Genomic DNA, 56,026 nt, shown 5'->3' with positions numbered 1-56,026 from the left:
AGTTCACGAGCAAGATCCTGCTCAAGGACGAGACGCTCGACCTCGCGGTGCTGAAGATCGATTCGGACAAGCCGTTCCCGACCGTGCCGATCGGCGATTCGGATGCGCTGCAGGTCGGCGACCTGGTGCTTGCCATCGGCAATCCGTTCGGTGTCGGGCAGACGACCACCAGCGGCATCGTCTCGGCGCTGGCGCGCACCCATATCGGCGTCGCCGATTCCAGCTTCTTCATCCAGACCGATGCCGCCATCAATCCCGGCAATTCGGGCGGTGCGCTCATCAACATGGGCGGCCAACTCGTCGGCATCAACACCGCCATCTTCAGCCGCGGCGGCGGTTCGATCGGCATCGGCTTTGCAATTCCGTCCAACATGGTACGGGCCTTCACCGACGCCGCGAAGAGCGGCGCGCAGTTCTTCGAGCGACCCTTCGTCGGAGCGACCTTCGAACCCGTGACTCCGCAGATCGCCGAATCGCTTGGCATGGACCATCCCACGGGGGCCCTGATCTCGTCCGTCGACGACAACGGACCGGCGGCGCGCGCCGGGCTCAAGCCCGGTGACGTGGTGCTGGCCTTCAACGGCAAGGCCGTGGAGCACATGGAAGCGCTCGACTACCGCATGGCCACGCAGCCGATCGGCGGCAAGGCGACGCTGCAGGTGTTGAGCAAGGGAGAGGAGAAGGCGGTCGAGGTCGCGCTCGAGCGCGCCCCCGAGGGCACCAGCGCAAACGAAGTCCTGCTGCGCGGGCGCAGCCCCTTCGCCGGCGCCAAGGTGGCGGAGCTTTCGCCGCGCCTTGCGCAGCGGCTGCGTGTCGCCAACGGAACCAAGGGCGTGGTGATCGTCGATGTCGATGGCGGATCGCCCGCCGCCGGCTTCGGCTTCAGGCGCGGCGACATCGTCCGCGAGCTCAACGGCGAAGAGATCGCCACCGCGCAGCAGTTGAAACAGCTCTCCGAGGAGGATTCGCGCTGGTGGCGGTTCACCGTCGAGCGCGATGGCCGCGTCATGCGGCAGATGCTGCGCTACTGACGGTGCTATGATCCGGCATCATGTTCAGGACGACGACTGTCATGTGGGCGGACGGTAGCCACGAGATCGGGAGGGCTGCACAGTGAGTTCCCTCTTCGACGACGCAGCGCCGCGACCGCTCGCCGAGACGCTTCGTCCGCAGCGCCTGTCCGAGGTCATCGGGCAGGACCATCTGCTCGGCGCCGACGGGCCCATCGGGCGCATGGTGAAGTCGCGCAAGGTTTCGTCCTTCATCCTCTGGGGGCCGCCGGGCGTCGGCAAGACGACGATCGCGCGGCTGGTCGCCAAGGAAGTCGGCCTCGACTTCGTGCAGCTTTCGGCCGTCCTTTCCGGCGTCGCCGACCTGCGCAAGGTGGTCGAGGCCGCCCGCCAGCTCCGCGGCGGGGCAGGGCGCCAGACGGTCGTGTTCGTGGACGAGCTGCATCGCTTCAACCGGACCACCCAGGATGCGCTGCTGCCGCATGTCGAGGACGGCACCATCGTGCTGATCGGCGCCACGACGGAAAATCCGAGCTTCAGCCTGGTTGCAGCACTTCTGTCGCGCGCCAAGGTCTACACGCTCCGCCGTTTCGAGAAGGAGGATCTGGCGATCCTTGCCGCGAGGGCCGAGGCGCATACCGGCAAGAAGCTGCCGCTGGACGAGGCTGCCCGCGACGCCCTGCTCACCATGGCCGACGGCGACGGGCGCTACCTCATCGGGCTGTGCGAGGAACTGTTCGCGCTCCCGCCCGACGCCGTGCTGGACGTCGCGGGACTGGCCGAAGCGGTGCAGAAGCGCGCTCCCGTCTACGACAAGGGCCAGGAAGAGCACTACAACCTTTTGAGCTGCTTCCACAAAAGCCTGCGCGGCAGCGACGTGCAGGCCGCCCTCTACTGGGCGGCGCGCATGGTGGTCGGCGGCGAGGATCCCGGCACCATCTTCCGTCGCCTTGCCTGCGCAGCCTCCGAGGACGTCGGCATGGCCGATCCCCAGGCGCTGCAACAGGTCGTTACCGCCTGGACGGCATTCGAACGCGTCGGCTGGCCCGAGGGGCGGCTGTTCATGGCCCAGGCCATCACCTATGTGGCGACCGCGCCGAAATCGAACGCGTCCTACATGGGCTTCAACCAGGCCATTGCACTGGCCCAGCAGACGGGATCGCTGGCGCCGCCGAAGCACATCCTGAACGCGCCGACCAAGCTGATGAAGGACCTCGGCTACCACGAGGGCTATCGCTACGATCACGACTATCCGGACGCGTTTTCGGGCCAGGAATTCATGCCCGACGAATTTGCCGGGCCCAATCGTCGCGAATTCTACGTGCCCAACGAGCGCGGCTTCGAACGGGACGTGAAGAAGCGGCTCGACTACTGGGCGAAGCTGCGAGCCGATCGCAAGGACTAGGCTCGCACGCCGGTCGGTGCCTTTTCGGCACTTCACGTTTAGTTGCGGAAAAATTATTGCAAGAAAATGCAATCATATGTATCTCATCGTTGACGCGATAGCGCCGTCGACGATTTGAAGAGGATGTATGATGAAGCAGGTGACCGACAAGCTCTGGATCTCGGGTCAACCGTCCGACGCCGATTTGGTGGCAGCCGGCGGGGCTGGCATTCGCAAGATCATCAACAACCGCCCGGCCAACGAGGAGCCGGGTCAGGCAACCATGTCCGAGGCGGCGGACCGGGCCGGGCAGCTGGGCATGGAGTTCGTCAACATCCCGGTGGCACCTGGGCGCTACTCGCTGGAGACCGTGCGCGCCTTCCAGGCTGCCGTCGCCGATGCCGGCGGGCCGGTGCTCGCTCATTGCAAGTCCGCGACGCGCTCGCTGTCGCTCTGGGCGATCGGCGAAGTGCTCGATGGCCGCCTCGACACGGGCGACCTCGATGGGTTGGGTTCGCGGCTGGGCATCAACCTTGCCGGGGCCAAGGACTGGCTGCGCGACAATTCCTGACGATTTTCGAATTCAAGACAAAGGGATGGGGCCGAACATGTCCATGAAACCCGAGGTTACCGCCTTCTTCGATCCGCGCACCTTCTCCGTCCAGTATGTCGTTGCCGATCCGGCTACCAGGAAATGCGCGATCGTCGATCCGGTGCTCGATTTCGACGAGAAGTCGGGCTCCACGGCGACCACCAATGCCGACCGCATCCTTGATTTCGTCGAAGAGCGTGGCCTGACGGTCGAGTGGATACTCGACACCCATCCCCACGCCGACCACTTTTCGGCCGCCCGCTACCTGAAGTCCAGGACTGGCGCGCCGACGGCGATCGGCGAACGCGTCGTCGACGTCCAGAAGCTCTGGAAGGGCATCTACAACTGGCCGGAACTGGCCGACGACGGTTCGCAGTGGGACAGGCTGTTTGCCGAAGGCGAGACCTTCTCTGTCGGTGAGATCGAGGGAAAGGTGCTGTTTTCGCCCGGACACACGCTCGCCTCGATCACCTATGTGATCGGCGACGCGGCCTTCGTGCACGACACGATGTTCATGCCGGACAGCGGAACGGCGCGCGCCGACTTTCCGGGCGGCAGCGCCAGGCGGCTCTGGCAGTCCATCCAGCAGATATTGGAACTGCCCGGCGATACCCGGCTTTTCACCGGCCACGACTATCAGCCGGGCGGGCGCGAGCCGAGATGGGAAAGCACCGTTGCCGAGCAGAAGGCGCGCAACACGCACGTATCCAGATGCGCGTCGGAAGCGGATTTCGTCGCCGTGCGCGAGGCGCGCGACAGCACCTTGCCGATGCCGAAGCTCATTCTCCACGCCCTGCAGATCAACATCAACGGCGGTCGTCTGCCCGAACCGGAAGCCAACGGCAGGCGCTACCTGAAATTCCCGCTCGATGCGCTCGAGGGCGCCAACTGGGGCTAGGACCATGCAACAGGAACCGAAAGTGCCGGTATCGGATCTGCTCGAGCGGGCAGGCGAGGCTTCGGAGTTCCTGAAGAAGCTCGCCAACCCGAACCGGCTGATGATCGCCTGCTCCCTCGCCGATGGCGAGCGTTCGGTGCGCGAACTCGAAGACAGCCTCGGCATCAGGCAGCCCGGGCTCTCCCAGCAGATCGCCGAACTGCGCGATGCCGGGCTGATCATCGGCCGCAAGGAATCGAAATCCGTCTTCTACCGCCTCGCCGACGAGCGGGTGAGGGCGGTCGTGACCTTGCTCTACCGCCTGTTCTGCGACCCGGGCGCGGAAGTTGCCGCAATCGAAGGCCGATGACATGACTGAGTTTACCCCGATAGCAGCCACCGTGGGTGGCATCCTGATCGGCCTGTCGGCCGTTCTCCTGATGGCGTGGGAAGGGCGCATTGCCGGCATATCCGGCATCGCCGGCCGCCTGTTGCCGCCCTATGGCGACAAGGCCTTGCCTTCGCGGCTGGCCTTCGTGCTCGGCCTCGTGGGAGCTCCGCTGGTCTATGCGTCGGTGACCGGTAGCCAGGTCGTCCAGACGGTTTCGTCCAACCTGCCCCTTATGGCCGTGGCCGGGCTCCTGGTCGGTTTCGGTTCGGTCTATGGCAAAGGCTGCACCAGCGGTCACGGCGTCTGCGGCCTGTCGCGGCTTTCCATCCGTTCGTTGGTGGCGACGCTGACCTTCATGGCGACCGCATTCGTCACCGTCTTCGTCGTCCGGCACTTGATGGGGACTTGAACATGTCGTTTGTCGTCAATCTCGCGCTCGGCCTGCTGTTCGGCATCGGCCTCGTCGTGTCGGGCATGTCCGATCCGGCCAAGGTTCTGAACTTCCTCGATCTGTTCGGCACCTGGGACCCCTCGCTTGCCTTCGTGATGGGCGGGGCCGTGATCACCACCTTCATCGGCTACCGCCTCGTCTTCAGGCGGCCGAAACCGGTGGCTGCTGAAGCGTTCCATCTGCCCGCCGGCAGCGCCATCGACCGGAGGATCCTGGTCGGGCCGGCCATCTTCGGTATCGGCTGGGGCCTGGGCGGGTTCTGCCCCGGGCCGGCACTGACCGCGACTGCGCTCGGAGCGGCCGGCACATATGCGTTCCTGCCGATGATGTTCCTCGGCATGTGGCTTGCCCGCAGGACGGTCGACCGACACACCTCGCCCGTCGCAGCCTGATTGGTTGACCCCGCGGCCTGATCGCCGGCTTGGGCGGGTCGCGCGCGGCAGTGGTGCTGCAGCGGAAAAGGATACGCTGAACGTTCTGTCCTCGCCGATGATCGTGGCCGTCGCCGGCTACATGATCTGGCGCAACCTCATCTAGTCTCGGCTGCCGCCGTCGTTCACATCGCCACCAGCGCCTTGATCCCGTCTGCCACGAACTGGACGGCGAGTGCCGCCAGGATCACGCCGAGCAGGCGGGTCAGGATCGACCGGCCGGTCTGGCCGAGGAAGCGGTCGATGCGTTCGGCGAGCACGAAGACGAGATAGGTCAGGGCCAGGCAGATGAAGATGATGCCGACCAGCGTCACTTGGCCCGCCCAGCCGTCGAACGAGCCCGACAAGAGCACTGTGGCCGATATCGCGCCGGGGCCGGCGATCAGCGGGATGGCGAGCGGGAAGGCGGCGATGTTGTGGATGTGGTCCTTGGTGATCGCCACGTCCGAGATCTTCTCCTTGCGGTCCTGCCGGCGCTCGAACACCATCTCGAAGGCGATGAAGAACAAGAGGAAGCCGCCGGCCACCCGGAACGCCGGCAGCGTGATGCCGAACACGGTGAGGATGGCGGCACCCGCGACGGCGAACAGGGCGAGCACGGCGAAGCCCATGATGCTGGCACGCACCGATACCTGCTGCCGCTCGTCGCGGTTCATGCCGCGCGTCACGGCCAGGAAAAGCGGGGCGAGTCCCGGTGGGTCGATGGTCACGAGCAGGGTGACGAAAGCGTTGAAAATGCTGTCGAATTGCGGCATCGGCATCCCCCCGGGGCGAATGCAGGCTAACCCGCGGCGTGCGTTGGCGCCAGAGCAATCGCGTCTGGCTGCGCGTTATGCCCAGCGCAGCTGACTTCCGGCCGTGGCAGGCAGACTGTCGCGGATTTGACCGGGTGATCTATCCTTTTGATATTGCGTGATAAATCAGCGTTGGAAAAGCGCGCCCAAAGTTGGTCAACCACGCACCGTTCCTATATAAAGGGCAAATGATTCCCAACATGCGTGATCCGAGTTGACCGACCAGAAATCACCGCGCGGACCTGAAGGTCCCTCCGGCATCGAGCCGATTTCCATCATCGAGGAGATGCAGCGCTCCTACCTCGATTACGCGATGAGCGTGATCGTGAGCCGCGCGCTGCCCGACGTGCGCGACGGCATGAAGCCGGTGCACCGGCGCATCCTCTATGCCTCGCACGAAAGCGGCTACCACTGGAACCGCAAATATGTGAAATCGGCGCGTCCGGTCGCCGACGTGATGGGTAAGTATCACCCGCACGGCGACGCCTCGATCTATGACGCCCTGGTGCGCATGGCGCAGGACTGGTCGATGAGCGTCACGCTGATCGACGGTCAGGGCAATTTCGGCTCGATCGACGGCGATCCGCCCGCGGCGATGCGCTACACCGAGGCGCGCCTGACCAAGGTTGCGCACGAGCTGCTCGAGGACATCGACAAGGACACCGTCGATTTCCAGGATACCTATGACGCGTCCGGCCAGGAGCCGCGCGTCCTGCCGGCGCGTTTCCCGGCGCTGCTGGTCAATGGCGCAGGCGGCATCGCCGTCGGCATGGCGACCAACATCCCGCCGCACAACCTGGTCGAGGTCTGCAACGGCGCCATGGCCGTGATGGACAATCCCGGGATCGACCTGCCCGACCTGATGGAGATCATCCCGGGGCCTGATTTCCCCACAGGCGGCCTGATCCTCGGCCGCTCGGGCATCTACAACGCCTATTCGACCGGGCGCGGCTCGGTCGTCATGCGCGGCAAGGTCAATATCGAGCAGAGCCGCGGCGACCGCGAGGCGATCGTCATCACCGAGGTTCCCTATCAGGTGAACAAGGCCTCGATGATCGAGAAGATGGCGGAACTCGTGCGCGACAAGCGCATCGAGGGCATCTCCGACATCCGCGACGAGTCGGACCGCCAGGGGTATCGCGTAGTCATCGAGCTCAAGCGCGATGCCAATGCCGAGGTGATCCTCAACCAGCTCTATCGATTCACGCCGCTGCAGACGTCGTTCGGCGCCAACATGGTGGCGCTCAACGGTGGCAAGCCGGAGGTTCTGACGCTCATCGACATGCTGAAGGCGTTCGTCGCCTTCCGCGAAGAGGTGATCAGCCGGCGCACCAAGTTCCTGCTCAAGAAGGTGCGCGACCGCGCGCATGTCTTGGTCGGCCTGGCGATCGCGGTCGCCAATATCGACGAGGTCATCAAGCTCATCCGCACCGCGCCCGACCCGCAGACGGCGCGCGACCAGCTGATGACGCGGCGCTGGCCGGCATCCGACGTCGAGTCGCTGATCCGCCTGATCGACGATCCGCGCCACCGCATCAACGACGACGGCACCTACAACCTGTCGGAAGAGCAGGCCCGCGCCATTCTCGAGCTGCGCCTGCAGCGTCTGACGGCACTGGGCCGCGACGAAATCGCCGACGAACTCAACAAGATCGGCACCGAGATCACCGACTATCTCGCCATCCTGTCGTCGCGGGCGCGCATCCAGCAGATCGTCAGGGAAGAGCTGACCGCCGTGCGCGACGAGTTCGGCGTTCCGCGCCGCACCGAGATCACCGACGCCGGCTCGGACATGGAAGACGAGGACCTGATCCCGCGCGAGGACATGGTCGTGACCGTCAGCCATTCCGGCTACATCAAGCGCGTGCCGCTGTCGCTCTACCGGGCGCAGCGCCGCGGCGGCAAGGGCCGCTCGGGCATGTCGACCAAGGACGAGGATTTCGTCACCCGCCTGTTCGTGGCCAACACGCACACGCCGGTGCTGTTCTTCTCGTCGCGCGGCATCGTCTACAAGGAAAAGGTCTGGCGGCTGCCGATCGGCAATCCGCAGTCGCGCGGTAAGGCGCTAATCAACATGCTGCCGCTCCAGCAGGGCGAACGCATCACCACCATCATGCCGTTGCCCGAAGATGAGACGAGCTGGGGCGAACTCGACGTGATGTTCGCCACCACGCGCGGCACCGTGCGCCGCAACAAGCTCAGCGACTTCGTCCAGGTCAATCGCAACGGCAAGATCGCCATGAAGCTGGAGGAGGAAGGCGACGAGATCCTCGGCGTCGAGACCTGCACCGACAATGACGACGTGCTTCTGACCGCCGATTCCGGCCAGTGCATACGCTTCCGCGTCGACGACGTGCGCGTATTCCAGAGCCGCAACTCGGTCGGCGTGCGCGGGATCAGCATGGCCGATGGCGACCGCGTCATCTCGATGGCGATCATCGAGCATGTCGAGGCGAGCCCGGCCGAGCGTGCCGCCTACCTCAAGCGTTCGGTTGCCGAGCGTCGGCTTGCCGCCGGCGCTGCCGCCGGCGAGGACGAGGACATCGCGCTGACCAACGAGGAGGTCGGCGAGGAAGCCGACATCTCCGAAGAGCGCTACCAGTTCCTGGGCGAGCACGAACAGTTCGTGCTGACCGTCACCGACTATGGCTACGGCAAGCGTTCGTCGTCCTACGACTTCCGCCTGACCAATCGCGGCGGCAAGGGCATCCGCGCCACCGACGTCTCAAAGACGGCCGAGATCGGCAAGCTGGTGGCGACATTCCCGGTTGGCAACGACGACCAGATCATGTTGGTTTCCGACGGTGGTCAGGTCATCCGCGTGCCGGTGGACGGCATCCGTTTCGCCAGCCGCGCCACCAAAGGCGTCACCATCTTCAACACCGCCGAAGGCGAGAAGGTGGTCTCTGTGGAGCGCATTTCCGAGCCTCAGGGCGAGGACGATGCCGACGAGGCGCCGGGCGATGAAGCGCCGGTGAGCGAGGAAGGCTGATCCGGAAGGCCACCGATTTGCCAGTGGCTTACGCCGTCGGGTTAAAGAAAAAAGCGGCGCGTGAGCGCCGCTTTTGCCTGGAGGGGCAGAAACTGTAGTCGAGGCAGATCAGCGCGGCAGCCGCGGATTGCGCCACCCCGGCAGCCGGACACGGGCGGTCTGAACCTTGGTGCGCACCCGGTGCGCCTCCTGGTGGAGGGCGAAGGCGGTGGCGATGAGCATGGCCAGTGTCATGGCGGCGGCGAGCATGTAGATCATCATGGCGCTGTTCTCCTGCCTGAAATAACGGGCGACGCGCTGTTTGGTTTCATCGACTATAGAGATGGTTTATTCACATCCCCTTGAACGAAACCTGAGACTTCCATTCATCCCGCGTTCATCTTGTAAACCATGCGGGAAGCGCCGGATGGCCAAGTTCGGGCCGGTGCCCGCTTCCACCTTGACCGCCGATGTTCTAGAAGCAGGCGCATGACAGATCGCATCGCAATCTACGCCGGGTCCTTCGACCCCCTCACCAACGGCCATCTCGACGTGCTCAAGGCGTCGTTGGCGGTCGCCGACGTCGTCTACGCGGCCATCGGGATTCATCCGGGCAAGAAGCCGCTGTTCTCCTTCGAGGAGCGTGTGGCGCTGATCGAGGATGCGGCCAAGTCGGAGTTCGGCAAGGATGGCGGCCGCATCAAGGTCGTCGCCTTCGACGGGCTGGTCATCGACGCCGCCCGGCGAGAGGGCGCCTCGATCATGATCCGTGGCCTGCGCGACGGCACCGACCTCGACTACGAGATGCAGATGGCCGGCATGAACGAGACCATGGCGCCGGAACTGCAGACGGTTTTCCTGCCGGCAAGCCCTTCGGTCCGCACAATTACCGCCACACTTGTCCGCCAGATTGCCTCGATGGGCGGCGACATCCGCCCGTTTGTGCCTGCGGCGGTTGCCAAGGCGCTCAACGCCAAATTCGCGAAATAATCCCGGAGTACCGATCAATGCAGCTCAGGAAGCTTGCCTCGTCTTTCGTCGTCCTTGCCGGCATAATCGCCGGTTCGGCTTCGGCCTTCGCCGCCGATCCCGAGAACACCATGGTCATCACGCTCAAGGACGGCGACGTGACGGTAGAACTCCGTCCCGACCTCGCGCCCAAGCACGTCGAACAGATCAAGAAGCTCGTGCGCGACGGCGAATATGACAACGTCGCGTTCCATCGCGTGATCGAAGGCTTCATGGCCCAGACCGGCGACGTCGAGTTCGGCGACATGAAGGACGGCTACAGCGCCGCGCGCGCCGGCACCGGCGGCTCGAAGCTGCCCGATCTGCCGGCCGAGTTCTCCAAGGAGAACTTCAAGCGCGGGGTCGTCGGCATGGCGCGTGCCCAGGATCCGAATTCGGCCAATTCGCAGTTCTTCATCATGTTCGACACCGCTTCCTCGCTCGACGGCCAGTACACCGTCGTCGGGGACGTCGAGAGCGGCATGGAACTGGTCGACAAGATCAAGAAGGGCGATGCGGCCGAGAACGGCGTCGTCACCGACCCCGACCGCATGATCAAGGTCCGCATCGCTGCGGACGGTAAGTAGAAGTCCGCATCGCTGCGGACGGCAAGTAATCTGTAACAGAGAAGGAATTCAGTCATGGCCGAGATCAAGGATCGCGAGAACGCGCTGATCATGGAAACCACCAAGGGCAAGGTGGTCATCGAGTTGCTCCCCGACCTGGCCCCCGGCCACGTCGCCCGCATCAAGGAGCTGGCTCGCGAAGGCGCCTATGACGGCGTCGTCTTCCACCGCGTCATCGACGGATTCATGGCGCAGACCGGCGACGTCAAGTTCGGCAAGTCGGGCGGAAAGGACTTCAACCCCAGCCGTGCCGGCATGGGCGGCTCGGACAAGCCGGACCTGAAGGCCGAGTTCTCCAACATGAACCACGGCCGCGGCACCTGCTCCATGGCCCGCGCCCAGAACCCGAACTCCGCCAACTCGCAGTTCTTCATCTGCTTCGAGGATGCCGGCTTCCTCAACCGCCAGTATTCGGTGTGGGGCCAGGTCATCGAGGGCATGGACAACGTCGACAAGATCAAGCGCGGCGAGCCGGTGGTCGACCCCGACAAGATCGTGTCGATGAAGGTCGCCGCAGACGTCAAGGAGTAACAGGTGGCAGGCGCTCTCTGGTCGCTTCTCGGCGTTCTGGCGGGCGCCTTCGTCGCCATTCAGGCTCCCATCAATGCGCAGCTGGCGCGCGGGCTCGGTGTGCCCGTCGCGGCGGCTGCGATTTCCTTTCTCTCGGGTGCGATCGTACTCGGGCTGGTTACCTATTTCACCACGCGGTCGCAGGGCCTGGTCATCGACTGGAAGGCACCCGCACCCTGGCTGTTCGTGGCCGGCGGAGCGCTGGGCGCCGTCTATGTCACCTCCACCGTGCTTCTGACCCCGCGCATCGGCGCAGCCGCCCTGATGGCCTTCCTGGTCGCCGGCCAGCTTCTGGCCGGCATGCTGGTGGACAATGCCGGAGTTTTCGGCGTCGCCGTGCGCGAACTCTCCACGGGCCGCATCGTCGGCGCCATGCTGCTGCTCGCCGGCGCCCTGATGATCCGTATCTACTGATGCGCGTAGACCTTTTCGATTTCGACCTGCCGGAAGAGCGGATCGCGCTCAGGCCCGCCGAACCGCGCGACACGGCGCGGCTTCTGTGCGTGCGGCCTGGTGAAGCGCTCGCCGACCTGTCGGTGCGCGACCTGCCGTCGCTGCTCGAACCCGGCGACGTGCTGGTGCTCAACGACACGCGCGTCATCCCGGCGCAGCTCAAGGGCCGCCGCGTGCGCGGCGAGGCCGTCGCCCATGTCGACGCCACGCTGCACATGCGCACCGCGCCCGATCGCTGGCTCGCCTTCATGCGGCCCGGCAAGCGTGTTGCCGTCGGTGATCGCATCCAGTTCGGCCACGACTCCGAGGCCTGCATGCTGGGCCAGCTCGATGCGACGGTGATCGAGAAGGGCGAGGCCGGCGAGGCATTGCTCGCCTTCGAGCTGTCCGGGCCGGCGCTGGACGAGGCGCTGCACGCCGTCGGCCACATTCCGCTGCCGCCCTACATCGCCTCCAAGCGCGACGACGACGAGCGCGACCGCAAGGACTACCAGACCGTCTATGCGCGGGAGGAGGGCGCGGTCGCTGCCCCGACCGCTGGCCTGCATTTCACGCCGGAGCTGTTTGCGGCGCTCGAGGCGCGCGGCGTGGAAAGACAGTTCGTGACGCTGCATGTCGGCGCGGGAACCTTCCTGCCGGTCAAGGCGGACGACACTGCCGACCACAAGATGCATGCCGAGATCGGCCATGTGTCGGCCGAGATCGCAGCAGTGCTGAACGCCGCCAGGGCGCGCGGCAACCGCATCGTCGCCGTCGGCACCACCTCGCTGCGCCTGATGGAAAGTGCCGCGCGCCCCGACGGCACCATCGCTGCCTGGTCGGGTCCGACCGATATCTTCATCACCCCCGGCTACCGCTTCAAGTTCGTCGACGCGCTGATGACCAATTTCCACCTGCCGCGCTCGACGCTGTTCATGCTGGTCTCCGCCTTTTCGGGGCTGGAGCGGATGCGCGAGGTCTATGCGCACGCCATTGCGAGCGGCTACCGCTTCTATTCTTATGGCGACGCCAGCCTGCTGTTCAGGGACGACCGATGAGTTCTGAGTTCACCTTCAAGTTGCTCGCGACCGACGGCAAGGCGCGGCGCGGCGAGATCACCATGCCGCGCGGCACGATCCGCACACCGGCTTTCATGCCCGTCGGCACCGGCGGCACGGTCAAGGCGATGTACATGGACCAGGTGCGCGGCGTCGGCGCCGACATCATCCTGGGCAACACCTATCACCTGATGCTGCGGCCCGGCGCGGAGCGGGTGGCGAAGCTCGGCGGCCTGCATGAGTTCGCCCGCTGGCCGCACCCGATCCTGACCGATTCCGGCGGATTTCAGGTGATGTCGCTGTCGAAGCTGCGCAAGATCAGCGAGAAGGGCGTGACCTTCCGCTCGCATATCGACGGCGCGCCCTACGAGATGTCGCCGGAGCGTTCGATCGAGATCCAGGGCCTGCTCGATTCCGACATCCAGATGCAGCTCGACGAGTGCACCGCGCTGCCGTCGACGCCGAAGGAGATCCAGCGCGCCATGGAGCTGTCGCTGCGCTGGGCCGAGCGCTGCAAGAAGGCTTTTGGCGACCAGCCGGGCAAGGCGATGTTCGGCATCGTGCAGGGCGGCGACATCGCCGACATGCGCGTGCGCTCGGCGCAGGCGCTGAAGGCGCTCGACCTCAAGGGTTATGCCGTCGGCGGCCTCGCTGTCGGCGAGCCGCAGGAGGTGATGCTCGACATGCTCGACATCACCTGTCCGGAGCTGCCGACAGAGAAGCCGCGCTACCTGATGGGCGTGGGGACGCCCGACGACATCGTCAAATCGGTGGCGCGCGGCATCGACATGTTCGACTGCGTGATGCCGACGCGCGCCGGTCGCCACGGTCTCGCCTATACACGCCGCGGCAAGGTCAACCTGCGCAACGCCCGCCATGCCGACGACCCGCGTCCACTGGACGAGGAAAGCGATTGCCCGGCTGCGCGCGACTACAGCCGCGCCTACCTGCACCATCTGGTGCGTTCGGGCGAGGCGCTGGGCGCCATGCTTCTGACCTGGAACAACCTGTCGTATTACCAGCATCTGATGGGCGAAATCCGCGCCGCGATCGAGGCGGGACGCTTTGCCGACCGCACGGCCGAGATCAGCGAAGGCTGGGCGCAGGGCGACATTCCGCTCCATAAAGGCTGAGGCTCACAACTCCTTCTCGGCCAGTTCGCGGAAGGCATCGGGCACGGAACTTGCGCGCCCGAGCGACACGGAGGCGTAGCCGACGGCCTCCCAGCCAAAGCGTTCGCGGATGGCATCCATGGCGCGGTCGGCGCCCCAGCGCGCCTGGCCCTTTTTCGTGCCCGGCCGGTGGCGTTCGTCGTCGAGATCAAGCGGCAGTTCGAGCTGCAGGCCCGAATGTTCCTCGAGATGCGAGACCGAGATCGCCAGCAGCGAGATGGCGCGCTCGTTCGGGTATTGGGCAAGTACGCCGCGCACCAGCTCCTCGGCGATTTCTGCAATCATGGCTGTGGCGGAAATCGGTGCGTCCAGCGTGATCGACTGCGTCACCGAGCGCATGTCGGCGAAACGAACGCGGGCGGTGACCGTGCGCCCCGGGCGGGATTTCGCCCGCAGTCGCGAGGCGACGCGATCGGCGAGATGACGCAGCGCCGGGACAAAGACGGCCGGTTTGGCCGGCTTCATGCCCAGGGCCGACTGCGCGCCTGCGGAATGGGCGCGGCGATGCGGCTGGAGGCGGCGCGGGTCGCGGTTCCAGGCGAGCGCCGAAAGTTTTTCGCCGGCGGCGGGGCCGAGCAGGCGTTCGAGCGCATGGCGGTTGGCATTGGCCAACTGACCGATGGTGGTGATGCCGGCGTCCGCCAGGCGCGTTTCGGTGGCCGGGCCGACGCCCCACATCAGCCCGACGGGCAATTCGTGCAGGAAGTCGAGTTCGGTTCCGGGATCGACGACGACCAGCCCGTCGGGCTTCGCCACCTGCGAGGCGATCTTGGCGAGATGCTTGGTGCGGGCGACGCCGACGGAAATCGGCAGGCCGAGTTCGGTTCGGACCCTGTGCCTTACTGTCTTGGCGATCTCCTCGGGCGTACCGAAGAGGTGGGTGCAGCCGGCGACATCGGCGAAGGCCTCATCGATGGAGATGCGCTCGACGATAGGTGTGAAGTCGCCGAGAACGGCGATCGCCGCGTCGCCGAGGCGCTGGTATTCCCTGAAATTGCCGCCGACGAAGATGAGGCCGGGACAAAGCTCGCGGGCGCGACGACCGGGCATGCCGCCATGGACGCCGAAGGCCTTGGCCTCGTAGGAGGCGGCGAGCACCACCCCGCCGCCGACGGCAATGGGTTTGCCCCGCAGGCTCGGGTCGAGCAGTTGCTCGACCGACGCGTAGAAGGCGTCGAGGTCGGCATGCAGGATGGTGGCCGCGCTTTCCGTCATTGTGCTCGATCGAATGTGAATGAGAACATAAAGGGAACATATGGCCGGGAAGTCAAGCGCTGGTGCAAGCGGTGGGGTGCCGTGAGGGCTTCTGGCGGCCGACCGCCTCGACTAGAGTGCCGCCGACCAAGGAGGATTCCATGACCGTTTCGCCACGCATTCCGACATTCGAAGACGTCAAAGTGGCGGCGTCACGTATTTCAGGCGTCGCGCATCGCACCCCGGTGTTGACTTCGCGCACCGCCAATGGGGTGGCCGGCGGCAAGCTGTTCTTCAAGGCCGAGAACCTGCAGCGGGCCGGCGCCTTCAAATTCCGCGGCGCCTACAATGCTGTTTCCGCCTTGTCGCCCGAGGCGCGGAGAAAGGGCGTCGTCGCCTATTCCTCGGGCAATCATGCCCAGGCGCTGGCCTATGCGGCGACCCTGCTCGGCGCGCCGTCGGTCATCGTGATGCCCCAGGACGCGCCCGCGATAAAGGTCGCGGCGACCAGGGGGTATGGTGCCGAAGTGGTGTTCTTCGACCGCTACAAGGACGACCGCGACGCAATCGCCCGAGACATCTCGGAGGAGCGCGGCATGTCCCTGATCCCGCCCTTCGACCACGCCGACATCATTGCCGGGCAGGGCACGGCGGCGCTGGAGCTGATCGAGGAGGTCGGCGAGCTCGACGTGTTGATCGCGCCGCTCGGCGGTGGCGGATTGCTGGCCGGCTGTGCGCTGAGCGCCAAGGCCCTGTCGCCGGGCTGCCGCGTGATCGGCGTCGAGCCGGAGGCCGGAAACGACGGCCAGCAGTCGCTACGGAAGGGCGAGGTGGTGCGCATCGCGCCGCCCAAGTCGATTGCCGACGGCGCGCTGACGACCTTCGTGGGCGACCGCAATTTCCCGATCCTGCAGGCCAAGGTCGACGACATCGTCACCGTCAGCGATGCGCAACTGGTGCAGACGATGCGATTCTTTGCCGAACGCATGAAGGTGATCGTCGAGCCGACGGGCTGCCTGGGTGCGGCTGCAGCACTCAACGGCGTCGTCGACTGCGCGGGAAATCGCGTCGGCATCGTGCTCAGCGGTGGGAATGTCGATCTCAAGGCGTTGAGTGCGTTCTTCGCGGAATCCTGATCGCTGGGACGTTGCATCGGCGCGAGTTCGACGCTCGCCGGCCGCATTGATCTCAGCGACTTGAATCTCGCCGGAAAGCCGACTATCTAGCCGCCATCAGCAATACCGACAGGATGTGAACAGCAATGGATTTTGACCCGACAGCAACGCCGAACCGCTTTGCCATTGGGGAATTCCATGCCTGCATCCATCTCGCTGTCGAATATTGCCTGGTCCACGCCTGACGGCCGGACGCTTTTTTCCGATCTGTCGCTCAATTTCGAAACCGGCCGCGCCGGGCTTGTCGGGCGCAACGGCGTCGGCAAGTCGACGCTGCTGCATCTGATCGCCGGTTCGTTGCTGCCGCAGGCGGGCAAAATGTCCGTCAGCGGTATGCTGGGCCTGCTGCGCCAGTCGGCGCAGGTGTCTCCTGGCGAGACCGTTGCCGACCTGTTCGGCGCATCCGACGGGCTCGATCTGTTGCGCCGCGCCGAGGCCGGGCTGGCCGAGGTCGATGAATATGCCGACGTCGACTGGACGCTGGAGGCGCGGATCGAGGCGGCGCTCGCCCGTGTCGGCCTGAGCGCCGGGCCCGGCACCGAGCTGTCGGCGCTTTCAGGCGGCCAGCGCACGCGGGCCGGGCTCGCAGCGCTGATCTTCGGCGAACCCGACTTCATCCTTCTGGACGAACCGACCAACAACCTCGACCGGGAGGGACGTGACGCGGTGATTGATCTTCTTGCCGGTTGGCGGGCAGGGGCCATCGTCGTCAGCCACGACCGCGAACTGCTCGACACGATGGACGCCATCGTCGAGCTGACGTCGCTGGGGGCGACGCGCTATGGCGGCAACTGGAGCCACTATCGCGAGCTCAAGGCGATCGAGCTCGCGTCAGCGCGCCACGACCTGCTCGATGCTGAACGGCGCGTTTCGGAAGTCGCCCGGGCCGCCCAGACGACGGCAGAACGCAAGGCGCGCAGGGACGGAGCGGGCAAGCGCAAGGCCGCCAAGGGCGACATGCCGCGCATCTTCATGAGCGGGCTCAAGAACCGCGCCGAGAACTCGTCGGGCGAGAATGTCAGGCTGGCCGAACGCCGGCGCGTCCAGGCGGAAGCGGATGCGGCCGCGGCGCGCGAACGCATCGAGGTGCTGCAGCCGCTGTCTGTGGTCCTTCCGTCGACCGGATTGCCTTCCAGCAAGGCGGTGCTGCGGATCGACGGCCTGACGGCGGGCTACGAGCCGGGCCAGCCGGTGATCTCGGACTTTTCGCTGACGATCATGGGCCCCGAGCGCGTCGCGGTGATCGGCGGCAACGGTACGGGCAAGACCACCCTGCTCAAGGCGATTTCCGGCAAGCTGGAACCGTGGACAGGCAGCGTCTCCATTCTGACCGGCTACGCCATGCTCGACCAGCATGTCGGCCTGCTCGACCCCTCCAACTCCATTCGGGACAACTTCCGCCGCATCAACCCCGAGGCCGACGAAAATGCCTGCCGCGCCGCGCTGGCGCGGTTCATGTTCCGTGCCGATGCGGCGCTGCAGATCGTGGGCAGCCTCAGTGGCGGACAACTGCTGCGCGCCGGGCTCGCCTGCGTGCTCGGCGCCAAGTCGCCGCCGCAGCTGCTGATCCTCGACGAGCCGACCAACCATCTCGACATCGACGCCATCGAGGCCGTGGAAGCCGGGCTGCGCGCCTATGACGGGGCCTTGCTGGTGGTGAGCCACGACCAGGCATTTCTGGAGGCCATTGGCATCGCCAGGCGGATCGAGCTGGTACAGACCCGGCGCCAGTGAACAGCGGCTAGGTGCTGAGCGAGTTCGAGGCGCGCAAGCTGACGCCGGTGATGCGCCAGACGCCGTCGGGCTGGAGTTCGAGCGTGTAGACGGCTTCGTAGTCTTTGCCGTCCGGGCCGACGATCATCACCTGCTGGATGATCGAGGTCGGGCTCATTTCCCGGAATTTGCCGAAGTCGAAGCTCTGCGCATGGTGCACCGGCTTGTAGCCGCCCGAAACCATGCCCATGAAGGTTTCGAGCGTCGGAAAGATGCGCTTCACGTTGGGCGCGGCATAGCTGTAGGCGGCCGCATCCTCGCCCGTCCTGAAAGCTTCGATCTGGGCCGATATGCTGCCTTGCGCGGCCTTGACCTCGGCTTCGCCGGCCAGTGCCGGGAAGCCCAGGAGCAAAATGGCGAAGACCAATGCGATGCTGCGCATTCTTGCCTCCGTTTCCGGCGCTCGCGGTGGTCCGCGACGCCTTGGCATTGTAACATACGCGGCAGCCGTCGCCGCGGTTTCAGCATGGCGCGGCCGATGGCGTGGAGGCGGCGGCTTGAAAGCTCGGGCGCGTTCTGCGACAAGACCGCGAAACGACGACAGGCCCGGAACGGACGGTGCGATGAAGACCTTTTTCGTGCAGATCAAATGCGAACTCGGCAAGGCCTACGAGGTGGCGAGCGCGCTCGCCGACGCCGAGATCGCTTCCGAGATTTATTCGACCGCCGGCAATTTCGACCTGCTCGCCAAGTTCTACGTCGACGACGAGGTCGACATCGGCCATTTCGTCAACGAGCGAGTCCACCCGATCGGCAACATCAAGGACACATTCACGACGGTGACCTTCCGCGCCTTCTGAGCGCAAGAAGGGCAGGGTTGCGCTCAAATCCCGTGCCGCATGCCGAAACCATGGGCATTTTCGCGATTGTTTCGCCGGCTGCGCCAGAAATGGGCGATTGCGCTTGATTTTCTCCGCCGAGGTCATTTGACTGACCTCAGAGGGGAGTTCATCTGTGGTCGCCTTCGACGAAATGCTCCCGGCGGAAGCCGGACTTAGAAGACCCTACGAAGCCTACGACAGCTGGCTGAAAAACCAGGATCCAGCTCGACTTACCGAAAAGATGCGCGATGCCGAGCGCGTGTTCCGCAAGACCGGCATCACCTTTGCCGTCTATGGCGAGCAGGAGGCGTCCGAACGGCTGATCCCTTTCGATATCGTGCCGCGGATCATCGCCGGCAACGAATGGCGCAGGCTGACGCAGGGCATCGAACAGCGCGTGCAGGCGCTGAACGCATTCCTCGACGACATCTACCACCGCCAGGAAATCCTGCGCGCCGGCAGGATCCCGAGGGAACTGGTCGCCACCAACGAGGCGTTCCTGCCCGAGATGATCGGGGTTAGGCCGCCTGCCGGCGTCTACACCCACATCATCGGCGTCGACATCGTGCGCATCTCCGAAAACGAGTTCTACGTGCTCGAGGACAATGCGCGCACGCCGTCGGGCGTGTCCTACATGCTCGAAAACCGCGAAACGATGCTGCAGCTCTTCCCGGAGCTGTTCCAGCGCATCAAGGTGCAGCCGGTGGAGAACTATCCGCAGCTACTGCGCCAGTCGCTTGCGGCCGTGAAGCCGAGCGGTGTCAATGGCGCGCCGACCATCGCGGTGCTGACGCCGGGCAGCTACAACTCGGCCTATTTCGAGCACGCCTTCCTGGCCGACCAGATGGGCGTCGAACTGGTCGAGGGGCAGGATTTGCGTGTGGTCGACGGGCATGTCGCGATGCGCACCACCGAGGGCTACAAGCAGATCGACGTGCTCTACCGCCGCGTCGACGACGCCTATCTCGATCCGCTGACCTTCAAGCCGGACTCGGCACTCGGCGTGCCCGGCATCATGGACGTCTACCGCGCCGGCAACATCACGATTGCCAACGCGCCCGGCACCGGCATCGCCGACGACAAGGCGATCTACTCCTACATGCCGGAGATCATCGAGTTCTACACCGGGCGCAAACCGATCCTCGGCAATATTCCGACCTGGCGCTGCTCCGAGCCCGACAGCCTGAAATACGTGCTGGAACACCTCGCCGAGCTGGTGGTGAAGGAGGTGCACGGTTCGGGCGGCTACGGCATGCTGGTGGGGCCGGCGGCGAGCAGGAAGGAGCGCGAGGCCTTCGCCAGGAAACTCGCGGCGCGCCCCTCCAACTACATCGCCCAGCCGACGCTGTCGCTGTCGACCTGCCCGATCCTGACCCAGAAGGGGCTCGCGCCACGCCATGTCGACCTCAGGCCCTTCGTACTGGTTTCCGATCGCATCCGCATCGTGCCCGGAGGGTTGACGCGTGTGGCGCTAAAAGAGGGGTCGCTTGTCGTCAACTCGTCGCAAGGTGGCGGGACGAAGGACACGTGGGTGCTGGATGATTGAGCGAGCGAACGGGGATGCAGCAGAAGCCATGACGACCAGTCTCTATTCGCCATTCACTATTCGCTACTCCCTCGTCGAGGCCTGACATGCTCCTCGGTCGCACCGCCAACGGCCTCTACTGGATGAACCGCTACATCGAGCGGACCGAGAACATGGCGCGGCTGATCGATGCCGGCCTGCGCATGGCGCTGACCCGCAGCCAGAACGCGTCGGACGAATGGAATTCAGTGCTGCTTTCGGCGGGTGCGGCAAATGCCTTTGCCGTGAAGCACAGCGATTATACATCTGAAAACGTTGCCGATTTTCTCCTTCGGGACATGTCGAACCCGTCGAGCGCGGCGGCGGCAATGGAAACGGCGCGCAACAATGCCCGCATGGTGCGCACGGCGCTGACGCGCGAGACCTGGGAGAGCATCAACGAAGCCTGGATGTCGCTGAAGCGCATGTTGGCCACACCCATCGACCAACGTGAACTGCCGAGTGTGCTCGACGCCATCAAGCGCGAGACGGCGCTGATCCGCGGATCGTTCTATGGCACGATGCTGCGCAACGAGATCTTCGATTTCGCCCAGCTCGGCACCTATGTCGAGCGCGCCGACAACACCGCCCGCATCCTCGACGTCAAATATTACGTGCTCCTGCCTTCGGTCTCGTGGGTGGGGTCGTCGCTCGACAACTACCAGTGGGAATCGATCCTGCGCTCGGTGGCGGCACACCGCTCCTATCGCTGGGTCTACGAGGCCGAATACAAGCCAACCAACATCGCCGAATACCTGATCCTCAACGTGCGCATGCCGCGTTCGCTGACCTTCAGCTACCGCTTCATCGCCGAGCACCTGAAGTTCCTGTCGGAAGACTACAGCGCCAGGCACGAGAGCAACGACCTGGCCGACCGCACCTATGCCCGGCTGCGCGGAACCCAGATCAAGGATATCTTCGAGGGCGGCCTGCACGAATTCCTGGCCGACTTCATCCGCGACAACAACAAGCTGGGCGACCGTGTGGCCCAGGACTTCGGCTTCTACTGATCGGGCAAGGCCATGCGGCTCAAGGTTTCGCATCGCACCGAATACAACTATGACCAGCCCATCCGCTACGGGCTGCAGCGTGTCCGGCTGTGGCCCGCGAGCGGCCCGGCGCAGACCATGCTGACCTGGACGCTGCAGATCGAGGGCGCGCGCGAAGAGGTGCGCTTCCTCGACCAGTTCGGCAACGATACGCGTCTGCTCTCCATCGACGGCGAGCCCCACACGATCAGCATTCTGGCCGAGGGCGAGGTCGAGACCAACGAGGTCGCCGGCGTGTCCGGCCCGCACCGCGGCTTTGCGCCGCTCTGGCTGTTCCAGCACGAGACGCCGCTGACCGCGCCGGGCGAAGCGATCCGGGATCTGGCGGCAAGTGTGGGCGAGGGCGGCGAGGTCGAGCGGCTGCACCGCCTGATGGGCCTCATCCGCGAGCGCGTCGCCTATGTGCCCGGCACAACCGATACGGGGACCACTGCCGAACAGGCGCTGACCAAGGGAACGGGCGTCTGCCAGGACCATGCCCATGTGTTTGCCGCCTGCGCCCGCCTGCTCGGCTTCCAGGCGCGCTACGTCAGCGGCTACCTGATGATGAACGATCGCGTCGAGCAGGTGGCGACCCATGCTTGGGCCGAAGCCAATGTCCCGGGCCTGGGGTGGGTGGGGTTCGACGCCGCCAACGGCGTTTCGCCCGACCAGCGCTACGTGCGCGTGGCGGTGGGCCGGGACTATCGCGAGGCGATGCCGATTTCGGGCATACTGATCGGGCAGGCGCAGGAACGGCTTGCAGTCCATATCACTGTGGAGCAGTAATCCGGCAGGAAAGCTCGCCCGGACTGGAATCGCATGACCTATTGCGTCGGCCTCAAGATAGATCGCGGACTGGTGTTCATGTCGGACACCCGCACCAATGCCGGCATCGACAGCATCTCGACGTTTCGAAAGATGAAGGTCTGGGAAAAGCCGGGCGACCGCGTCATCGTGCTGATGTCGGCCGGCAACCTCGCCACGACGCAGTCCGTGGCGAGCCTGCTCGACGAGCGCACCAAGGCCGTCGCCGAGCGTGCCCCGACGATTTTTGACATGCCCTCGATGTACCGGACCGCCTGCCTGGTCGGGGAGGCGGTCAAGGAAGTGATTGCCCAGTCGGCGCCCGTCGGCCAGAGGGCCGATTCCAGCTTCAACGCCTCCTTCATCCTTGGTGGCCAGATCAAGGGCAGCGAGCCCAGGCTGTTCATGATCTATCCCGAGGGCAATTTCATCGAATCGACCGACGACACGCCGTTCTTCCAGATCGGCGAGACCAAATACGGCAAGCCGATCATCGTGCGTGCCTATGACCGGGCAATGAGTTTCGCCGAAACGGTGAAGCTCCTGATGGTGTCGTTCGATTCGACGCTGAAGTCGAACCTGTCGGTCGGCCTGCCGCTCGATCTTCTGTTCTACGAGAAGGATGCGCTGAAGGTGGGGCTCAAGAAGCGCATCGGTGCCGACGATCCTTATTATCGGACGATCTCGGACGGCTGGTCCAACGCGCTCAAGGTGGCCTTCCAGAGCCTGCCGGACTTTCCGGAATAGCAGGGGCCAATCCAAGGCCATCGGCCGGCAAACATGGAGGAGAGCAAGAAGCGGACGAGTTTTGCGAGTGGTCGTGCAGGGCTGCCGACTGTGGCGTCGACTACCGCGACGGCCTGAGGGAGCGGCCGGTGCGGGCGCAGGTGTAGCCCGGCCAGGTGTTCGAGGCGATCACCGAACTGGCGCGGAGCTGAGAGCGCAAAGCTTCGTTGCAGCTTCGAAGCGGCTTTTCACGGCTTTCGTTTTCACCTATCGTCCCACGAAACGAAATTCGGGGAATACCGCCCATGTATCTTTCGCCACGTCAGTCCGAAATCGTCCAGATGGCCAAGGACAACGGGCGGGTGCTGGTCGACGACCTTGCGGCGCACTTCCAGGTCACGCCGCAGACGATCCGCAAGGACCTCAATGACCTCTGCGACCAGCGACTGTTGAGTCGCGTCCACGGCGGTGCGCTGTTCCCATCCGGCATCGAGAACCTCGAATACGAAGCGCGGCGCAAGATCGCGGCCGACGAGAAGGACGCCATCGGCCAGGCGGCGGCGCGCATCATCCCCGACAACGCGTCCCTGTTCGTCAACATCGGCACCACCACCGAGGCGGTGAGCAAGGCGCTGCTCGACCACAAGGGTCTGATGGTCATCACCAACAACATCAATGTCGCCAACAGGATGCGCGTCTATCCTTCGATGGAGGTGGTGATCGCCGGCGGCGTGGTGCGCGGCTCGGACGGCGGCATCGTCGGCGAGGCGGCAGTCGATTTCATCAAGCAGTTCAAGGTCGACTATGCCGTGATCGGCGCCTCGGCCATCGACCATGACGGGGCATTGCTCGACTTCGACTTCCGCGAGGTGAAGGTCGCCCAGGCGATCATCGCCAACGCCCGGCACGTCATCCTGGTTTCGGACAGCACCAAGTTCGAACGGACGGCGCCGGTGCGGATCGCACATCTGTCGCAGATGGACAGCTTCATCACCGACCGCTGCGACCTGCCCAGCATTCGAAGGATCTGCGCCGAATCGGATGTCCAGCTGATCGAAACGAAAAGACCCGCGTAGGCACTTCGCGCGAACGCGGGTCTCAGGCGTACTCGGCCGGTTTCGCCTCAGCTATAGGGCGAATAGCACTGGCGGCGGGGCCCATTGTAGGGCTGGTAGGTGTTGTCCCAGGCGCGATACGAGCGGTAGCGGTCGTAGCACCACTGGACGTGGGCGTCGCCGGAGGCGCGCACACCATAGCGCGGCGCGATGTAGCGGGGCTGGCTCAGCGCGCCGCCGATGATGGCTCCGGCGATGAAGGCGCCGGCAGGGAACCACCAGTCGTTGTAGCGGCGATATCCGGGCCGATAGTCGCGATAGCCGCGATGGCCGTTCATGTAATAGATATCGCCCCGACGGACGATCCGGTAGCGCCTGTCGTCGCGATCCATTCGCATGACGCGGCGCGGCCGCCAGTAGGGATCGTACTGCACCTGCTCGACCCCTGATTTCGCTTCTGGCGCCTTGGGGTAGAATGCCGGCGCGGCCGCGGCTGGAACCGCGGACGCCGCCGCGAAGGATGTTGCAAGAACTGTCGCCAACAATCCAGACATGATCTTCTTCATGGTCGTCTCCTCAAAAGGAACTGAACCCTTTGAAGCTAAACGGTCAGGACAGGCAGAATGTTCCTCGCGCGTGCGGGAGCGGTCAACGGTGGGATGACACGGCAAAGATGCCGAAGTGGTGAGCGCGCAGGGATTCGAACCCTGGACAGGGTGCATGGATATTCGGTTCTGCTCCAAGTGTCATCGGTCGATCTGCCGGATTCGAAACCGATCTGGAACGAAATGCCCGTGCACAAGTGGCGGGCTCTTTATCGGAGCCCTGCAGCTTTGCGCTACCGGCATGGTCAAGCCACGCAAGGTCGGGCCGAGATCGTCAGTTGGCGGGAAGCCACGACAGAGTCGGGCCCGGCTTGAAGTACAGAATTGCCGCTACTATCAGTGCTTGGCGAAGGAGAAAGCAGCATGATTTCGTGGCCGTGGGCCAGCAAGGGCCGGAAACACAATTCGTATGCGAAGCGAAAACTCCTGTTCGAGAACATAGACGAGCACCACTTCCGCACCAAACGCTTCATGTTCCGCCATTCGATGCATGATTTTTCGTTCGGAACAACTGACGAAAGCGTCGCCTTTCTGAAGAGCCCGAGCATGCTCGGGCTCTACGAACTGTATCTTCCCGATCAGGTGCAGCACGTGTTCGAACTCGGCTTTTTCCACGGCGGATTGCCGCTACTTCTAGCTGACACAGTCAAGCCTCGCAAAGTCGTGGCGATCGACTACAAGGAGCCGTCGGAGGCGCTGAAACGCCATATCGAACGCGCTGGTCTGTCCAATGTGGTGCGCCTCTACGGCCGCACGCTACAGGATGACGTTCTGACGTTGCGGCGCATCCTCGATGAAGAGTTCATTGATCAAGGTCTCGACCTTATCACCGACGACTGCTCACACGAATACGCGCAGACGAGGGCGAGCTTCGAAGCGACTTTCGGATATCTCCGGCCTGGCGGGAAGTTCATCATCGAGGATTGGGGATGGGCGCATTGGCCGGGCGACGAGTGGCAGACCGAGAAGTCCTATTTCAATGGCCGGCCCGCGCTGACCAATCTGCTGTTCGAGATATTGATGCTACACGCCTCAGACCCATCGATCGTCAGCAAGGTCGAAGTGCCGGCCCCGATGTTCGCCGTTGTCACCAGGGGGACGGGCCTTGCTCATAAGGAGACTTTGAAGTTGGACACAGCTTACCAGACTGCAGGTCGTCAATTCTCGCTGCTCTAGCAGACTGTCGACGACGGCTCGGAGATACCCGTTTTTGATTCTGAAATTTGCCCCAAACCCTCCGTGAACAAGACGGTTTTTCAACAGACAACTAGGGCTGCGGACATTCTGCTTCGGCGAGCAGGTGCATGCAGATGTCACCAGATTACCTGCCAGGGCGGTCGATGGCAGCGCGGTGAGGTTGGAGACAAACCGTTGTCCACGTTTCCTGGCCGCAAGATGCCGAAGTGGTGAGCGCGCAGGGATTCGAACCCTGGACCTACTGATTAAAAGTCAGTTGCTCTACCGGCTGAGCTACGCGCTCCCGAAGGCCGCGCGGCGACCCCGAAATTGCGGCGGAACATAGGGAGAGTGCCCCCGCCGGTCAACCGGAAAATCAGCACGATAGCCGCCCAATGGCCACCTTTCACGCAGCTTCCGCTGGGTTCGTCACATTGCTGGCGCGATGCCCTGCTGTAAGACCGCGCCGCACCGCGGTCGTTTTGTCAAAGGGGATGTTGAAAGATGCTTGTTCGCCCGCAGTTCGTCATGGCCTTACTGGCATTGCTGGTTGTGCCGGCCAATGCCCAGACCGAGGACCTGGTCTTCACCCTGACGAACGGCACCTCGTCAGCGCTCACCGAATTCTACGTGTCGCCGGTTGGCGTCAGGGATTGGGAGGAGAACATTCTCGACGTCGACATGCTGGCACCTGGCGACAGCATCGAGATCACCATTGCCGATGGCCGCAGCGTCTGTGACTACGACATGCGCTTCGAGTTCGACGCGGATTCGGACCTCGACACGACCGAGGATACCCAGAACCTCTGCGAACTCGGCGAGTACATCGTCCGCGACTAACGCGGTCGCCCAGCGGCGACGACATGCCACGGAATGGTGATTGGTGCTGTCAGGCCGACAACGCTATATCCGGCCCTGATTATCGGCGGAGCGGCGTGGAATGTTATTGGACATTGGCTATCTGACTGCACTGGGGGCGGGAGCGTTGTCGTTCCTTTCGCCATGCGTGCTTCCGCTGGTGCCGCCTTATCTCTGCTACATGGCCGGCGTTTCTGTCGACGACTTCAAAGGGGGCGGAGCAGCTGTTGCCGTCAACCGGGCGCGTGGCGCGCTGCTGACGGCCTCCGGCTCCTTCGTGCTCGGCTTCACGACCGTTTTTGTGGCTCTTGGTGCAGGTGCATCGTCCATCGGGCAGGTGCTCCGGCTGTGGCAGCAACCGCTTGCCATGGCCGCTGGCGTGCTCATCATCCTGATGGGCCTCAATTTCCTCGGCCTCTTGCGCATCCCGATGCTGTCGCGCGAGGCGCGCTTCCACACCGAGGGCAAGCCGGCGAGCAATCTCGGCGCCTACGCCATGGGCCTGGCCTTCGCTTTCGGCTGGACGCCCTGCATCGGTCCGGTCCTCGGGCCGATCCTGACGCTCGCGGGCGGACGCGAGACGGTGGGCGAGGGGGCGCTGCTGCTCGGCATCTATTCGCTCGGGCTCGGCATTCCATTCCTCGTTGCCGCGCTGTTCTCGGGCGCGTTCATGCGGTTCCTGTCGAAGTTCCGCGTGCATCTCGGCAAGGTCGAGAAGGTCATCGGCGCCCTTCTCGTCGTGGCCGGCATCCTGTTTCTCACGGGTGGCATTCAGACAGCGTCCTACTGGCTGCTCGAGCGCTTCCCCATCCTGGGCCAGCTAGGTTAGCGTCCGGCCGGAATTCCGCTGCATTGGACCGCAATGCTTGGAATGATAGAAAGGTGGCCGATTCCAGCCGCCTTTTTCCAATCCGGACGACGCCATGACCCCGAGAACCTGCCTGTCGATCATTCTTGCTGCCGGCGAAGGTACGCGCATGAAGAGCGCCATGCCCAAGGTGCTGCATGGCATCGCCGGCCTGCCGATGGTCGCGCATGTGGCGAGGACGGCCCAATCCGCCGGCGCAAGCGATGTCGCGCTGGTCGTCGGGCATGGCGGAGACGAGGTGAGGAAAGCCGCGGAAGGTTTTGCGCCGAAAGCAGAAATCTTCGTCCAGGCCGAGCGGCTGGGCACGGCGCATGCCGTGCTGGCGGCGCGGCAGGCGATTGCGCGCGGCCATGATGATTTGCTCGTCATGTTCGGCGACACGCCTCTGGTCGAGGCGGAATCGCTCGCGACCGCGCGGACCGGCTTGGCCGAAGGTGCCGCCGTCGTGGTCATCGGTTTCAGGCCGCCGAGCCCGGCGGGCTACGGCCGCCTGATCGAGAAGGATGGCAGGCTGATCGCCATCCGCGAGGACAAGGACTGCACCGACGAGGAGCGCAAGATCGGCTTCTGCAATGCCGGCTTGATGGCGATTGCCGGCAGGCACGCGCTCCAACTGCTCGACGAGGTCGGCAATGCCAACGCCAAGGGCGAATTCTATCTCACCGACATCGTCGAGATCGCCGACCGCGCCGGGCTGAAGGTGATGGCGACCGAGGCGAGCTTCGAAAGCGTGCTCGGCATCAACAACCGCGCCGAACTGGCCGAGGCCGAGGCCATCTGGCAAAAGCGCCGCCGCCGCAAGGCGATGCTCGACGGCGCCACGCTGATCGCGCCGGAAACCGTCTACTTCTCGCACGACACCCAAATCGGCGCCGACGTGACCGTCGAGCCGAATGTGTGGTTCGGCGTGGACGTGAAAATCGCCGACGGGGCTTTGATCCACGCCTACAGCCATCTCGAAGGTGCCAGCGTCGGCCCGCGTGCCGAGATCGGGCCTTTCGCACGGCTCAGGCCGGGCGCCGACCTGCACGAAAAGTCCAAGGTCGGCAATTTCTGCGAGGTGAAGAAGGCGACGGTCGAGAAGGGCGCCAAGGTCAATCACCTCACCTATATCGGCGACGCACGCGTCGGTGCAGGCGCCAACATCGGCGCCGGTACCATCACCTGCAACTATGACGGCTATTCGAAATTCTTCACCGACATCGGCGAAGGTGCCTTCATCGGGTCCAATACCTCGCTGGTCGCCCCGATCGCGATCGGCGCGCGATCCTACATCGCATCGGGCAGTGTCATCACCGAAGAGGTGCCAGAGGATGCGCTCGCCTTCGGCCGCGCACGGCAGAAGACGATGCCGGGCAAGGGCAAGGAACTGCGCCAGCGCTTTGCCGACGCTGCCGCGGCGAAGAAGAAGTCCGCGGCGGAATAGGCGGGAAGGTTACGGCACAAAACGGCCGCGCTCGGCCCGCTTTGCCGGTGATACGTTGCGAAACGGAATGTGACTTCCGCTCGGGTGCGGCTCCGCATAAATGGCCGCAGGGTTCGCGGGACATTTTTGGGGGGCGCCTATGTGCGGAATCGTCGGAATCGTCGGGCAGGTGCCGGTTGCGCCGCTGATCGTGGATGCGCTGAAGCGGCTGGAATATCGCGGTTACGATTCGGCCGGCGTCGCCACCATCGAACATGGCGAACTCGCGCGCCGGCGTGCCGAGGGCAAGCTCGTCAATCTCGAGCGTCGGCTGAAGGCCGAACCGCTGGACGGCACGATCGGCATCGGCCACACGCGCTGGGCCACCCACGGCGTGCCCAACGAGACCAATGCGCACCCGCATTTCTCCAGCGGTGTGGCGATCGTCCACAATGGTATCATCGAGAATTTTGCCGAGCTGCGCCAGGAGCTTACGGCCGACGGTTACGAGTTCACCTCGCAGACCGACACCGAGGTCGTGGCACATCTGATCGCCCGCGAACTGGCGGGCGGCGCCGAGCCGGTGGATGCCGCCTATGCCGCGCTCAAGCGGCTGCACGGTGCCTTCGCGCTGGCCATCATGTTCCAGGGCGACGAGGACCTGATCGTCGGCGCGCGCAACGGCCCGCCGCTGGCCGTAGGCCATGGCGAGGGCGAGATGTTCCTGGGCTCGGACGCGATTGCGCTGGCACCCTTCACCAACTCCATCACCTATCTCGAGGATGGCGACTGGGCCGTCGTGCGCCGCACCGAGTTCCAAATCTACGACATGGACGGCAATGCCGTCGAGCGGCCGCGTCGCCAGTCGCTCGGCACCAGCTACCTGGTCGACAAGGGCAACCACCGGCACTTCATGGAGAAGGAAATCCATGAGCAGCCGGAGGTGATCTCGCATACGCTGGCGCATTATCTCGACTTTACTCAAGGGGTGTCGAAGCCCCTCGATCTGCCGTTCAGTTTCGCCGATATCGACCGCATCGCGGTTTCGGCCTGCGGCACGGCCTATCTCGCCGGACTGGTCGGCAAATACTGGTTCGAGCGCCATGCGCGCCTGCCGGTCGACATCGATGTCGCCTCGGAGTTCCGCTACCGCGAGATGCCGATCTCGAAGAAGAGCGCCGCCTTCTTCGTCTCGCAATCGGGCGAAACCGCCGACACGCTGGCTTCGCTGCGCTATTGCCGCAAGGAAGGGGTGCCGATCGGCGCCATCGTCAACGTGCGCGAATCGACGATTGCGCGTGAATCCGACGTGACGCTGCCGACGCTTGCCGGTCCCGAGATCGGCGTGGCCTCGACCAAGGCGTTCACCTGCCAGCTTTCCGTGCTGGCGGCCATCGCCATCCGCGCCGCCTCCGAGCGCGGCACGATCACGGCGGAGGAAGAAAAGGCGCTGGTGCGCAGCCTGTCGGAGACGCCGCGCTATGCAGCGCAGGTGCTCAAGCTCGACAAGCAGATCGAAAAGGTGGCTCGTGAGCTGTCGTCGTACAAGCACGTGCTCTATCTCGGCCGCGACACCAATTTTCCGCTCGCCATGGAAGGCGCGCTCAAGCTCAAGGAAATCTCCTACATCCACGCCGAGGGCTATGCCGCGGGCGAGCTCAAGCACGGGCCGATCGCGCTGATCGACGAGAATATGCCGGTCATCGTAATTGCCCCGCATGACCGCATATTCGAGAAGACCGTCTCGAACATGCAGGAGGTGGCGGCGCGCGGCGGCAAGATCATCCTGATCACCGACCAGAAGGGTGCGGCACAGGCGACGATCAAGACCATGGAGACGATCGTGCTGCCCGACGTGCCGGAATTCATCGCACCGATCATCTACGCGCTGCCGATCCAGATGCTGGCCTATTTCACTGCCGTCTTCATGGGGACCGACGTCGACCAGCCGCGCAATTTGGCGAAGTCGGTGACGGTGGAGTAGGCCGAAACAAGGCGCCAAAATCGGTAGTTGCGCTTTGGTGTCTGTGCAACCAATAGTAGATTTTGCGCTGATGTTGCCGTATCCTGCCTCCGCAACCTGAGGAGGTGGATATGGCCACTGGCTTTGCCAAAAAATTGGCCTCGTTGGCGGAGGCGGAATTCGATCAGTACAACGGCTACCATGAGACCACGCCGAAGATGGCGGGGCGGATCAAGTGGTATTGGAGCAGCCTGGGCCTGGGATTTCCGGGCGTAGGCACCGCCTGGTCGGCGGTGTTCGTGTCGTCGTTCGTGAAGAATGCAGGCGCAAGCGCCTCCCAGTTCAAGTTCTCTCCGCGGCATTCCGAGTTCGTCCATGTGGCGATCGACAATGCCAAGAAGGTAGTCGGGGTGTTCCGCGCCCACCCGACGGCGGACTATGCGCCAAAGATTGGCGACATCATCCAGAACAACCGCAACGGCAACACCTTCGACTACAGCTTTGCCATGAGCAACAAGGCATACGAATCCCACTCGGCCATCGTCGTCGAGGAAGGGGTCGATGGCGGCGGCCGCTACGTCCGGACGGTCGGGGGCAATGAGTCGGATACCGTCGGCGCCAGGGTCGTGCGGCTCAATGCGAAGGGCATCATCAAGCAGCCGCCCAGCGACCCCAGTCGCTACATCTGCGTCATACAGAACTTGTTGTAGGGCTGCGTTGGCAATGCGAATGAGGCTCCGCGGTGCTGAGCGGCGGCGGTCACAGCAATATTGGTTGTCGGGCAGCAGACTTGATGCTCTAAGGTGAGTGCAGCGCACAATCCGTCGAGCCGTCCATGTCCGACAGCCAGAAGTCCTCGGCAGTGACACGGTTGAGGAACTATTTCCTCACCGGCTTCGTCGTCTGCGCACCGCTGGCGCTCACCGTCTACATCGTCTGGTCGTTCATCGGCTGGGTCGACTCCTGGGTGAAGCCCTACATCCCCGCGCGCTACAATCCCGACACCTACCTGTCGATCCAGGTTCCTGGCTTCGGGCTGATCGTGGCGTTGGTGCTGATCACGCTGATCGGCTTCCTGACCGCCAATTTCATCGGCCGCGCCATCGTCGGCTTCGGCGAGCGGCTGCTACACAGGACGCCGCTGGTGCGCGGGCTCTACAAGGCGCTGAAGCAGCTGTTCGAGACGGCGCTGTCTGACAAGAACGAGATGTTCCGAACGGTCGGCATGGTCGAGTATCCGCGTAAGGGCGTATGGTCGATAGTCTTCGTCGCCGGCGACAAGCGCTCAGAGATCAACGACAGGCTCGATGTCGAGGGCGATCCGCTGATGGCGGTCTTCATGCCGTGCACGCCGAACCCGACGACTGGTTTCCTGATGTACGTGCCTAAGTCCGAGGTCGTCCTGCTCGACATGAGCATCGAGGACGGCGCCAAGTTGATCGTCTCGGCAGGGCTGGTGACACCCGACACCAAGCAGAAGGCGGACGCCAAGGGCAGGGCGGTCGACGGGCCGATCGGCAACCCGCCCGTGGGCACGCTGCCTCAACCGGCCCTCAGCAACCTGACGGCCTCGTCGCGGCCGAACAAATAGAGCAACAGACGCAACGCTTCCCCGCGGGGCGATACCAGTTCGGGGTCGCGGGCTAGGATCAGCCGGGCGTCGTCGCGGGCGATTTCGAGCAGGTCCGCATGCGCCTCGATGCGCGCGACCTGGAAGCCCGGAGTGCCGGATTGGCGCGTGCCCAGGAGTTCGCCTTCGCCGCGCAGCTTGAGGTCTTCCTCGGCGATGAGGAAGCCGTCCTCGGTGTCGCGCATGACCGACAGGCGGCGCTTGGCGGTTTCGCCGAGCGTGTCCTTGTAGAGCAGCACGCAGGACGATGGTTTCGAGCCGCGTCCGACGCGACCGCGCAACTGATGCAACTGGGCGAGGCCGAAGCGCTCGGCATGTTCGATGACGATGATGGTGGCGTCGGGTACGTCGACGCCGACCTCGATGACGGTGGTGGCGATCAGAACGCGCGTTTCGCCTTCCTTGAAGGCCCGCATGGCATCGTCCTTCTCCGCACCCTTCATGCGGCCATGGACGAGGCCGATGCGGGAGTCGAAGACTGGCTGCAGCGAGGCGAAGCGGTCCTCGGCCGACATCAGCTTGATTTCCTCGGACTCCTCGACCAGCGGGCAGATCCAGTAGACCTTCTGGCCCTCGGCGACGGCATCGCGCATGCGGCCGACCAGTTCGTCGATGCGGTCGAGCGGCATGGTGACGGTCTTGATCGGCTGGCGGCCGGCGGGCTTCTCGGTCAGGCGTGATACGTCCATGTCGCCGAAGGCCGTCAGCACCAGCGTGCGCGGGATCGGCGTCGCCGTCATCACCAGCATGTCGGGGGCCTGTCCCTTGGCGTTCATGGCGAGGCGCTGGTGGACGCCGAAGCGATGCTGCTCGTCGATGACGGCAAGCGCCAGGTCGTGGAAGACGACGGCTTCCTGGAACAGCGCGTGCGTGCCGATGACGATGTCGATCTCGCCGGATGCGAGATCGGCGAGGATCTGGGTCCGCTCGCGGCCCTTTTCGCGGCCGGTGAGCACCGCGACCCTGAGCCCGACACGCTCGGCCAGCGGCGAGATGCCGGCGAAATGCTGGCGGGCGAGGATTTCGGTCGGCGCCATCAGGGCTGCCTGGCCGCCGGCCTCGACGGCGCGGGCCATGGCGAGCAATGCCACCACCGTCTTGCCGGAGCCGACGTCGCCCTGGAGCAGGCGCAGCATGCGCTCGGGCCTGGCGAGGTCCTCGTTGATCTCGACGAGTGCCTGTTCCTGCGAGCCGGTCAGCGCATAGGGCAGGGCCTTGCGCAGGGCCTCGACTAGGCGGCCGTCGCCGGTCAGAGGACGGCCGTGTAGCTTGCGGACGCGGGCGCGGACCAGCGCCAGCGACACCTGGCCGGCGAGGAACTCGTCATAGGCGAGGCGGCGCCAGGCGGCGGTATCAGGCGATGCATCCAGCGGATCGGCGGGGTTGTGGACGCGCTGCAGGGCGGCCGCAAAAGCCGGAAAACTCTGCCGGCGCATGACGTCGGCATCGAGCCATTCCGGCAGCGCTGGCACGCGCTCGATGGCCTGGCCGATGGCGCGGCGCAGGACCTTCGCCGACAGGCCGGCGGTCAGCGGATAGACCGGCTCGACCAGCGGCAGCTTGTCGGCCTCGCTGGCCAGCGCGATGTGGTCGGGATGGACCATGGACGGACGGCCGTTGAACCATTCCATCTTGCCGGAAACGATGACCTTCTCACCCTCGGGCATGGCTTTTTCGAGATAGGCGGCGTGGGCATGGAAGAAGGTCAGTGTGATCTCGCCGGTGTCGTCATGCGCAAAGACCCGATACGGCACCGACCGGTTGCCGCGCGGCGCCGGCTGGTGACGGTCGATGCGGACTTCGAGGGTGACGATGGCGCCTTCGACGGCATAGGCGATGCCGGGGCGGTTGCGCCGGTCGATGACGCTGTTGGGCAGCACGAACAACAGGTCGCCGGCGCGCGCCGCGCGGTCGCCGAGATCGGCGGGCACGACCTTCTCGACCAACGTCGCCACCTTGGGACCGACACCGGCAAGCGTTGTGATGGGCGAGAAAAGGGGATCGAGGAGGGAAGGCCGCATCATGTCAGCTTATGCGTTCGACTTGCCGGGGCAAAGGCTGACAGGGGCGGCTATCCACGCTATATGCGCCCCGTCACCAGAGGAATTGCCGCAATGACCGGAACGACACGCTCGAGCGAAGGCCTGGATGCGCGCAGGCGCAAGCTGCTGTTCCGGTCGTGGCATCGCGGCATGCGCGAGATGGACCTGATCCTCGGCCACTTCGCCGACACCAGCATCGACAAGCTGAGCGACGAGGAACTGGACGTCTACGAGGCGCTGCTCGACATCACCGACAGGGAGCTGCTGTCCTGGATCATCGGCGAGGCGCCGGTGCCGGCATCGGTCGACACTTCCGTCTACAGGCAGATCGTGGCGTCGCGCGACGCCTTCACACTCTGAGTGAAATCATGAGCTTGCTGAAATCGATCGGCCTGCCCAAAGGCCGCGCCGGACAGTTCATCGTCGATGGCGTCGCCGACGGTTACGAGGCATTTGCCATCGCTACCGCCGCTGCGGAAATGGCGCCCGACGGTCCGCTGCTCTTCGTCGCCCGCGACGGCCAGCGCCTGCCGCAGATCGTCGAGGCGCTCAATTTCGTGGTGCCCGACGTGCCCGTTCTGGAACTGCCGGCATGGGACTGCCTGCCCTATGACCGCGTGTCGCCGGGGGCGGACGCAGCGGCCCGTAGGCTGGATGCGCTGGCGGCGATCATCGCGCTCAGGAAGTCGCCCCATCGCGCCATCGTGCTGACCACCGCCAATGCGCTTTTGCAGCGCGTGCCGCCTTCGGCTGCCATCGAGGCGCAGGAATTCCGCGCCAAGCCCGGCAACCAGGTGGAGATGAACGCGCTGGTGGCGCGACTGGAACGGGCGGGCTTCGAGCGCGTGCCGACGGTGCGAGGCGTCGGCGAGTTCGCCGTGCGCGGTGGCATCCTCGACCTCTATGCGCCGGGTGCATCCGACGCGCTCCGCCTCGATTTCTTCGGCGACACGCTGGAGACGATCCGCGCCTTCGACGTGGCGACCCAGCGCACCACCGGCAGCCGCAACCAGGTGGTGCTGCAGGCGATGAGCGAGGTGGCGCTGACGCCCGAGACGATCAGCAAGTTCCGCCGCAGCTACATCGAGGCCTTCGGCGCGCCGTCGCGCGACGACGCGCTCTACGCCGCCGTCTCCGAGGGCCGGCGCTTTGCCGGCATGGAGCACTGGCTGCCGTTCTACTATCCGCACATGGAGACGGTGTTCGAATACCTGCCCGAGGCGCCCGTGGTGTTCGATCATCTGGCCCGCGAGGCGCTGAGCGAACGCCATGTGCTGATCCTCGACCACTACGAAGCCAGGCGCAAGCAGGCCGATGGTGGCGGCATCAAGGATGCGGTGCCCTACAAGCCGGTATCGCCGGGGCAGATGTATCTCACGCCCGACGAGGTGACGACGGCGCTGGCCGACCAGGCCAATGTCGAGCTGACGCCCTTCGACACGCCCTTTACGAGCGGCCGCGTGGTGCTGCATGCGGGTTCGCATGCCGGCCGCAGCTTTGCCGAGGAGCGCGCCGACCCCAACGCCAACGTCTTCGACGTGGTGGCGCGCCACATCGCCGAGCAGCGCGCGGCCCGGCGGCGCGTCGTCGTCGCCGGCTGGACCGAAGGTTCCCTCGACCGCCTGACGCAGATCCTCGATGAGCACGATCTCGCCAATCTCAAGCGGGTCGAAAGCCTTGGCGACGTCGAGGCGCTGAGGCCGGGCGAAGCGGGCTTGGCGGTGCTGCCGATCGAAGCCGGCTTCGAGGCCGGCGACCTGATGTTCGTCGCCGAGCAGGATATCCTCGGCGATCGCCTTATCCGCCGCACCAAGAAGCGCAGGCGTGCCGCCGACTTCATAGCCGAGGCATCGTCGCTGTCGGCGGGCGACATCGTCGTGCATGCCGACCACGGCATCGGCCGTTTCGTCGGCCTGAAGACCATCGAGGCGGTGGGCGCACCGCATGACTGCCTTGAAATCCACTATGCCAGCGACGGGCGGCTGTTCCTGCCGGTCGAGAACATCGAGCTGCTGTCGCGCTACGGTTCGGATTCGGCGGAAGCCACGCTCGACAAGCTCGGCGGTGGCGCCTGGCAGTCGCGCAAGGCCAAGCTCAAGCGGCGCCTGCTCGAAATGGCGGGGCAGCTGATCAAGCTCGCCGCAGAGCGGCAGATGCGCGAGGCGCCGGTGATGAACCCGCCGGACGGCGTCTATGGCGAGTTCGCCGCGCGCTTCCCCTATGAGGAGACCGACGACCAGCAGGGCGCCATCGACGCGGTCATGGAAGACCTTGCCGACGGCAAGCCGATGGACCGGCTGATCTGCGGCGACGTCGGGTTCGGCAAGACGGAAGTTGCGCTGCGTGCGGCCTTCATCGCCGCCATGGAAGGTTTTCAGGTGGCGGTGGTGGTGCCGACGACGCTGTTGTCGCGCCAGCATTTCAAGACGTTCCAGCAGCGCTTCGCCGGCCTGCCGATCCAGGTGCGCCAGGCCTCGCGCATGGTCGGCGCCAAGGAACTGGCGGAGACCAAGAAGGGCATTGCCGAAGGCACGGTCGACATCGTGGTCGGCACCCACGCGCTGCTCGGCTCGTCCATCGAGTTCAAGAACCTCGGCCTGCTCATCATCGACGAGGAGCAGCACTTCGGCGTCAAGCACAAGGAACGGCTGAAGGAGCTGAAGAGCGACGTGCACGTGCTGACTCTGTCGGCGACGCCGATCCCGCGCACGCTGCAGCTGGCGCTGACGGGGGTGCGCGAGCTGTCGCTGATCGCGACGCCGCCCGTCGACCGCATGGCGGTGCGCAGCTTCATCTCGCCCTTCGACCCGCTGGTCATCCGCGAGACGCTGCTGCGCGAACGCTACCGCGGCGGCCACAGCTTCTATGTCGTGCCGCGCATTTCCGACCTCGGCGAGATCCAGCAGTTCCTGCAGGAATCGGTCCCGGAGCTGAAGGTGGCGATGGCGCACGGCCAGATGCCGGCGGGCGAACTCGACGACATCATGAATGCCTTCTACGACGGCCAGTACGACGTGCTGCTGTCGACGACCATCGTGGAGTCCGGCCTCGACATCCCCACCGCCAACACGCTGATCGTGCACCGTGCCGACATGTTCGGTCTCGCCCAGCTCTACCAGCTGCGCGGTCGCGTCGGCCGCTCCAAGGTGCGCGCCTATGCGCTGTTCACCCTGCCCGCCAACCGCAAGCTGACCGATACCGCCGATCGCAGGCTCAAGGTGCTGCAGTCGCTCGATACGCTGGGCGCGGGCTTCCAGCTCGCCAGCCACGACCTCGACATCCGCGGCGCCGGCAACCTGCTCGGCGAGGAACAGTCGGGCCATATCAAGGAGGTCGGCTTCGAACTCTACCAGCAGATGCTGGAGGAGGCGGTGGCCGAACTGCGCGGCAGCGGCGAGGAGATCGACACGGGCTGGTCGCCGCTGATCGCCGTCGGCACCGCCGTCATGATCCCGGAAAGCTATGTGCCCGACCTGCAGCTCAGGCTCGCGCTCTACCGCCGCCTCGGCGACCTCGAGAACACCGAGGAGATCGACGGCTTCGGCGCCGAGCTCATCGACCGCTTCGGGCCGCTGCCCGACGAGGTCAAGCACCTGCTCAAGATCGTCTTCATCAAGGCGCTGTGCCGCAAGGCCAATGTCGAGAAGCTGGACGCCGGGCCGAAGGGCGTGGTGGTGCAGTTCCGCAAGAAGGAGTTCGCCAATCCGGCCGGGCTGGTGCGCTACATCGCCGAACAGGGTTCGCTCGCCAAGATCAGGCCGGACCAGAGCGTGGTGTTCCAGCGCGACTGGCCGAACGCCGAGAAGCGTTTGGCGGGTTCCGCAGTGATCATGACGCAGCTGGCGAAACTGGCGGACGCAGCCTGAGGCGAGAGCGGTTGCTGGGGCGTGCGTCCTTCGACAAGCTCAGGATGAGGACCGTCGGCGCTGCCGGTAAGCTTTGCAGCAAGCATCAATGCGATGGCACCGATGTCATGTGCGTTGCCGCACTCAACGCGGCGTCCGTTGCGGTGACGACGCCGGGGCGGCCTTGCCGTCAGCACCGTCAGCGCTCGGTCGGCCACAGGACTACAGCAACCGCCCTCATCCTGCGCTTCCACCACGGCCCTCATCCTGAGCTTGCACCACGGCCCTCATCCTGAGCTTGCACCAACGGCCCTCATTCTGAGCTTGTCGAAGGACGCCCGACGGGCCAACCGCCAATCAGCCTCGATGACGACCGCCCTAGCTCGTCGCCAACTCGCCGCGCGCCTTGGCCGCCGCCACCTGGCGGATCGCGTCGGCGAGCGTGGCCGATTCCTGGGCGCCCATGACCGCGTATTTGCCTTCGAGCAGGAAGCAGGGCACTCCGGAGATGCCCATGCGCGAAGCGGTCACGATCTCGTTGGTGACCTCGTCGCGATCGGCGTCGGTCGGAAGCAACGCCTCTACGACGGCGGTATCCATCCCGGCTTCACGAGCGGCCTCGACGAGCACACGGTGGTCGCCGATGTTCTTGCCCTGCTCGAAATAGGAGCTGAACAGCAGCCTGACCAGTCTGCCCTGGACGCCTTCGCCCGACGATGACGCCCAGCGAATGAGCCTGTGGGCGTCGAGCGTGTTGGGGGCGACCGTGATTGCGTCGAAGTCGAAGGAAATCCCCTCGACGGCACCCAGCGAAACCAGATTGGCGTGGATCTGCTTCAGCCGCGCCTCGTCGCTGAACTTCGCCAGCATGTAGGCCTTGCGGTCCTTGCCCTCCGGCGGAATGGTCGGGTCGAGCTGGAACGGACGCCAATGCACGTCCGCCGAAACCTCGGGCACGCTGGCAAGCGCGCTTTCGAGCCTCTTCATACCCACAAAGCACCATGGACAGACGACGTCAGACACCACGTCGATGGTAAGTTGCTGGGCCATGGCTGGATGATCCTTGTTCCCGGCGCGGTCAAATCGGGCGGCAGAATGCCCGATCCGCGCTCGCTTTGCTTGAGGCTAGCCGCCCTGGCTCCACCAGACCGGCAATTGATAGCCGGATATGGGTGTTTTTTCCGGATGTTTTAGTCTCTTCGCGTACGCGATCCATTGATCGGCGTTGTGCTGCATCGGTACCATGTAGTTGCCGGAGATCAGCAAACGGTCGAGCGCGCGCACGGCGGCGACGAAATCGTCCTTCTCGCGCGCCTTGAGCATGGCGTCGATCATCGCGTCGACCGCGGGGTTGGCCACGCCCGCAAGGTTGAACGTTCCCGGCTTGTTGGCCGAGGAAGAACCCCAGCGGCCGATCTGTTCGATGCCCGGCGACAGGGTGCCGGTAAAGCCCGTCGCGCCGATCAGCACGTCGAAGTCGAAGTTCTGCTTGCGCGACTGGATCTGGTCGGCCTCGAGCGCGCGGATGACGACGGCGACGCCGAGCTTCTCCAGCGTGCGCTGGTAGATCGCGGCCAGGCGCTGCTCCGCTTCGGAGGAGGTCAGGATCTCGAAGCCGAACGGCTTTCCGTCCTTGTCCATCATATTGCCGCCCTGCAGCGTGTAGCCCGCACTCTTGAACAGGTCGAAGGCGGCCTTCAGTACCTTGCGGTCCTGGCCCGAGCCATCGGTGACCGGCGGGCGCCAGCTGCCGTCCATGACGTCGGCGCGGACGGCGTCGGGGAAGGGCGCGAGCAGCGCCTTTTCCTTGTCGTTGGCGGGCACGCCGTAGGCCGAAAGCTCCGTACCCTGCCAGAAGCTGACGGTGCGCTCGTACTTGCCGCCGAACAGGCTCCGGTTGGCCCACTCGAAATCGTAGAGCATGCCGAGCGCCTGGCGCACGACCGGGTCCGCGAACTTCGGCAGCCGCGTGTTGAACATGAAGCCGGTGACCACCGGCGGCAGGCCGCTCTTGAAGGTCTCGGCGACGATGTCGCCGTTCTTGAAGGCGGGAAAGTCGAAGCCGCGCTCGCGCTTGACCGGATCGGCCTCGGTGTAGGTGTCGCACAGCCCCTTCTTGAAGGCCTCGAACTGGGCGGCGGCGTTCAGGAAATATTCGATGGTGATCTGGTCGTAATTGTCGAAACCGCGCTTCGACGGGATGTCGCGGCCCCAATAGTCTGGGTTGCGCTTGAACACGATGCGCTCGCCCGGCTTGACCTCGGCGATGGTGTAAGGGCCGCTGCCGATCACCGGCTTCAGCGTCGTCTGGTCGAAGGTCGCCTTGTCGAAGAAATGCTTCGGAACGATCGGCGTGAGCGCGATGATCAGCGGGAATTCGCGGTCGGCCTTGTCGTTGAAGGTGAAGCGGACCGACAGGTCCCCGGTCTTCTCGATCTTGTCGATGCGGGCCATGCGGTCGCTGTAGGGCGGCCGGCCTTTTTCGGTGAACACCTCATAGGTGAAGATGACGTCATCGGGCGTGATCGGCTTGCCGTCGGACCATTTGGCGTTGGGGTCGATGTTGAACTCGATCCACTTGCGCTCCGGATCGATGTCGACCGACTTCGCGATCAGGCCATAGACGCTGAACGGCTCGTCGGCGCTGCGTGCCATCATCGATTCGAACACGAGGTTGCCGTAGATGACGTCGATCACGCCGCGCGCGGTCGTGCGCAGGCTCTTGATGATGAAGGGGTTCAGGTTGTCGAAACTGCCGATGACGCAGTAGTTGATCTGGCCGCCCTTGGGCGCATCCGGATTGGCATAGGGGAAGTTCTTGAAATCCGTGGGCAGGGCGGGCTGGCCGTGCATCGACAGGCCGTTCACCGGCTCGGCGAATCCCGCCTGCGGAGCCAGCAGGAAGAAGGCGGCGGCGGCGGTCGACAGGGAAAAGCAGCGTCTCACGACGATTTCTCCATGAGAACGGGGGAAGTTGATGATTCGAAGCCTAACCCACCCCTGTACGGGCCGTCCATGGCGGCTTGGAAATACAAGAAATGCTGCTTTGCGGGCTGGATTCGGGCCGCGCAGCGGTGTAACACCCGCGGCGAAGTCATGCTGTTGCCTCATTTGCCCAACAGGTAGCGTCGACACACCGACCCCGGCCGGTCCCGGGATTGTTTGAGAGGATTTCATGAAGATCACGAACCGGAAATTCGATGGGTTCCGTCTGTCCATCCTGGCGGCTGGCGTTGCCGGTGCGGTGGCGTCGAGCCTTTCGCCCGCAGCCGCACAGCAGCAGCAGGTGCCGCAGGGCTGGTTCAAGGCATGCTCCAAGCAGGCCGATGTCGACATCTGCAACGTGCAGAACATCCTGACGGCCTCGAACGGCCAGCTGGTCACCGGCATCTCGATGATCGAGCTCAAGGGCAAGGTCAACCGCAAGGTGTTCCAGGTGACCGTTCCCAGCGGCCGTCTGATTCCTCCGGGCGTCGGTCTGCAGGTGGACGCCAACAAGACCCAGAAGCTGGAATACGTGATCTGCTTCCCGGATCGTTGCGTGGCCGAGATCCCGCTGACCGACCAGCTCGTCGGTTCCTTCAAGAAGGGCACGGAACTGACGCTGACATCGGTCAACTTCCAGAACCAGCCCAACCCGATCAAGGTCTCCCTGCAGGGCTTCTCCGGCGCCTTCGATGGCGAGCCGCTGAAGCAGTCGGACCTCGAGGATCGTCAGAAGAAGCTCCAGGAGTTCGTCTCCAAGAACAACCAGGACTTCGCCAAGAAGCTCAAGGAAGAGCAGGACAAGGCCAAGACGGCCAACTGATCCTCAAATTGGCAGGGAAATGAAAAAGCGAGGCCTCGAGCCTCGCTTTTTTTGTGTCCGCCCGACAGTCCGCGATCAATGGCTGATGCGCGGCTTGAGCACGTAGCCGCCGTCGGGCGCCTTGTCGAAATACTCCCCCACCTGCGGGTGGCGGACCGGCTCTCCGGTATGGTCCTCGAGCAGGTTCTGCTCCGATACGTAGGCGACGTACTCCGTCTCCGAATTTTCCGCGAGCAGGTGGTAGAAGGGCTGGTCGCGGCTGGGGCGCACGGCTGCCGGGATGGCCTCGTACCACTCTTCGGTGTTGGAGAATTCCGGATCGACATCGAAAATTACGCCGCGGAAGGGGAACACGCGGTGGCGAACCACCTGTCCGATCGAGAACTTCGCCGTCTTCATGTTCGTTACCATGCCTGCATATGATCTGCCTGATCATACGCCAAATCAACTATTTAGGTTGCAGGTTGAAGCCAGGACCGCAGCTTTTGGCCGTGCGCCGGGCTTAGCCCTATTTGGCCCGCCCGCCCGGCCATTTCAATGGCGTGGCGCTTGACTGCCGTCGGAGCCGCGCGCTACCGGCTTGCCCAGGCGACGGGCATGTGGCCGGTCGCATGACCCGGGGGACGCTGCGGGAGCCTCTGCATGTCTGACGTGATCGGTCTGGTACTCCCGTTCTTCGGGCTCATCTTCGTCGGCTATGCAGTCGCCCGTCTCACGCGCCAGCCGCTGGAGGCGCTGGGATGGATGACGACGTTCATCGTCTACGTGGCACTGCCGGCGCTGTTCTTCCAGCTCCTGGCCAAGACCCCGTTCGAGCGGCTGACCGAATGGGGTTACATCCTCGGTGCGGTGTTCTCGACCTTCACCATCTTCGCCTCGATGTTTGCCGTCTCCTTCGTCAGAGGGCGCGGCGAAATCGCCGAATCCACGGTCAAGGGGCTGGCCGCGGCCTATGGCAACATCGGCTATATGGGTCCCGGGCTGGCGCTGCTTGCCTTCGGCGAGGAGGCGGCGGTGCCGGTGGCCCTGATCTTCTGCTTCGAGAACATCATGCACTTCACCGTCGCGCCCTTGACGATGGCGCTGGCCGGTGACGAGCGGCGCTCGCCCAGGAGCGTGGCGGCCGATGTCTTCAAGAAGATCGCGTTCCACCCCTTCATCATCGCGACCGCCCTGGGGGTGCTCGCCGCCTATGCCGAGTTTCGCCCGCCGCTGCCGGTCGAACGCTTCCTCGAGTACCTGTCGCGCGCGGCCGCCCCTTGCGCGCTGTTCGCCATGGGCGTGACGCTGGCATTGCGCCCGCTGAAGCGCGTCCCGCACGAAATTGCGCCGATCGCCATCCTCAAGCTGATCGTGCATCCGCTCTTGTGCTACGTGGTGCTGAGCTGGGTCGGCAATTTCTCGCCCGCCTGGCTGTTCTCCGCGGTGCTGCTCGCGGCACTGCCCACCGCCACAAACGTGTTCGTCATCGCTCAGCAATACGGCGTATGGGTCGAACGCGCTTCGGCGAGCGTATTGATCACCACCTGTGCCTCGGTGCTGACCGTGACCGGTCTGCTGTACATGATCCAGAACGGCATCCTGCCGCCGGACCTGTTTCCGTAGGCCTATTCGGCCGTAGTCGGGGAACCCCGCCGCGGCGCCCTGAGGGAGGAGGCGAGCGCGGCAAAGCCGCTGCCGGGCCTGAGCCCCTCGCGCATGAAGAAGGCGCGCACGGGCGAGAGGCCGCCGAGCAGGTTGAGCCCGAGGCCCCGGGCGAGCTGGGCCGGAAGCATGTCGGACAGCAGCGACATGTTGAGCAGGTTGACCGCACCGGTGCGGGCCAGGATGTCCGGCCTGCGGGCGGAATCATAGGCTGCCAGTGCCGCCGCCGCCCCGGGATCGTCCGCATGTTTCGAAGCCATTGCAACGAGTTGCTCGACGTCCCTGATGCCGAGGTTCAGGCCCTGGGCGCCGATGGGCGGGAAGACATGTGCCGCCTCGCCGACCAGCGCTACCCGTTTGCCGGCGAAGCGCAACGGCAGCGACGTCGACAACGGATAGATCTGCCGGCCTCCTTCGACCGTCACCCGGCCGAGCATCGATTGCATCTGCTGTTCGACCCGCAGCGACAGGGCCGCGTCGTCGAGCTCGGCCAGTTGCCTTGCCGTCTCGGGCCTCACTACCCAGACGAGGCTCGAACGGCGCCCGGGCAGCGGCACCTGGGTGAACGGGCCGGTCTCGGTGTGGAACTCGGTCGAAGTGAAGGCGTGGTCGCGGCCGTGGGCGAAGTTCAGCACCAGGGCCGCCTGCGGCAAGGTCCTCGAGGTGGCCGAGATGCCGGCGGCCTGGCGCGCCGGCGAATTGCGGCCGTCGGCAGCGACGGCGAGCCGCGCCTCCACCGTTTCGCCGTCCGACAGCGTGGCCACGACCCCGCCTTCCCCGAGCTTCCAGCTTTCGACCAGCGTGCGCCGCCATGCGATCCCCGCATGTTCGGTGACGGCATTCTCCAGCACGGCGTTGAGCACGCGATTCTGGAAGTTGAAGCCGAAATGCTCCTCGCCGATCTCGCCGGCGCGGAACGTGACCATGGGGCTGCGGATAAGCCGGGCGGTGCCGTCGATGATGCGCATGACCTTCAGGGGTGCCGCGCCCTTCGACAGCTCTGCGAGCACGCCGAGGCGGTCGAGGACCTTGAGCGCCGGCACCATGAGCGCCGTGGTGCGGCCGTCGTCGGCGCGCGCCGGCGGACCGGCGAGAACCACGTCGAAACCGGCGCCGGCAAAGGCGAGCGCCGAGATCATTCCGACCGGTCCCGTGCCGGCGACGAGGATACGGGTGTGATTGTCGACGCTCATCTGCCGCCGTCCATGCTGCGACGTCCTGTAAGGACTCGGATATCCGCATATATTGCAGGCCTAAGCCATTGATCAACGCGGCGATTCAGCCCATTCGATTGCGATGGGCGATCAGCTGGACGATTTCCGCAATCTCGACGCTGCCGGCCGGGCCGCCGCTTTCGCGGCGCAACGTCCACGCGCGGCAGTCTATGCGGTGCTGGGCACAGCCGTCGCCCTGTCCTGGGCCGTGTTGCTCGCCATGGCTGTCCGCGTCGCCGGCACCCGGGCACCCGGCCTGTCCGCGCCGGGTGACGCGTTGCTGCGCGCCTTGCCGGACCTGCCGTGGCCCGGCTGGTTCGACACTCTGATCGCACTCTGCCTGTCCCCGCAACCGCTCGGCGGCGGCATCTGGCCGCGGCTGGCCGTGCTTTCCGCCATGTGGCTGTTGATGTCGGTGGCGATGATGCTGCCTTCGGCCGCCCCGATGATCCGGACCTATTGCGAGATTGCCGACACGGCACGGGCGAAGAGCGAAGCCGTCGTCCACCCCCTTGTCCTCGTCGCCGGCTATCTTTCGGTATGGCTCGTGGTGTCCGCCGGATTTGCGGCGCTGACGCTCGTAATCCAGGCGGTCGCGTCCGCCGCCGATCCGCTTGCGCCAGTGCAGGGCGTTGCCGCGGCGGCCGCGCTCGCGCTTGCCGGGCTCTACCAGTTCAGCGGGTTCAAGGCGGCCTGCCTGCACAAATGCCGGAGTCCGTTTTCGATCCTCTTCGGCCGTTGGAGCACGCGGCCGTCGCGCATATTCCGGCTCGGCATCCAGCAGGGTTTCTGGTGCGTCGGTTGCTGCTGGGCCCTCATGCTGGTGATGTTCTCGGTCGGCCTCATGAACCTCTTCTGGATGGCCCTGATCGGGATTTTTACGTTGTTCGAGAAACAGATGGCGGGTTCCCTTCCGTCGCGTGTCGCAGGCGCGATACTGCTTGTCTGGGCGGGAGCCCTGCTATTAAGTGCGGTCTGAGAAGGGGAGGCAACGATGGCTGACCAGAGCTGGGCAATGAAGGGAGAGCTCGTGCTGTCCTGCAATTGCACCGTGTTCTGCCCCTGCGTGCTGTCGCTCGGCAACCACCCGCCGACGGAAGGCTACTGCCAGACCTGGGCCGGTTTCCGCGTCGACAGCGGCCATTTCGGCGACGTGGACCTTTCCGGTCTCAATCTCGGGCTGATCATGGAGATTCCTGGCTATATGAGCCGCGGCAACTGGACCGCCGGGCTGTTCATAGACAAGCGCGCCTCTATCCACGCGACCAAGGCATTCACCAGGATCTTCACCGGCAAGGCCGGGGGCACCACGTCGCTGCTCTCTATCCTCGTCGGCAAGTTCCTCGGCGTCGAGCAGGTGCCGATCACCTACGAGACCAGGGACCGCACCCGCCTCTTCCAGATTCCCAAGATCATCGACGGGGCGGTGACGCCGATCCCCGGCAAGAGTAGCGAAAGCGATACGGTAATCACCAATTCGGAATACTGGATCGCACCAGAAATCATCGTGGCGAAGTCGGACAAGAGCCGGATGCGCGCCTTCGGCCGCAACTGGAACTTCGCCGGCCGCTCGGCTGAAATCTGCAAACTGGATTGGCGGGGACCGTGAAGCCAAAAAAAGTCACCTGGCCGCAGGCCCGCGCATTTTCGGTTCATCTGCTGACGGCATCAGGCTCGTTCCTGGCCTTCGTCTCGCTCGTGGCCGCGAGCGAGGAACGCTGGACCGCCATGTTCTGGTGGCTCGGCCTGGCGCTGTTCGTCGACGGCATCGACGGGCCGATCGCGCGCAAGCTCGAGGTCAAGGAAATCCTGCCGACATGGTCGGGCGAACTCCTCGACAACATCATCGACTACGTCACCTATGTGCTCATCCCGGCCTTTGCGCTCTACCAGCGCGGCTTCATGGGCGAGGGCCTGTCGTTCCTGTCGGGCGCCATCATCGTCGTGTCGAGTGCGATCTACTATGCCGACACCGGCATGAAGACCAAGGAGAACTTCTTCAAGGGGTTCCCGGTCGTCTGGAACATGGTGGTCTTCACCCTGTTCGTCATCGAGCCGAACCAGTGGGTCTCGTTCGGGGCGGTGGTCGTCGCCGGCATCCTCACCTTCGTGCCGATGAATTTCCTGCATCCGGTGCGGGTCATCCGGCTGAGGAACATCAACCTTCCGATGACGCTGATCTGGTGCGCATTCGGCGCGGTCGCGCTTTTGCAGCAGATGCAGGCCAGCGACTGGGTCAAGCTCGGCATCGCCATCAGCGGCGTCTATCTCTTCTTCATCGGCGGCGTGATGCAGCTGTTTCCAAAACTCGGTGCACGGAGGGACTGATCCGATGTCCAAGGCGATCAGGGTGCATGTCCATGGTGGACCCGAGGCTCTTGTCTACGAAGACGTAGACCCCGGCCGTCCCGGTCGCGGCGAAGTGCTCGTCCGGCATACGGCGATCGGCCTCAACTTCATCGACGTCTATTTCCGTACGGGCCTCTACCCGGCTCCCGCCGGCATGCCCGTGACGCCGGGTGGCGAGGCCGCCGGCGTGGTGCTGGAGGTGGGCGAGGGCGTCGACCGGCTGAAACCCGGCGACCGCGTCGCCTATGCCGTCCCGACCGGCGCCTACTGCGAACGGCGCGTCATCGCCGCCGACAAGCTGGTCGAGGTGCCGGAGGGCATCGGCGACGAGCAGGCAGCCGCCATGATGCTCAAGGGCATGACGGCGGAGTACCTTTTGCTCAGGACCTTCAAGGTCAAGCCGGGCGATACGATCCTCTATCATGCCGCGGCCGGGGGCGTGGGCCTGATCCTCGGCCAATGGGCCAGGCATCTCGGCGCGACGGTGATCGGAACGGTCGGATCGGCAGAGAAAGCCGAAATCGCCAGGGCACACGGGTTCGACCACGTCGTCAACTACCGCGACCAGGACTTCGTCGCCGAAGTGGCGGCCATCACCGGGGGCAGGAAATGCGACGTGGTCTACGATTCCGTCGGCAACGACACCTTCCCGGCCTCGCTCGATTGCCTGAAGCCCATGGGCACGTTCGTGAGCTTCGGCCAGTCCTCCGGCCCCATCCCGCCCTTCAGCATTTCGCTGCTCGCGCAGAAGGGTTCGCTCTATGCAACGCGCCCGACGATTTTCGCGTATAATGCGCGTCGCGAGGATCTTGTCCGTTCTGCCGAAGCGCTCTTCGACGTGGTCTTGAAGGGCGCCGTCGAGATCAGGATCAACCAGCGTTATGCTTTACGCGATGCAGCCCAAGCTCACGCCGACCTCGAGGGGCGAAAGACCACCGGGGCGACGGTGCTCATCCCATGAATTCTCGCATGATTTCTTGAAAAAGTTTCTCATTACTGGACGCTTTGCGGTGGGAGCAGGGCACGCCTACCATGCTCCCGGGAACATAAAAAAGAACTGACCAATGGGAGGCGTTGTGGACACAACCCCTGCTGCTAACGGTCCGAACCTGCTCGAGGTTCGCGGCCTGACGAAGATATTCGGCACGCTCAAGGCGTGCGATCAGATAGATCTCACTGTCGCCAAGGGCGAAATCCATGCCCTTCTCGGCGAGAACGGCGCCGGCAAGTCGACGCTGGTGAAGATGCTGTTCGGCTCGCTGGAGCCGAATGCCGGCGAAATCCGCTGGAACGGCCAGCCGGTCAGGATCACCAGCCCCGGCGTCGCCAAGAAACTCGGCATCGGCATGGTGTTCCAGCATTTCTCGCTGTTCGAGGCGCTGACCGCCGCCGAGAACATCGCGCTGTCGCTGGCCGACGACACGCCGATCAGCACCATCGCCGCCAAGTCGCGGGCGCTGTCCTACAGCTACGGCCTGCCGCTCGACCCGGAATCGCTGGTCGGCGACCTGTCCGTCGGCGAACGCCAGCGCATCGAGATCATCCGCTGCCTGCTGCAGACGCCGGACCTGATCATCCTCGACGAGCCCACCTCGGTGCTGACGCCGCAGGAGGCCGACAAGCTGTTCGAGACGCTCGAACGCCTCCGCTCGGAAGGCAAGTCGATCCTCTACATCTCGCACCGCCTCGAAGAGGTGAAGCGCATGTGCGACCGGGCCACCGTGCTCCGCCACGGCAAGGTCGTCGGTCATTGCGACCCGCGCCAAGAAACGCCGGCGTCGCTGGCCCGGATGATGGTCGGCAGCGACGTGAAGATGGCTGAGCGCACCACCGCCGCGGTCGTTGGCGAGGAACTGCTCAGCATCCGCGGTCTCAGCCGCAAGCCGGCAAGCCCGTTCGCCATGCCGCTCAAGGACATCTGGCTCAACGTGCACGGCGGCGAAGTGATCGGCATTGCCGGTGTCGCCGGCAACGGCCAGGGTGAGCTGTTCGAAGCGATCTCCGGCGAGGCGCTGCAGGAGAGTGCCGACGCCGTCCGCATCCGCGGCAAGTCGGCCGGCCGCATGGGGATATCGGCGCGCCGCATGCTCGGGGCCGCCTTCGTCCCCGAGGAACGTCTCGGCCATGGCGCTGCGCCGCGCATGAGGCTGTCGGACAATCTGCTGCTGTCGCGCCATGCGACCGACGCGAGGGCCTTCGTCGGTGGAGCCGGCGTGGTGAAATCCGGCGCCATCCAGCAGGCCGCGCAGCGCATCATCCAGGTGATGGACGTGCGCAAGAGCGCGCCTGACCCGGAAGCCGCGGCACTTTCGGGCGGCAACCTGCAGAAATTCATCATCGGCCGCGAACTCGACCGCAATCCTTCGGTGATGGTGGTCAACCAGCCGACCTGGGGCGTCGACGCGGGTGCCGCCGCCCGCATCCGCCAGGCGCTCATCGAACTGGCGCGCAGCGGCTCGGCGGTGCTGGTCATCAGCCAGGACCTCGACGAATTGTTCGAGATCTCGGATTCGATATCCGTCATGCACAATGGCGAGCTGTCCAAGCCCATCCCGATCGCCGAAGCCACGCTCGAGCGCATCGGCCTGCTCATGGGCGGCGCCGAGCCGGGCCATGTCGATCATGCCCAGGAGGTCGCGTGATGCGGATCGAACTCGTCAAGCGGCCCGAGCGCTCCGCTCTGTTTGCCGCGCTCTCGCCCTTCATTGCGCTTGCGCTCACGCTCGTTGCCGGCGCCATCATGTTCTCGCTCTTGGGCAAGAGCCCGGTCGAGGCGCTCTACTACTACTTCATCGATCCGCTGCGCGAGGTCTGGTCGCTGCATGAGCTCGCGGTCAAGGCCGCTCCGCTGATCCTGATCGCGGTGGGCCTGTCCATCTGCTACCTCTCCAACAACTGGAACATCGGGGCGGAAGGCCAGTTCATCGTCGGCGCGATCACAGGTTCGATCCTGCCGGTCATGTTCCCGACCTTCCAGTCCTGGATCGTGCTACCGCTGATGCTGCTGATGGGCATTGCCGGCGGTGCGGCCTATGCCGCGATCCCCGCCTTCCTCAAGGTGCGCTTCAACACCAACGAGATCCTGACCAGCCTGATGCTGGTCTATGTCGCGCAGCTTTTCCTCGACTGGATGGTGCGCGGACCATGGCGCAACCCGGAAGGGCTGAACTTCCCGGAAACGCGCAACTTCAACCCGAGCGCCGTGCTGCCCGAGATCTGGTCGGCTTCGGGTCGCGCGCACTGGGGGTTCGTCTTTGCCATCGTCGCGGCCCTTGCCCTCTGGTTCGTGCTGTCCCGCACGCTGAGGGGGTTCGAGATCATGGTGCTGGGGCAGAGCCCCCGGGCAGGCCGCTTCGCGGGCTTCTCGTCGTCGCGGATGGTGTTCTTCGCCTTCCTGCTCTCGGGCGGCCTCGCAGGGCTGGCAGGCATATCGGAGGTCGCCGGCGCCATCGGCCAGCTGCGCCCGACGATCTCGCCCGGCTACGGCTTCGCCGCGATCATCGTGGCCTTCCTCGGACGGCTGAACCCGCTCGGCATCATCGCGTCCGGCCTGGTCCTGGCGCTGTCCTATCTCGGCGGCGAGGCCGCGCAGATCTCGATCGGCGTGTCCGACAAGGTGGTCCGTGCCTTCCAGGGCATGCTGCTGTTCTTCGTGCTCGCCTGCGACACTCTGATTCTCTATCGGGTCCGCTTCGTCCGCACTTCCGCCACCAAGGCCGGGGAGGCCGCGCAAAATGCTTGAAGGCATCCTGATTACGATCGCCACGGCCGCAACCCCGCTGCTGATCGCGGCCATCGGTGAACTGGTGGTGGAGCGCTCCGGCGTCCTCAATCTTGGCGTCGAGGGCATGATGGTCATGGGCGCCGTGACCGGCTTCGGCGTGGCGCTCACCACCGGCTCGCCATGGCTCGGCGTGCTCGCGGCGATTATCGTTGGGGCGCTGTTCTCGCTGCTGTTCGGCTTCCTGACCCTGACGCTGGTGACCAATCAGGTCGCCACCGGCCTTGCGTTGACCCTGCTCGGGCTCGGCCTGTCGGGCATGCTCGGCGAGGCATTCGTCGGCTTGCCCGGCGTGAAGATGGGCTACGTCTACATCCCGGTGCTGACCGACCTGCCGCTGGTCGGCAAGCTGTTCTTTGGCCAGGACCCGCTGTTTTACGTCTCGCTGCTGCTGGCCGGCGGGGTCGCCTACTTCCTGTTCCGCACGCGCGCCGGCCTGACCCTGCGCTCGATCGGCGACAACCACAGCTCGGCGCACGCGCTCGGCATCAACGTCATCGGCATCCGCTATCTGGCGGTGATGTTCGGCGGCGCCTGCGCGGGCCTCGCCGGCGCCTACCTGTCGCTGGTCTACACGCCGCAGTGGATCGAGAACATGACGGCGGGCCGCGGCTGGATCGCGCTGGCGCTCGTCGTCTTCGCCTCCTGGCGGCCCTGGCGCGTGCTTGCCGGCGCCTATCTGTTCGGTGCAGTGTCGATCGGCCAGCTCCACGCGCAGGCGTTGGGGATAGGCGTTCCTTCACAACTACTTTCTTCTCTCCCCTATCTGGCGACCGTCGTGGTCCTTGTTCTAATCTCGCGCAACAGGCGACTGACGATGATCAACACACCGGCTTCTCTGGGGCGGCCGTTTGTGCCAGATCGCTGAACGACAAAAGATGGGATCTGCCCCCGGGCAACACTGAAAGAGGAAGAACCAAATGAAACGAACCTTACTGTCTTTTGCCGCTATTGCCGGCGCGCTGGCTCTCGGCACGATGACTGCGCAAGCCGCGACCAAGGCCTGCTTCATCTATGTCGGCCCGATCGGCGACTTCGGCTGGTCTTACCAGCATCACCAGGGCCTCGAGCAGATGAAGGCGGCCCTGGGCGACCAGGTCGAGACCGCCTATCTCGAAAGCGTGCCGGAAGGCGCCGACGCCGAGCGCGCCATCGAGCGCTTCGCGCGTTCGGGCTGCAATATCATCTTCACCACGTCCTTCGGCTACATGGACCCCACCAACAAGGTGGCGGCAAAGTTCCCGGACGTGAAGTTCGAGCACGCCACCGGCTACAAGCGCGAGTATCCGAACGTCTCGACCTACAACTCGCGCTTCTATGAAGGCCGTTATGTGCAGGGCGTGATCGCCGCCAAGATGTCGAAGGCGGGCGTTGCCGGCTACATCGCGTCCTTCCCGATTCCGGAAGTCGTGATGGGTATCAACGCCTTCGTCCTCGGCGCGCAGTCGGTCAATCCCGACTTCAAGCTCAAGGTCGTGTGGGCCAACACCTGGTTCGACCCGGGCAAGGAAGCCGACGCCGCCAAGGCGCTGATCGACCAGGGCGTCGACATCATCACCCAGCACACCGATTCGACCGCGCCCATGCAGGTCGCCACCGAGCGCGGCATCAAGGCCTTCGGCCAGGCCTCCGACATGATCAAGTTCGGCCCGACCACGCAGTTGACCTCGATCGTCGACGACTGGGGCCCGTATTACATCGAACGCGTCAAGGCGGTGATCGACGGCACCTGGAAGCAGCAGGACGTCTGGGGCGGCATGAAGGAAGGCCACGTCGTGATGGCGCCCTTCACCAACATGCCCGACGACGTGAAGAAGCTGGCCGAGGAAACCACCGCCAAGATCAAGTCCGGCGAGTTCAACCCCTTCACCGGCCCGATCACCAAGCAGGACGGCAGCGAATGGCTCAAGGCCGGCGAGGTGGCCCAGGATGGGGTGCTGCTCGGCATGAATTTCTACGTCAAGGGCGTGGACGACAAGCTGCCGCAGTAAGCGGACAAGACATCGGTTGCGGCAACAGCCTTGACCAGCAGAACCCCCGGCCATGCCCGGGGGTTTTCGTTTGGGCCGGCACCTGGGATGTGCCTAGTCCGAACGGACCTGTAAGCCGGTAGCGGCCACGACATCTTGGACGGATCGGCCGCCTGTCGCAGGATGCATCATGAAGTCGCGCGAATTTGTCTGCAGCTCCCACACCATAAGCGGGGTCGTGCCCGGAGGCCCTGTCGCGTCGCGTCACGGCTTTGCCGCTCGGGTCGAGGCCTGCGCCGACGCCGGCTACACTGGCATGTGCCTGCACTTTCGCGACTATGCCGAACAGCAAGCCGGGGGCCTCGGGGATGAAGAGATGCGCGCGGTGCTCGACCGCCACGCCATGAGGCATGTCTCGATAGAATTCCTGACGGACTGGTTCATGGACGGCGAAGCAGGCGAAACGTCCCGGCGCAACGAGGAGATCGCCTTGCGGGCGGCGCGCACCCTCGGCGCCGGCGTGCTGAATGTCGGTCCCGACCTCATCGGGCGAGGCATTCCGCCGGAGACGATGCGGCGGAAGTTCGCCGAACTCTGTCGGCGTGCGGAACAGCACGGCATTGCGGTTGCGCTCGAGCTCGTGGCCTGGGGCAATGTCCGCGACGTCGATACGGCCCTGGACCTGATCGGAGGCATCGGAAATGCCGGGCTGGTGATCGACTGCTGGCATATCTTCCGAGCCGGCGTGCCGCCGAGCGATCTGAAGCGCATCCCGGCGGAAAAGGTCCTCTGTGTCCAGGTCAACGATGCGGACCGGGAGCCGCTCGAAAACATTGCAGCCGACACGATGAACCGCAGGCTGTGCGGGCAGGGCGGCTTCGACCTGGGGGGCTTTGCGTCGACGCTCGACACCATGGGTGTCGCCGTGCCGTTCAGTGTTGAGGTGATTTCGCCCGCATTGGCTGCCCTCGGCCTCCGGGAGGCAGCGAAAGTGTCGTTCGATACGGCCCAGAGCTGCTTCTCCTTGTCTGGCCAGCACTAGCTATCGGCGACGGCGAATGGCCGGCGATCGGCTCGGATCGCCGGTCTCTGTCCGTGCCCGCGCTCGACGACCTGGCGCCGTGTTTGTGGGCATTTGCCGTTAGTCCGTTCGAACGATGTTGCGACATCGGCTGCCACGCATAAGCTGACCTCAAAATACCCCTTCCTCGTAAGCGTTCCGGGCTTGCCCGTGGTGCAGGCAGGGCGGGTTCATAAGTGAGGTCAGGGAGGCGAGCTTATGCTCAGCGAAATACTGATCATCGTGATACGCGGGATCGCCATCGGCTCGATCTTCGCCACGATCGCGATGAGCTTCAACATCGTCCACGGTGCCACCAACATCTTCAATTTCGCCCAGGGCAACATGTTCATCCTCGGCGGTTTCGCAGCCTACTTCCTGGCCAACCAGGTCGGCCTCGGGCAGTGGGGGCTGATGCTGGTGCTGACCGGACTGGCGATAGCGGCCGTCGTCGCCTTCCAGGGCTACATCACGCTGCTGCCGCTGCGCTCGTCGGTCGAGCAGGACAGCTGGCTCATCTCCACCGTTTCGGTTTCGGTGATAGTCGCGGCCCTGCTGATGATCACCCAGGGGCCGTTCGCCTATTCCGTCTCCAGCGTCGTGCCGAGCTTCCGCATCCTGGGCACCCGTACGCCCGGTGCCTATGCTCTGGCGATCGTCGCGATGGTGTTCTGGTTCTTCGCGCTGCGCTTCTTCCTGCGCCGCACCTTCATCGGCCTCGCCATCAGCGCCTTGTCGCAGGATTTCGACGCCGCCCGCGCCGCCGGCCTGCCGGTGCGCCGGCTGCAGCTCATAGCCTTTGCGATCAGCGGCCTGATGGTCGGCACCGTCGGCTTCCTCGTGGCGCCCGTCATCTCGGTCAGCCCTGACGCCGGCCTGAAATACGTGCTCAACGGCTTCGTCGCTGCCGTCGTCGGCGGCATCGGCTCGAACGCCGGCACGCTGATCGGCGGTCCGCTGGTGGGCGTGGTGGCGATGCTGACGGCCTACAAGGTCGGCGGCGCCTACCAGGATCTCGCTTCGCTTCTGGTGCTGGTGCTGATTCTCATGTTCCGGCCGCAGGGCCTCTTCGGGCGCGTCGGCGCAAGGCGGGTGTGACCATGCAGGCCACTACCAACGTACAAACCGGACCCGTTTCCATGGCCGAAACCAAGCCGAAAGGCCGCTTCAACTCCGACCTGACGCAGGTCTGGATCGGCGTGGCGCTGATTGCCATCACCGGCTTCGGCCCCGTGATCGCCGGCAACTCCTACTGGATCCACACGTTCCAGCTGGTCAACATCTACATCGCCGCCGCGATCTTCCAGAACATGCTGTTCGTCGATGCTGGCCAGAAGTCGTTCGGCCAGGGTGCCATCCTCGGCCTTGCGGCTTACGTGGCGGCGATCCTCTACGGCCTGCATGGCTGGTCGTTCGGGGCCGCGTCCCTGGGTGGTCTCGCCGCCGCCATGCTGGGCGGCCTTTTGTTCGCGCTGCCGGCGCTGCGTGTTCAGGGCTTCCACCTCGGTTTCGTCACGATGAGTGCGGCGATCGTCTTCCCGCAGTTGCTGGTGACGCTCGACAAGTGGACCAACGGCATCAACGGCATCAGCGTCACCGTGCCGGCACTGACCAATCCGGTCGTGGGCAGCATGTCGCCGCTGGCGATCGCAGTTGCAGTGTTCCCGATGATCGCGCTGTTCGTCCACTACGGCATCCGCCGCTCCAGGCTCGGCCGCAGCATGTTCGTCGCCGCGCTGAGCCCCGAGGCGGCACGCTCCCTCGGCATCAAGCCGGGCGTGATGCGATTCATCGCCTTCGTCATCGCGGCCATCGGCACCGGTATCTGCGGCATCCTCTATCTGCCGACAGTTGCCTTCGTCAGCCCCCAGGGTTTCAACATCGAGCTGTCCTTCGTC

At 64.7% G+C, this 56,026-nt stretch carries 53 protein-coding genes, 1 tRNA gene and 1 pseudogene (2 of these 55 running past the window's edge); 44 read left to right on the top strand and 11 right to left on the bottom strand.

All coding sequences use genetic code 11. The features are described 5' to 3' along the window. The 7 genes and pseudogenes from PV773_RS10080 to PV773_RS10050 all read left to right on the top strand — a co-directional run. Positions 1-1,031, top strand: partial view of a DegQ family serine endoprotease gene (locus PV773_RS10080; protein WP_347966227.1) — the 3' portion only. The gene continues 454 nt to the left of window position 1, outside the view; the window shows 1,031 of its 1,485 coding nt (coding positions 455-1,485); its start codon lies off the left edge, out of view; it ends in the stop codon at positions 1,029-1,031. An 82-nt stretch (positions 1,032-1,113) separates the two neighbouring features. Beyond that, positions 1,114-2,415, top strand: coding sequence for a replication-associated recombination protein A (locus PV773_RS10075; RefSeq protein ID WP_347966226.1), 1,302 nt, complete (start codon positions 1,114-1,116; stop codon positions 2,413-2,415). 130 nt (positions 2,416-2,545) lie between these two features. After that, positions 2,546-3,884, top strand: a pseudogene (blh, locus tag PV773_RS10070) (bifunctional sulfur transferase/dioxygenase Blh). Between the two features lie 4 nt (positions 3,885-3,888). Then, a complete protein-coding gene (locus PV773_RS10065; protein ID WP_347966225.1) occupies positions 3,889-4,233 on the top strand; it encodes a metalloregulator ArsR/SmtB family transcription factor in 345 nt (114 codons plus the stop codon). Position 4,234: 1 nt separating this feature from the next. Continuing rightward, positions 4,235-4,663, top strand: a complete 429-nt coding sequence (locus tag PV773_RS10060) for a YeeE/YedE family protein (RefSeq protein ID WP_347966224.1) — start codon at positions 4,235-4,237, stop codon at positions 4,661-4,663. 2 nt (positions 4,664-4,665) lie between these two features. Then, entirely contained in the window at positions 4,666-5,097 is a 432-nt protein-coding gene (locus PV773_RS10055; RefSeq protein WP_347966223.1) for a YeeE/YedE family protein, read from the top strand. A 4-nt stretch (positions 5,098-5,101) separates the two neighbouring features. Beyond that, positions 5,102-5,242 carry a hypothetical protein gene (locus tag PV773_RS10050; RefSeq protein ID WP_347966222.1) on the top strand — a complete coding sequence of 47 codons (141 nt, stop codon included), beginning with the start codon at positions 5,102-5,104 and terminating at the stop codon, positions 5,240-5,242. A 19-nt stretch (positions 5,243-5,261) separates the two neighbouring features. Here the strand turns inward: PV773_RS10050 and PV773_RS10045 are convergent, their stop codons facing one another. Next, positions 5,262-5,891, bottom strand: coding sequence for a MarC family protein (locus tag PV773_RS10045; protein ID WP_347966221.1), 630 nt, complete (start codon positions 5,889-5,891; stop codon positions 5,262-5,264). Positions 5,892-6,144: 253 nt separating this feature from the next. On the opposite strand from PV773_RS10045, the gene gyrA reads away from it, so the two are divergent. Further along, a complete protein-coding gene (gyrA, locus tag PV773_RS10040) occupies positions 6,145-8,922 on the top strand; it encodes a DNA gyrase subunit A (protein WP_347966220.1) in 2,778 nt (925 codons plus the stop codon). Between the two features lie 108 nt (positions 8,923-9,030). On the opposite strand, the gene PV773_RS10035 is transcribed toward gyrA, so the two are convergent. After that, positions 9,031-9,183, bottom strand: a complete 153-nt coding sequence (locus PV773_RS10035; RefSeq protein ID WP_347966219.1) for a hypothetical protein — start codon at positions 9,181-9,183, stop codon at positions 9,031-9,033. 207 nt (positions 9,184-9,390) lie between these two features. On the opposite strand from PV773_RS10035, the gene coaD reads away from it, so the two are divergent. From coaD to tgt, 6 genes are read left to right on the top strand one after another with little or no spacing between them, the layout of a single operon-like run. Beyond that, the gene (coaD, locus tag PV773_RS10030) at positions 9,391-9,891 is read left to right on the top strand and encodes a pantetheine-phosphate adenylyltransferase (protein ID WP_340039926.1); all 501 of its coding nucleotides are present in this window, start codon (positions 9,391-9,393) and stop codon (positions 9,889-9,891) included. Positions 9,892-9,908: 17 nt separating this feature from the next. Further along, complete coding sequence (locus PV773_RS10025; RefSeq protein WP_347966218.1) at positions 9,909-10,496, top strand: peptidylprolyl isomerase; 588 nt, start codon at positions 9,909-9,911, stop codon at positions 10,494-10,496. Positions 10,497-10,550: 54 nt separating this feature from the next. Continuing rightward, a complete protein-coding gene (locus tag PV773_RS10020; protein WP_347966217.1) occupies positions 10,551-11,066 on the top strand; it encodes a peptidylprolyl isomerase in 516 nt (171 codons plus the stop codon). A gap of 3 nt (positions 11,067-11,069) precedes the next feature. Beyond that, entirely contained in the window at positions 11,070-11,519 is a 450-nt protein-coding gene (locus PV773_RS10015) for a DMT family transporter (RefSeq protein WP_347966216.1), read from the top strand. Then, complete coding sequence (gene queA, locus PV773_RS10010) at positions 11,519-12,595, top strand: tRNA preQ1(34) S-adenosylmethionine ribosyltransferase-isomerase QueA (RefSeq protein ID WP_347966215.1); 1,077 nt, start codon at positions 11,519-11,521, stop codon at positions 12,593-12,595. Before PV773_RS10015 ends, queA begins: the two co-directional genes overlap by 1 nt. After that, a complete protein-coding gene (gene tgt / locus PV773_RS10005; protein ID WP_347966214.1) occupies positions 12,592-13,728 on the top strand; it encodes a tRNA guanosine(34) transglycosylase Tgt in 1,137 nt (378 codons plus the stop codon). The genes queA and tgt overlap by 4 nt, the downstream gene beginning before the upstream one ends. Before the next feature lie 3 nt (positions 13,729-13,731). On the opposite strand, the gene dinB is transcribed toward tgt, so the two are convergent. Continuing rightward, complete coding sequence (gene dinB, locus PV773_RS10000) at positions 13,732-14,982, bottom strand: DNA polymerase IV (RefSeq protein WP_347966213.1); 1,251 nt, start codon at positions 14,980-14,982, stop codon at positions 13,732-13,734. Positions 14,983-15,122: 140 nt separating this feature from the next. Here dinB and PV773_RS09995 point away from each other — a divergent pair, with 140 nt between their 5' ends. Together PV773_RS09995 and PV773_RS09990 are read left to right on the top strand one after the other, a co-directional pair. Then, entirely contained in the window at positions 15,123-16,097 is a 975-nt protein-coding gene (locus PV773_RS09995; protein WP_347966212.1) for a threo-3-hydroxy-L-aspartate ammonia-lyase, read from the top strand. A 177-nt stretch (positions 16,098-16,274) separates the two neighbouring features. Beyond that, entirely contained in the window at positions 16,275-17,870 is a 1,596-nt protein-coding gene (locus PV773_RS09990; protein ID WP_347966211.1) for an ABC-F family ATP-binding cassette domain-containing protein, read from the top strand. A 7-nt stretch (positions 17,871-17,877) separates the two neighbouring features. Here PV773_RS09990 and PV773_RS09985 read toward each other — a convergent pair whose 3' ends face one another. After that, positions 17,878-18,291, bottom strand: a complete 414-nt coding sequence (locus tag PV773_RS09985) for a DUF4864 domain-containing protein (protein ID WP_347966210.1) — start codon at positions 18,289-18,291, stop codon at positions 17,878-17,880. 181 nt (positions 18,292-18,472) lie between these two features. On the opposite strand from PV773_RS09985, the gene PV773_RS09980 reads away from it, so the two are divergent. From PV773_RS09980 to PV773_RS09955, 6 genes are all read left to right on the top strand, one after another. Beyond that, positions 18,473-18,709: an Lrp/AsnC ligand binding domain-containing protein gene (locus PV773_RS09980; RefSeq protein ID WP_340039948.1), complete on the top strand. Its 237-nt coding sequence runs from the start codon at positions 18,473-18,475 to the stop codon at positions 18,707-18,709. Between the two features lie 154 nt (positions 18,710-18,863). Beyond that, positions 18,864-20,276: a circularly permuted type 2 ATP-grasp protein gene (locus PV773_RS09975; RefSeq protein WP_347966209.1), complete on the top strand. Its 1,413-nt coding sequence runs from the start codon at positions 18,864-18,866 to the stop codon at positions 20,274-20,276. 86 nt (positions 20,277-20,362) lie between these two features. Continuing rightward, positions 20,363-21,304 carry an alpha-E domain-containing protein gene (locus PV773_RS09970; RefSeq protein WP_340039951.1) on the top strand — a complete coding sequence of 314 codons (942 nt, stop codon included), beginning with the start codon at positions 20,363-20,365 and terminating at the stop codon, positions 21,302-21,304. 12 nt (positions 21,305-21,316) lie between these two features. Next, positions 21,317-22,111: a transglutaminase family protein gene (locus PV773_RS09965; protein ID WP_347966208.1), complete on the top strand. Its 795-nt coding sequence runs from the start codon at positions 21,317-21,319 to the stop codon at positions 22,109-22,111. Positions 22,112-22,144: 33 nt separating this feature from the next. Continuing rightward, complete coding sequence (locus tag PV773_RS09960; protein ID WP_347966207.1) at positions 22,145-22,876, top strand: proteasome-type protease; 732 nt, start codon at positions 22,145-22,147, stop codon at positions 22,874-22,876. 284 nt (positions 22,877-23,160) lie between these two features. Next, a complete protein-coding gene (locus PV773_RS09955; protein WP_340039957.1) occupies positions 23,161-23,931 on the top strand; it encodes a DeoR/GlpR family DNA-binding transcription regulator in 771 nt (256 codons plus the stop codon). A gap of 47 nt (positions 23,932-23,978) precedes the next feature. On the opposite strand, the gene PV773_RS09950 is transcribed toward PV773_RS09955, so the two are convergent. After that, entirely contained in the window at positions 23,979-24,476 is a 498-nt protein-coding gene (locus PV773_RS09950) for a BA14K family protein (protein WP_347966206.1), read from the bottom strand. 402 nt (positions 24,477-24,878) lie between these two features. Between PV773_RS09950 and PV773_RS09945 the strand changes: the two genes are divergently transcribed. Next, positions 24,879-25,691, top strand: coding sequence for a class I SAM-dependent methyltransferase (locus PV773_RS09945; RefSeq protein ID WP_347966205.1), 813 nt, complete (start codon positions 24,879-24,881; stop codon positions 25,689-25,691). Positions 25,692-25,919: 228 nt separating this feature from the next. Here PV773_RS09945 and PV773_RS09940 read toward each other — a convergent pair. Then, positions 25,920-25,995: transfer RNA gene (locus PV773_RS09940), tRNA-Lys, on the bottom strand. 200 nt (positions 25,996-26,195) lie between these two features. Between PV773_RS09940 and PV773_RS09935 the strand changes: the two genes are divergently transcribed. From PV773_RS09935 to PV773_RS09910, 6 genes are all read left to right on the top strand, one after another. Next, on the top strand, positions 26,196-26,531 hold the full coding sequence (locus PV773_RS09935) for a hypothetical protein (RefSeq protein WP_347966204.1): 336 nt from the start codon (positions 26,196-26,198) through the stop codon (positions 26,529-26,531). Between the two features lie 100 nt (positions 26,532-26,631). Continuing rightward, positions 26,632-27,378 carry a cytochrome c biogenesis CcdA family protein gene (locus PV773_RS09930; protein ID WP_347966203.1) on the top strand — a complete coding sequence of 249 codons (747 nt, stop codon included), beginning with the start codon at positions 26,632-26,634 and terminating at the stop codon, positions 27,376-27,378. Between the two features lie 94 nt (positions 27,379-27,472). Further along, entirely contained in the window at positions 27,473-28,843 is a 1,371-nt protein-coding gene (glmU, locus tag PV773_RS09925) for a bifunctional UDP-N-acetylglucosamine diphosphorylase/glucosamine-1-phosphate N-acetyltransferase GlmU (RefSeq protein ID WP_347966202.1), read from the top strand. Between the two features lie 139 nt (positions 28,844-28,982). Then, positions 28,983-30,806 carry a glutamine--fructose-6-phosphate transaminase (isomerizing) gene (gene glmS / locus PV773_RS09920; protein ID WP_347966201.1) on the top strand — a complete coding sequence of 608 codons (1,824 nt, stop codon included), beginning with the start codon at positions 28,983-28,985 and terminating at the stop codon, positions 30,804-30,806. Positions 30,807-30,916: 110 nt separating this feature from the next. After that, a complete protein-coding gene (locus PV773_RS09915) occupies positions 30,917-31,495 on the top strand; it encodes a DUF2272 domain-containing protein (RefSeq protein WP_347966200.1) in 579 nt (192 codons plus the stop codon). 125 nt (positions 31,496-31,620) lie between these two features. Continuing rightward, the gene (locus tag PV773_RS09910) at positions 31,621-32,376 is read left to right on the top strand and encodes a DUF502 domain-containing protein (RefSeq protein ID WP_347966199.1); all 756 of its coding nucleotides are present in this window, start codon (positions 31,621-31,623) and stop codon (positions 32,374-32,376) included. Here PV773_RS09910 and recG read toward each other — a convergent pair. Next, positions 32,328-34,436, bottom strand: coding sequence for an ATP-dependent DNA helicase RecG (recG, locus tag PV773_RS09905; protein ID WP_347966299.1), 2,109 nt, complete (start codon positions 34,434-34,436; stop codon positions 32,328-32,330). The two genes, PV773_RS09910 and recG, sit on opposite strands and share 49 nt — an antisense overlap. A 93-nt stretch (positions 34,437-34,529) precedes the next feature. On the opposite strand from recG, the gene PV773_RS09900 reads away from it, so the two are divergent. Next, positions 34,530-34,817: a succinate dehydrogenase assembly factor 2 gene (locus tag PV773_RS09900; RefSeq protein WP_347966198.1), complete on the top strand. Its 288-nt coding sequence runs from the start codon at positions 34,530-34,532 to the stop codon at positions 34,815-34,817. A gap of 8 nt (positions 34,818-34,825) precedes the next feature. Continuing rightward, entirely contained in the window at positions 34,826-38,323 is a 3,498-nt protein-coding gene (gene mfd, locus PV773_RS09895) for a transcription-repair coupling factor (protein ID WP_347966197.1), read from the top strand. 357 nt (positions 38,324-38,680) lie between these two features. On the opposite strand, the gene PV773_RS09890 is transcribed toward mfd, so the two are convergent. Next, on the bottom strand, positions 38,681-39,352 hold the full coding sequence (locus PV773_RS09890; RefSeq protein WP_347966196.1) for a DsbA family oxidoreductase: 672 nt from the start codon (positions 39,350-39,352) through the stop codon (positions 38,681-38,683). Between the two features lie 75 nt (positions 39,353-39,427). Further along, the gene (locus tag PV773_RS09885; protein WP_347966298.1) at positions 39,428-41,155 is read right to left on the bottom strand and encodes an extracellular solute-binding protein; all 1,728 of its coding nucleotides are present in this window, start codon (positions 41,153-41,155) and stop codon (positions 39,428-39,430) included. Positions 41,156-41,483: 328 nt separating this feature from the next. On the opposite strand from PV773_RS09885, the gene PV773_RS09880 reads away from it, so the two are divergent. Then, entirely contained in the window at positions 41,484-42,110 is a 627-nt protein-coding gene (locus PV773_RS09880; protein ID WP_340040214.1) for an invasion associated locus B family protein, read from the top strand. 75 nt (positions 42,111-42,185) lie between these two features. Here PV773_RS09880 and hspQ read toward each other — a convergent pair whose 3' ends face one another. Continuing rightward, positions 42,186-42,509 carry a heat shock protein HspQ gene (gene hspQ, locus PV773_RS09875; protein ID WP_347966195.1) on the bottom strand — a complete coding sequence of 108 codons (324 nt, stop codon included), beginning with the start codon at positions 42,507-42,509 and terminating at the stop codon, positions 42,186-42,188. 243 nt (positions 42,510-42,752) lie between these two features. Between hspQ and PV773_RS09870 the strand changes: the two genes are divergently transcribed. Further along, positions 42,753-43,715 (top strand): AEC family transporter, encoded by a 963-nt coding sequence (locus PV773_RS09870; protein WP_347966194.1) that lies wholly within the window; start codon positions 42,753-42,755, stop codon positions 43,713-43,715. A gap of 2 nt (positions 43,716-43,717) precedes the next feature. Here PV773_RS09870 and PV773_RS09865 read toward each other — a convergent pair whose 3' ends face one another. Next, on the bottom strand, positions 43,718-44,947 hold the full coding sequence (locus tag PV773_RS09865; RefSeq protein ID WP_347966193.1) for a UbiH/UbiF family hydroxylase: 1,230 nt from the start codon (positions 44,945-44,947) through the stop codon (positions 43,718-43,720). A gap of 103 nt (positions 44,948-45,050) precedes the next feature. Between PV773_RS09865 and PV773_RS09860 the strand changes: the two genes are divergently transcribed. The 11 genes from PV773_RS09860 to PV773_RS09810 form a co-directional block, all read left to right on the top strand. Continuing rightward, positions 45,051-45,947, top strand: coding sequence for a DUF2182 domain-containing protein (locus tag PV773_RS09860; RefSeq protein ID WP_347966192.1), 897 nt, complete (start codon positions 45,051-45,053; stop codon positions 45,945-45,947). A gap of 15 nt (positions 45,948-45,962) precedes the next feature. Then, positions 45,963-46,577, top strand: a complete 615-nt coding sequence (locus tag PV773_RS09855; RefSeq protein ID WP_347966191.1) for a DUF1326 domain-containing protein — start codon at positions 45,963-45,965, stop codon at positions 46,575-46,577. Next, a complete protein-coding gene (pcsA, locus tag PV773_RS09850; RefSeq protein ID WP_347966190.1) occupies positions 46,574-47,296 on the top strand; it encodes a phosphatidylcholine synthase in 723 nt (240 codons plus the stop codon). The genes PV773_RS09855 and pcsA overlap by 4 nt, the downstream gene beginning before the upstream one ends. A 4-nt stretch (positions 47,297-47,300) precedes the next feature. Then, positions 47,301-48,278 carry a quinone oxidoreductase gene (locus tag PV773_RS09845; RefSeq protein WP_347966189.1) on the top strand — a complete coding sequence of 326 codons (978 nt, stop codon included), beginning with the start codon at positions 47,301-47,303 and terminating at the stop codon, positions 48,276-48,278. 103 nt (positions 48,279-48,381) lie between these two features. Next, complete coding sequence (locus PV773_RS09840) at positions 48,382-49,959, top strand: ABC transporter ATP-binding protein (protein WP_347966188.1); 1,578 nt, start codon at positions 48,382-48,384, stop codon at positions 49,957-49,959. Next, on the top strand, positions 49,959-51,059 hold the full coding sequence (locus PV773_RS09835; protein ID WP_347966187.1) for an ABC transporter permease: 1,101 nt from the start codon (positions 49,959-49,961) through the stop codon (positions 51,057-51,059). The genes PV773_RS09840 and PV773_RS09835 overlap by 1 nt, the downstream gene beginning before the upstream one ends. Continuing rightward, positions 51,052-51,966 carry an ABC transporter permease gene (locus PV773_RS09830; protein ID WP_347966186.1) on the top strand — a complete coding sequence of 305 codons (915 nt, stop codon included), beginning with the start codon at positions 51,052-51,054 and terminating at the stop codon, positions 51,964-51,966. Before PV773_RS09835 ends, PV773_RS09830 begins: the two co-directional genes overlap by 8 nt. Positions 51,967-52,018: 52 nt before the next feature. Further along, positions 52,019-53,089: a BMP family ABC transporter substrate-binding protein gene (locus tag PV773_RS09825; RefSeq protein ID WP_347966185.1), complete on the top strand. Its 1,071-nt coding sequence runs from the start codon at positions 52,019-52,021 to the stop codon at positions 53,087-53,089. A 169-nt stretch (positions 53,090-53,258) separates the two neighbouring features. Beyond that, positions 53,259-54,110: a sugar phosphate isomerase/epimerase family protein gene (locus PV773_RS09820; protein ID WP_347966184.1), complete on the top strand. Its 852-nt coding sequence runs from the start codon at positions 53,259-53,261 to the stop codon at positions 54,108-54,110. A 237-nt stretch (positions 54,111-54,347) separates the two neighbouring features. Next, complete coding sequence (locus PV773_RS09815) at positions 54,348-55,226, top strand: branched-chain amino acid ABC transporter permease (RefSeq protein WP_347966183.1); 879 nt, start codon at positions 54,348-54,350, stop codon at positions 55,224-55,226. A 41-nt stretch (positions 55,227-55,267) separates the two neighbouring features. Further along, a protein-coding gene (locus tag PV773_RS09810) for an ATP-binding cassette domain-containing protein (protein WP_347966182.1) crosses the window boundary here: on the top strand, positions 55,268-56,026 show its beginning. The gene runs 1,005 nt beyond the window's last position; only the first 759 of its 1,764 coding nucleotides appear in the window; its start codon is at positions 55,268-55,270; its stop codon lies beyond the right edge, outside the window.

Origin of the sequence: Mesorhizobium sp. CC13 (assembly GCF_039907765.1) — a bacterium.
Taxonomy (GTDB): domain Bacteria; phylum Pseudomonadota; class Alphaproteobacteria; order Rhizobiales; family Rhizobiaceae; genus Aminobacter.
This window is presented reverse-complemented; position numbering and strand designations above follow the sequence as displayed.

Excerpts from the sequence above, each read along its gene's own strand:
- PV773_RS10065 (WP_347966225.1), top strand. The coding sequence starts at position 3,889 with ATGCAACAGGAACCGAAAGTGCCGGTATCGGATCTGCTCGAGCGGGCA.
- PV773_RS10060 (WP_347966224.1), top strand. The coding sequence starts at position 4,235 with ATGACTGAGTTTACCCCGATAGCAGCCACCGTGGGTGGCATCCTGATC.
- PV773_RS10055 (WP_347966223.1), top strand. The coding sequence starts at position 4,666 with ATGTCGTTTGTCGTCAATCTCGCGCTCGGCCTGCTGTTCGGCATCGGC.
- PV773_RS10045 (WP_347966221.1), bottom strand. The coding sequence starts at position 5,891 with ATGCCGCAATTCGACAGCATTTTCAACGCTTTCGTCACCCTGCTCGTG.
- PV773_RS10035 (WP_347966219.1), bottom strand. The coding sequence starts at position 9,183 with ATGATGATCTACATGCTCGCCGCCGCCATGACACTGGCCATGCTCATC.
- coaD (WP_340039926.1), top strand. The coding sequence starts at position 9,391 with ATGACAGATCGCATCGCAATCTACGCCGGGTCCTTCGACCCCCTCACC.
- PV773_RS10025 (WP_347966218.1), top strand. The coding sequence starts at position 9,909 with ATGCAGCTCAGGAAGCTTGCCTCGTCTTTCGTCGTCCTTGCCGGCATA.
- PV773_RS10020 (WP_347966217.1), top strand. The coding sequence starts at position 10,551 with ATGGCCGAGATCAAGGATCGCGAGAACGCGCTGATCATGGAAACCACC.
- queA (WP_347966215.1), top strand. The coding sequence starts at position 11,519 with ATGCGCGTAGACCTTTTCGATTTCGACCTGCCGGAAGAGCGGATCGCG.
- tgt (WP_347966214.1), top strand. The coding sequence starts at position 12,592 with ATGAGTTCTGAGTTCACCTTCAAGTTGCTCGCGACCGACGGCAAGGCG.
- dinB (WP_347966213.1), bottom strand. The coding sequence starts at position 14,982 with ATGACGGAAAGCGCGGCCACCATCCTGCATGCCGACCTCGACGCCTTC.
- PV773_RS09995 (WP_347966212.1), top strand. The coding sequence starts at position 15,123 with ATGACCGTTTCGCCACGCATTCCGACATTCGAAGACGTCAAAGTGGCG.
- PV773_RS09990 (WP_347966211.1), top strand. The coding sequence starts at position 16,275 with ATGCCTGCATCCATCTCGCTGTCGAATATTGCCTGGTCCACGCCTGAC.
- PV773_RS09985 (WP_347966210.1), bottom strand. The coding sequence starts at position 18,291 with ATGCGCAGCATCGCATTGGTCTTCGCCATTTTGCTCCTGGGCTTCCCG.
- PV773_RS09980 (WP_340039948.1), top strand. The coding sequence starts at position 18,473 with ATGAAGACCTTTTTCGTGCAGATCAAATGCGAACTCGGCAAGGCCTAC.
- PV773_RS09970 (WP_340039951.1), top strand. The coding sequence starts at position 20,363 with ATGCTCCTCGGTCGCACCGCCAACGGCCTCTACTGGATGAACCGCTAC.
- PV773_RS09965 (WP_347966208.1), top strand. The coding sequence starts at position 21,317 with ATGCGGCTCAAGGTTTCGCATCGCACCGAATACAACTATGACCAGCCC.
- PV773_RS09960 (WP_347966207.1), top strand. The coding sequence starts at position 22,145 with ATGACCTATTGCGTCGGCCTCAAGATAGATCGCGGACTGGTGTTCATG.
- PV773_RS09955 (WP_340039957.1), top strand. The coding sequence starts at position 23,161 with ATGTATCTTTCGCCACGTCAGTCCGAAATCGTCCAGATGGCCAAGGAC.
- PV773_RS09950 (WP_347966206.1), bottom strand. The coding sequence starts at position 24,476 with ATGAAGAAGATCATGTCTGGATTGTTGGCGACAGTTCTTGCAACATCC.
- PV773_RS09945 (WP_347966205.1), top strand. The coding sequence starts at position 24,879 with ATGATTTCGTGGCCGTGGGCCAGCAAGGGCCGGAAACACAATTCGTAT.
- PV773_RS09935 (WP_347966204.1), top strand. The coding sequence starts at position 26,196 with ATGCTTGTTCGCCCGCAGTTCGTCATGGCCTTACTGGCATTGCTGGTT.
- PV773_RS09930 (WP_347966203.1), top strand. The coding sequence starts at position 26,632 with ATGTTATTGGACATTGGCTATCTGACTGCACTGGGGGCGGGAGCGTTG.
- glmU (WP_347966202.1), top strand. The coding sequence starts at position 27,473 with ATGACCCCGAGAACCTGCCTGTCGATCATTCTTGCTGCCGGCGAAGGT.
- glmS (WP_347966201.1), top strand. The coding sequence starts at position 28,983 with ATGTGCGGAATCGTCGGAATCGTCGGGCAGGTGCCGGTTGCGCCGCTG.
- PV773_RS09915 (WP_347966200.1), top strand. The coding sequence starts at position 30,917 with ATGGCCACTGGCTTTGCCAAAAAATTGGCCTCGTTGGCGGAGGCGGAA.
- PV773_RS09910 (WP_347966199.1), top strand. The coding sequence starts at position 31,621 with ATGTCCGACAGCCAGAAGTCCTCGGCAGTGACACGGTTGAGGAACTAT.
- recG (WP_347966299.1), bottom strand. The coding sequence starts at position 34,436 with ATGCGGCCTTCCCTCCTCGATCCCCTTTTCTCGCCCATCACAACGCTT.
- PV773_RS09900 (WP_347966198.1), top strand. The coding sequence starts at position 34,530 with ATGACCGGAACGACACGCTCGAGCGAAGGCCTGGATGCGCGCAGGCGC.
- mfd (WP_347966197.1), top strand. The coding sequence starts at position 34,826 with ATGAGCTTGCTGAAATCGATCGGCCTGCCCAAAGGCCGCGCCGGACAG.
- PV773_RS09890 (WP_347966196.1), bottom strand. The coding sequence starts at position 39,352 with ATGGCCCAGCAACTTACCATCGACGTGGTGTCTGACGTCGTCTGTCCA.
- PV773_RS09885 (WP_347966298.1), bottom strand. The coding sequence starts at position 41,155 with ATGCACGGCCAGCCCGCCCTGCCCACGGATTTCAAGAACTTCCCCTAT.
- hspQ (WP_347966195.1), bottom strand. The coding sequence starts at position 42,509 with ATGAAGACGGCGAAGTTCTCGATCGGACAGGTGGTTCGCCACCGCGTG.
- PV773_RS09870 (WP_347966194.1), top strand. The coding sequence starts at position 42,753 with ATGTCTGACGTGATCGGTCTGGTACTCCCGTTCTTCGGGCTCATCTTC.
- PV773_RS09865 (WP_347966193.1), bottom strand. The coding sequence starts at position 44,947 with ATGAGCGTCGACAATCACACCCGTATCCTCGTCGCCGGCACGGGACCG.
- PV773_RS09860 (WP_347966192.1), top strand. The coding sequence starts at position 45,051 with ATGGGCGATCAGCTGGACGATTTCCGCAATCTCGACGCTGCCGGCCGG.
- PV773_RS09855 (WP_347966191.1), top strand. The coding sequence starts at position 45,963 with ATGGCTGACCAGAGCTGGGCAATGAAGGGAGAGCTCGTGCTGTCCTGC.
- PV773_RS09845 (WP_347966189.1), top strand. The coding sequence starts at position 47,301 with ATGTCCAAGGCGATCAGGGTGCATGTCCATGGTGGACCCGAGGCTCTT.
- PV773_RS09840 (WP_347966188.1), top strand. The coding sequence starts at position 48,382 with ATGGGAGGCGTTGTGGACACAACCCCTGCTGCTAACGGTCCGAACCTG.
- PV773_RS09835 (WP_347966187.1), top strand. The coding sequence starts at position 49,959 with ATGCGGATCGAACTCGTCAAGCGGCCCGAGCGCTCCGCTCTGTTTGCC.
- PV773_RS09830 (WP_347966186.1), top strand. The coding sequence starts at position 51,052 with ATGCTTGAAGGCATCCTGATTACGATCGCCACGGCCGCAACCCCGCTG.
- PV773_RS09825 (WP_347966185.1), top strand. The coding sequence starts at position 52,019 with ATGAAACGAACCTTACTGTCTTTTGCCGCTATTGCCGGCGCGCTGGCT.
- PV773_RS09820 (WP_347966184.1), top strand. The coding sequence starts at position 53,259 with ATGAAGTCGCGCGAATTTGTCTGCAGCTCCCACACCATAAGCGGGGTC.
- PV773_RS09815 (WP_347966183.1), top strand. The coding sequence starts at position 54,348 with ATGCTCAGCGAAATACTGATCATCGTGATACGCGGGATCGCCATCGGC.